Below are 56383 nucleotides of genomic sequence, written 5' to 3'. Positions count from 1 at the left end.
CCAACGTCGATGGCATCCACCCTGCCCCACACGACCCGGCCGGGAAGACACGGCATGCGATGGCGGCCTTGGCTCCGTGACGGGCGAACCCTGACGTCGTTGCCGCGAACTCCGACAGGAAATCCCCTGGGTCCTGCCTAAATCTATCAGCATCCGAGCAGGCTTCTCGACCGGCGAAACACCAAGTTTCCCCGCTCAAGGCAATAAATGATCTGCTCGGAGTAGGCCGAACTACGGCAACAAGCTGAGGATACGCCTTGATGTCTATATCGAAGCTAAGGACATTCGCCATCGCCGTCATCGGATCCGCAGCGATCCTCGGTGGTTCGGGCTCGGCGTCGGCCCGCGACGGCACGGCCCAGTCCCTATTCGCAGACCTCCAATCGAGTGGTGCGGGTTTCACCTACGTTCGTGATGGTCGCTACGGCGGGGGCATGCGTGGACACGGTGTGGGCCGCCATCGCGGTTTCGGCGGGCGGCGCTTTGGTCATGCGGGACGCGGGTATGGCCGGCATCGCGGCTATGGCCGCGGATACGGCTACCGTCGAGGCGGCTACGGGCGGGGCGGCGCGGCCCTCGGCGGCCTGGCCGCCGGTGCGATCATCGGGGGAGCGCTTGCGGCCCAGGCGGCACAGGGCGGCAACGGGAGTGGCCCGTCGCGCGCCGAGGTCGCCTCCTGCTCACGGCGCTTCAAGTCTTACGACGCCTCTTCCGGCACCTACCTTGGCTACGATGGCCAGCGCCACGACTGCCCCTGACGGACTACACGCCGTCTCGCGGTTCGACCTCGGGAATACGCGTCGGTCCAGGAAGATCCCCGCGCGGTGACCCGTACCGGACGACACCTGCCCATCAACTCAAGTCCACTGGAGAATGACATCATGATCCGTTCAAGAACCTCGTGGAACGTCGATCTCGCCAAGGGTCTCGCATCGGCAACCCTGCTGCTCGCATTGGCGTCGCCCGCCTTCGCCGTCTCCGTCATCAACAAGGACACGAAGGAACATACGGTCACCGTGGACCTGGGTTCGACCGAGACCAACAAGAAGGTCGCGGCCGGCGACACCCTTCAGATCGAATGTCCGGAACGCTGCGGATTGCGCGTTGTCGGGTCCGGCTACGGACGTCAGCCCGGCCCCGACGGTAAGCTGCTCATCGACAAGGGCGGAATGCTTCGCTTCACCGACGAAACCGGCGCCCCCAAGGCGCAATGACGGCCTGGTCCCCTCGTGCCGGAGCAATCGGCTCAAGTCCCATTCCGCGGGTCGGGACGCAGCCTGGGACAGTCGGCATCCCCGACGACGCCCCCGGCGACCGGTCGCGAGGGAACCAACCTTTATGCATTGCCCAGCGGGACACCGTCATCGAACGAACGACGTTCGAACGGGTCCCGTCCGCGGCACGACCGGTCGCCCGCTCCGCTCGGTCCCATGAATCGGAGGAAAATCGATGAAGTCCTTGAAATTTGCCCTGCCGGCGTTGCTGGCCCTGACCATTCCGGCCCTTGCCGCGCCTTGCGCCACGGGCGACGTGAGGGCGAAGGACCCGACACCCCAGCACGTGGACCCGAAAAGTTCGGACGTGGACCGGTCGAGCAAGAACCTCGCGGGTGGCTCCCAACCGGCCTCGCCCGGCACCATCGGTGCCATGAACAATGTCGGCGCCAACCAACGCCTCGGTGAGAAGCCCGGCACGGAAGCCAGGATCGACCAGGGCGGTGGGGTCGGCACGTCGAGCAAGAACCTCGCTGGGGGGGCGCAACCGGCCTCTCCCGGTACCGTCGGCGCCATGAACAACGCCGGGGTCGAACAGAAGCTCGGCAACTCGGCCGGCAAAGGCGACGATTGCTGATCGCCGCCGTGGCGGGGACCGTCATGCACCGGCCATGACTGTCTCTGCGCGTTCCATCGATGGGTCCCGCACGTCAGTCGTGATCCTCGCCCGGGGTAGGCCGGCGAGCGGTTTCCCGGCGACGGCGTGCCAACCAGCCCTTGCGTTGCTCGGGCTCCGACAGCAGCCGCGCCACCCACTGGGTCGATGGGAAAGCCTCGCAGGCGATCACGATGGCCGAGGTCAGCGGAACCGCCAGGATCGCGCCGGCAATGCCCCAGACCCAGCTCCAGAACGAGAGCGCGACGATGATGGCGAGGGGCGAGAGTGACAGGCTCCGTCCCTGGAGCATCGGGTAGACGACGTTGCTGATGATGAGCTGGATCACAGTTAGGCCGACGAGAACGAGGACCGGAGCCGTCACGGTCTGGAACTGCATGTAGGCGTAGAGGCTGGGCGGCAGGATGCCTATCAGGTTGCCCACCACCGGGACGTAGTTCAGGAGGAAGTTCAGGACGCCCCAGACCAGCGCCAGGTCGAGGCCGACGGCGAACGCGAGGAGCGTCGTCGCCGCCCCGGTGAGGAGGCTCGTCAGGGTGCTGATGCCGAGATACTGGCGAGTCTTGAGTGCGATATCCTCGACGGATTCGATGATCTTCCTCTGCTCCTCGCGGTTGAAGGTCTCGCGCAGCTTGATGCGCAGGGCCGGCACCTCCGGCAGGCCAAACGTCACCAGGAGCGCGATGAAGCCGAGATAGGCAAGCGTCGCGTAGACGTTCTGCAGGAGGCCTCGCGCCACGCCGATCAGGCGTCCGTAGGCGACCTGCCCGTCGAGCGGCCAACCCCAGAGTTCGCCCCACCGAGCCATTCGTACGTAGAGGACGTTGAAGCGTTCCCAGTCCTGCTCGAAGGCAAAGACGACTTGAGCGGCGCAGAAATAGACCGCGACGGTGAACCCGGCGAAGACGACGGCGAGCGTGGCGACCGTCGCAGCGTAGGCGAGACCGGAAGGTAGGTACCGGTCCACCCACTTCTTCACCGGCCACACGGCCGCGATCACGACGCCGGCCGCCGCAAGGGGCATCGTCACGGAATAGCTCGCCCGGAGCGCGCCGACCCCGAGGATCACCGCGATGACGCCGAGCAACTTGTTGCGGGTCGTGTCACGCATGGTCAACGGGCGCATCCCCTCGGTGGTCGTAAGGTCGGTCGCCCGCTGATCGCTGGGGCATGCAGATCCACCAGCCTCCCGGCGACGTTAAATGTTCAGAATGCTCCGGCGTCTTCGTCGGACGGATCAGGTCAGGAACCGACATGCACTTCTTATCGACAAGGCTGCTCATCTCGGCGGTAGCCCTCCTGCCGGTGGTGGCCTCGGCCCAGGGAGACACCTCGACCGCGGGAAGGCCCGCTAACCTATGCCAGGAGCTCGTGGCCTTCGTGCGCCAACCCGTGGCCTCGATGAAGGCCGTCGAGACGCCGGCGCAACAGGCCACCGCCGTGACGGCCCGGAAGAGCGGCGAGCCTTCGGAGAAGCCATCCGCGTCGGGTACGCCACAGAACACCTCGGGAATGAGCGGGCAGATCACCGCCTCGGGTCCAGGCGCCGCCGGCCCGCAGGGTGCCACGCAGAACAAGGCCGTGCCCGAAGGCTCGACGGCCACGGCGTCGGGGCCGGCGAAGGATGCCCCGGTCACCGCACCGGCCGCGCCTCGTCCCTCGACCGAGGACGTGCGGCACGTCGAGGATGCCGCCGGGTCGAACGATCTCGTGCGTTGTCGGGACGTCGCCCAGGCCATGCGTCGCGCGGGCGTCGCGATGCCCGCGCCGCTCCTGGCTCTCTCGGCCATGTCCCCACAGCTGCTGGAGGCGGCGTCCCGTCCCTGACGTAGATCGCGACGGCACTGCCCGCCGTGCCGAGGTGGTCGGGGCGGGGTCATCATCAGTCCGCCCGATACACCGGGGGAAAGGTTACGGGACTGGGCTGTCGTCGTCCCGTCGTCCTTCCTCCACCGTCCGACGGGACTTCGGCGGATTCCGACCGACCGGCCAGCCTTCCCGTTGCCGGGTCCGGTCACCATCGGTTTCCTCTGTCTGGTCATGGAAGAGCACCTGCGAGGTTGGGTAAGGCAGGTCGATGCCGGCCTCGGTCAGCGCCTCCTTCACGCTTGTGATCGCCCCGTCCAGCGCATCGACGGCATCCCGGCGCCGTGGCGGGTCGATCCAGAACCGTGCCACCATGTCGACGCCGGCGGCCCCGAGACCGGTCACCAGCGCTTCCGGGGGTGGATCGGCGAGGACGCCATCGGTTTGCCCGAGGGCCTCCGTGACGACGTGCCGGGCCTTCCGGATGTCGTCTCCGTTGCCGATGGTCAGCGGGAAGGACAGGCGGCGCCTCTCGTGAGCGGTGATGACGGTGATCTTGTCGACGAACAGCGTGGCGTTCGGGATCAGGACCCTCTCGTTGTCGTAGGTGCGAAGGACGGTGGCGCGCGCCTAGACGTCTTCCACCGTGCCCTCGTACGAACCGGCCCGGATCTGATCGCCGATGACGAACGGACGCGTCAGCAGGATCAGGATGCCGGCGAGCAGGTTCTGCAAGACGTCCCGGAAAGCGAAGCCGATGGCCACGCCGCCGATGCCGAGCAGGTTGAAGAGGTCGGCGGCCGATACGGAGGGGAAGGCCACCGAGGCCGCGACCAGGAACGCGACGAGAATTGTGACGCCACCTGCGATGCGTCCCAGCACGGCGGCCGAGCCCGGCGAGGCATCGCGCAGCGCTGCCGCCCGGCGTACCGCGGCGCGCACGCCACGGGCGATCAGCAAGCCCAAGCCGAACAGGAGAAGGGCAACGGCGAGCCCCGGCACCAGTGCCACGGTCGAGCGGCCGAGTTGCTCAAGCCGGTCGAACGCTTCCGAGAAAATCATGTGGCATCCGCTGTCATGGGACGGCCGACGGGGGGCTTTCTACCCTCCGGCGGCGGCTCTCTCACTGCAATGGTGCGATCCGGCCTATCGGCGGGGGCCGCCGCTAGTCTGGCCGTACTGCTTGGCTCCCGGTGGCCGCGACGGCATGTTGGCATTGCCGCCGCTGCGACGGTGACGCCTCATCTGCCGGCGGGACATACGTACCTCGATGAGGTGGTGATTGCGTCCGGCCGTGACGCCAGCGGCGTCAACGGGGACGGGCAAGGCCTGTGACGGCAGGGTTGCGGCACCGAGGCCGAAGCCGGCCAGGAGTGCGGAAGCAAGGATCGAACGCTTCATGTCTGTTTCCTCGGTTTTCGATGGATGCCGCCCCGGCAGGTGAGCGTCACGCGATGGCGGTCACATGGTCCAATCGTACGGCGGTGGAGGTGTTCCGGGGGCAAGCTTCCTCATCGGATGCAAGCCAAGGAGAAGCTCGCCACCGTGCGGTGGCGGCATGGCCTCCACCGCCTAGCGGTTAACCGGCGGCAGGCTTGAAGGTCATGTCCTTGAAGCGGGCGCATGACCCCGCCGTCTCGCCGAGACGGAACGCATTACCGCTTTCCTGGAAATGGCAGCGCATCGGGAATTGGGCCGTACCCGCGTCACCCTTCGGGTCGGACAGGACCAGGAGGTTGCTCTGGGAGGCGAACTGCCATTGCCCCTCGACTTTCCGGCTCCCATCCGTCTCGTCCATGCGGAAGGTGTTGTCGGCGTTGAGCCGCAGGGAAACCGGACCGGCGGTGAACGTTCGTCCGCTGTAGGCGTCGAGCGAGCCGGTTCGCGATGCCGTCGCCCGTGCATTCGCCTCGGGCGCCGCGGCGGGGGCGGCAGCGACCACCTCGGGTTGAGCCGTGGCTGCCGGATCGGCGACCTTGGGCTCCGTCGCCGCGGTCGTGGTCGTGGTCGTCTGGGCCTGCGAAGATTTCTGCTCGTCGCAGCCGACAAGTGCCAGAAGCGCGGCCGCGGGAATGATGATGGTCCTGAGCATGAGACGATCCTCGTGTGAGGGGTGAGCCCGTACGGGCCGGGCCGGAGGGGCTGCTGGGCCTTGGCACCCTCCGGCCTGCGAAGAATTATTGGCGGGCCGGTCCGCCTGCATCATGCGACCGGCCCACCCGTCCACGGTCCCTCGGTGGGACCGTTCGGGCTCACTGCATCACGGACAGGTTCGCCTGGTCGTCGTCGTTCAGCTTGCGGTAGTCGGCGACGTCCTTGCGCCAGTTGTCCATGTTCTCGACGTCCTGCTCGCTGACGCCGCGGATCACTAGCCGGTCGTTGCCCTTGACCGAGAAGCGCTCCAGCGGGAACGCGACCTTGTCCTCGCCGAGGCCCAGGAAACCGCCGTGGGAGACGACGACGTAGCGCTTGCTGTCCTTCTGACTCATGACCACGCGGTCGACCTCGCCGAGCTTCTTGCCCTTGGCATTGTAGACATCCATGTCGTCGAGCTGCTTGACGCGCATGGCATGCCCCGCGGTCGCGCCCGACCCCGTGCTGGCGGTCGAGTCGATGAGGCCGAATTCCTTCTCGTAGGCCTGGCGCTGATCGGCGGTACGGGCACCCTGGTCGGACTGGCTCGTCCGCTCGACCTTGACCTGCGGCTGCCCCTGCTGCTGCACGATGCTGACCTTCGCCTGCTCCTGGCTGTACTGGATCTGGGGCTGGGTCTGGCCCTGACGCTGGACGTTCACGTCGGCCTGGTCCCGGGACTGCACGACCTGCAGCTGGGGCGCGGCCTGGGATACGTCGACGTCCGGACGCGGCATCCGGACCGTGATCTCGGGCCGCGGGATGTTGACCGTCACCGTCGGCGCTGGCTGATGCACGGTGATCTGCGGCTGCATCTGATGCAGGGTCACGGTCGGCTGAGCCTGCTGCACGCGGATCTGGGGAGCCCCCTCTTGGAGCGTGATGCGGGCCTTGTCGTTCGGGGTATTCGTCCCGGCCGAGCTCGGGTCGAGCTGCGCCAGGGTGTCGTGGCAGGCGCTCGCCTTGTTGTCGCGCTTCCATCCGCGGACGGTGTCGGGCTTCACCTTGGCGTTCTCGGCCTTATCCTTGTCGAGGAACGTGATGAGGCGGTCGCAGTCGGCGAGGCTGGCCTGGTTCTGCTGGGACCCGGCCGCGTTCGTCGTGGCGGAGCCCGTTTGGGCGATGGCCGAGGAGGCGAAGAGCGCCGACGAGCCGAGTAGTGCCATTGCGAGGGTACGCATCGTCTTTCTCCATGCTGAGATCTGACATGTGCCTGCCCATACGGCTGCGGTTACCCGCTCCGGGGACTGGGAAGGCCACCGTTGCCGGTGCCTCATCTCAGGTGGTTTGGGCCCGCCGAGGGACGAGTCGGGAGAAGCAGCGCCCGCGCGTCGGGAGGACCCTGACAGGGGTGTCCAGACGTTCGTCTATACCGGGGTGCGCGTTATGAAAGACGGGTGGGATCTCGCATGCACGCCGTGCCGGGCTTCCGTTCAGGTCCCGACCGGCTCTCCACACCGGTTGAACCGTGTACCTCCCGGCCGCGTCGAAGCGGTACCGGCCCCCAGGGCGGCCATGTCAGGATCCGACCGTGATTTCAATCTTCGACCTTGCCGCCGCGTTGCTGACGCTGTCCGCCCTGTTCGGCTGGATCAACCGACGCTTCGTCCACATGCCGCACGGCATCGGCCTGCTGGTGATGGGGCTCGTCGCCTCGCTGCTGTTGGTTCTCCTCGACGTCGCCTTCCCGGAACAGCACCTCTACGAGGCCCTCACCGGTGCCCTCCGGCAGATCGATTTCACCGCCGTGGTGATGAACGGGATGCTGGCGTTTCTACTCTTCGCCGGCGCCATGACGCTCGACCTCGGTGCCCTGCGTGACCGGGCCTGGCCGGTCGCCACGCTCGCTCTGGTCGGAACCGTCATCTCGACGGCCGTGGTCGGCGGCGCCTTCTGGGGGGCGGCCCAGGCCATCGGCCTGCCGGTCACCCTGCCCTGGGCGCTGGTCTTCGGCTCCCTCATCAGCCCGACCGATCCGGTGGCGGTGCTCGCCACCTTGAAGAATGTGAAGGTGCCCCTCGCCCTGGAGATCGAGATGCAGGGCGAGGCCCTGTTCAACGACGGCGTCGGCATCGTCCTGTTCACCGTCCTCCTCGGCTTCGCCGCCGGCGTCGGAGGCGAGGCGTCCGGCGCGGCCGGGATCGTCCGCCTGCTCGTGCAGGAGGCCGGAGGCGGCCTGCTTCTCGGCGTTGTAACAGGCTATGCCGCCTACCGCGCCATGCGCACCATCGACGACTTTCCCGTCGAGGTCCTGATCACCCTGGCGCTGGTCACTGGTACCTACGCGCTAGCCCAGAAGCTCCATGTCAGCGGCCCCCTCGCGGTGGTCGCGGCCGGTCTGCTCGTCGGCGACCGGGCCCCGCGCGATGCCATGAGCGAACGCACGCAGGGCTACGTCTCGTCCCTGTGGACGCTGATCGACGAGGTCCTGAACTCTGTGCTGTTCCTGCTGATCGGGCTGGAGGTGCTCGTGCTGCGCTTCAGGGCCGACACCCTCGTCCTCGCGGCGGCGGCGGTTCCCATCGTGCTCGTCGCGCGTTTGCTCGCGGTCTCGGCGCCCCTGCTGGCGTTCCGGTGGGGCGGGAACCTGTCTGCGAAGAACGTGCCCTTCCTCACCTGGGCTGGCGTACGAGGCGGCATCTCGGTTGCGCTGGCCCTCTCGATCCCGGAGAGCGAGGCCAAGCCGATCATCCTTGCGGCGACCTACGCGGTCGTGCTGTTCACCATCATCGTCCAGGGCTCGACGCTCGGCATGGTGGCCAGACGCACCGTCGCCAAGCCCACGCCTGGGGAAGGTCGAGCCGAGGACGGGGCGGCGGTCACCCCTCAGGCGTCGGAGGTGGTGGTCCTGAAGCGTCGATAGCGCTCCTCCAGGTCCATCAGGTCCGCTGGTTCGGCGACGTCCCGGCGGGCCGCGGCGATGACCAAGTCGGCGTGCCTGCGCAACTCGGTGCGACGGTCATCCCGACGCTCGACCTCGGCGACCCGGGTCAGCACCTCCAGCATGCGGGCGAGGACATGGACAGACCCGGCGGCGTTCTGACGGATCATGTGCAGCATCGCATCGCACAGCCCGGCGTAGTCGGTCATCGGCTGGACCAGCACGATCCGGCCCTCCCGGGCGGTCACCCCGCCCGGCATGAACCGCGGGGCGAGCCGGCACAGCGCGTCGCCGAGATGGTCGACCACGCTGCCGGCCGTGAACGGGTCGTTGGTGCCGGGCGAGAGCGCCCGGACCGCCACCTCGCTCAACTGCCGCACGGCATACTCAAGGTCCTGCAGGGCGGCCGGGCGCGGACCGAATGTCAGGGCCTTGTCGAGTGCCTCGGTGGCGTCCTCGACCGTGCCGGAGAGATGCGCCAGGGGCAGGCCGGCCGGGACGTAGTCGCCCTGGCGCACGCGTAGGGAAACCAGGATGCCGCGCTCGTGGGCCCAGTCGGCGAGGTTGTCGGCGTCCACCGCCTGGAGGTAGCCGCACCCCGACGCCGTCGCGTTCCCGGCCCCGGGAATAGGGAGGGTACTGCGGACGTCCGGCTTTTCGAGGGTGTGCTTCCCGATGGCATCGCACAGGTCGTCGTGGACGGCATCGACGACGGTCTCGACGTTGATGCCGATGGCGGTGTGGTGGACGAACCAGACGAGCGTCGCGACACTCAACATCGCCAGAACGATGGCGCCGCTGACCGCGAGGTGCGGGACGAATGGCGTCTCCTGCACGGTGCGCACCGTACGCAGCACGATCAGCGCGTAGGCGAAGGTCCCGAGGAAGATCCCGAGCGCGACCTGGTTGCGGGCGTCGCGGATGAAGTTGCGCAGCAGCCGCGGCCCCATCTGGCCTGAGGCCATGGAGAGCGCGGCGATGGTGATGGAGAACGTCGTGCCGGCGACGCCGATGGTTGAGGAGGCGACTGCGCTCAGAAGGGCGCGTGCCCCCTCGGCCCCGCCGGTGTAGCCCCAATCCGAGGCCGGCGACGACGCGTCGTACCCGGCGATGCGCGCGGTCTCCAGCCAGACTGCGAACTGTCCCAGGCCGAGGCAGGCCATCACGATGAGACCTGGGCGAAGCCAGAACTGGTCGCCGAGGGTCTCCAGCCAGGCCCTGATCCGCGAATTCATGATGTCAGCCGGGGTTCGGGTGAGGCATTGCCGGGATGCCGTCGTCCTCCCTCCCCCGGGAGTGGGGTGGCGGAAGGCTTTGTCGACAACGCGGCGGAGCGGCCAAGGGACCCGTCGGGATGCCTTCCAATGTTTTAGGCCGATGACCGAACGAACAAGTCGATCCCGTATCGGCCGTTCGCGGCGGGGTGTCACGGGTCGGATGACTCGCCGCCGCAATCCGTCAGTTCATTCACGCAGGGAAGGGGAACGCTTTATGACCGTAGACCGCGCCAAGCTCCGCCGGGTTCGCATCCAAGCCATCGGTCGTCGTACCGGACCCGAGGTACGAACCTCCGACGTTGTCCTCGCCGTCGTTGGCATCGCCCTCCTAGCGGGCCTGTGCCTGCTGGGCTTGGCGAACATGGTCGGCGAGGCGCAGGGCGTTGCGGGCTCGTTCCCAGTATCGACCCGAACGCTCTGAGGTCTATGTCGCATCGTAGGATAGGCGCACCGCGCGTCCCCCATGCGTCCGTCCCGTGTGCCCAGGCACCTTGCCGGAGGCCGGAACGTCCGGCTACATGCGGATGACGATGACGGCGACCGGCGGCGCCCCCATATGACGCTTGTGGTTTACCGCGGGCGGCGTACCATTTACCCGCTGGTAACCCAGCCCTCCCATCCTAAGAACGAACGAGTCCATGATCATGCGCCCCGATATGAGCGAGTACCGTGCAATGGCGGAGGACGCACTCCGTCTCAGCCGTGCCACGGGCACGCGCCGGGTCGTGAGCAACCGCGGCCCGCATCATGCGCAAGCCGTGACGGACGTGCTCGTTTCGAATGCCGAGGCCAGCCTGTCCTTCCTGTGCCGCAGCTTCTCGGCCGAGGTTTTCGACACGGCTCGGATCGAGGAATTCCTCGACAAGCCGGGAACGCGGCTCAACGTCCTGCTCGACGGGGAAATCGGCAAGGGTTGCCCTACGGCCCTCGCCGGGCTTTCGGAGCACATGGCTGGTGACGACCCTCGCCTCCAGGTCCGCCGTCTTGCGCATGCGTCGCCCATCCATTTCGGCATCGCCGACGGGCGCGATACCCGCATCGAGACGGACGTCGCCTCCCGCAAGGCGACCGTCGTGTTCGGTGATGCCGCGTTCGCGGCGGCGGCGCAGCAACGCTTCAAGTCGCTCTGGGATGCGGCACGCAAGCTGACGGCCGCCGAGATCGCACCGGCCGCCTGAAGACGCATCCATGCGCAGCCTCGGCTTGGTGGCCATCGGGCTGCTGATCGGCATCGGCGTGTACCACGTGCTCGTGGTCACGGGCGTTGGCTTTCTCTACGAGCACTTCCATCCGATCTTCGCGGAGCCGCACCTTCGCGTGTTGGCGGCAGAGGAGAACCGTAAGGCCCTCGAAGTCGTCTTTGGGACCATCATCGCCGTCGGTGGCATCACACTGACCTGCACCGTCGGTTACCTCGCGCTTCCGCAGGAGCGCTTCGGGGACTCCGCACAACGCTTCGCCGCCGAGGCCTTCGGAAAGATCTTTGTCGACAGGCAGGACTACCAGCAGCAGCTCGGACGCGCCTCTGCCGCCATCGAGAAGGACGAGAAGTCCCGCCCTTCGCTGTTGGCCTTCCATACGCTCATCACGATCCAGCCCGCCGCGCCCTGGAACTTCAATCCCTGTACCAAGCAGATCCTTGCCTTGGGCGGCGGTCCGAGATTGCTCTGGCGCGGGCGGCGCATCGCCCTCTTCGCCCGTGCCTCCGATGTTGTGTTCGTCGCCTGGCTCGCGGGACTATCCGCGCTAGCCGTCGCGTTCGCGGCCTACCACCTCGTGCGCCATGGCGCCCTCGATCCCGCCACGGACGGACCGTGGCCCTGGATCACGGACTTCGCGCAGGTCGCCGGCTTCTTCACGCTGGCAGCCCTCATCTCGGTCATGGCCGTGGCCATCACCCGTGCCGTCACCGCGCTTTCGGTCCGCCGGGCCATCGAGGAGGCACGGGAACAGGAGGAAGGCCGGCTTGCGGACGAGGCCAGCGGGCAGATGCTCGAAGCTGCTAAGGCCCTGGAGGCTTAGCCGGCCCGGTGTGACGCCGTCCGTAGCGCCCGGCGTACCGGTCAGCCAGGTTCGCATGGGGCGATTCGGACCCGCCCTCCCGGATGGGCTCGCCATGGACGAGTCGAAGCTCGTATCCGAGCCTCACGCATTCGCATCGGCACGCGGCGCGAGCAGCAGGACCGCGGCGCCGGCCAGCATGCAGGACAGGGACCCGAGCAGGACGCCGATCTTCGTCTCCGCCTCCAGTTCCGGGCTGTCGGCGAAGGCCAGCAGCCCAATGAACAGGCTCATGGTGAACCCGACCCCGCACAGGAGGGAGAGGCCGTAGAGGTGCCACCATCCGGCATGAGCCGGGCGCTGCGCGAGCCCAAGCTTCACCGCGGCGACCACGGCCCCGAACACGCCGATCTGCTTGCCCACAAATAGGCCGAGAGCCACCCCGAGGGTCACCGGATCGAGCAGCATCTTCGTCGTCATGCCGGCGAACGACACGCCCGCGTTGGCGAACCCGAAGACCGGGAGCACGAGGTAGGCGGACCATGGGTGGATGGCGTGTTCCAGGATATGCAGCGGGGATGTCGGATCGTCCGGCTTGCCGACGCTCAGGCGCAGCGGAATCGTCAGGGCCAGCAGCACCCCCGCGATGGTGGCGTGGATGCCGGACTTCAGCACAAGGAACCACAGGACGGCGCCAAGGACGAGGTAAGGCGTCAGGTTCTTCACCCCGGCCTTGTTCATCCCGAAGAGGAGCGCGAACACAACCGCCGCGCCGCCAAGCATCGGTAGCGACAGGTCGGCGGTGTAGAACGCGGCGATGATAAGGACCGCCCCGAGGTCGTCGATGATGGCGAGCGCGGTCAGGAAGATCTTGAGTGAGACGGGAACGCGCGATCCCAGGAGGGCGAGCACGCCGAGCGCGAAGGCGATGTCGGTGGCGGTCGGGATCGCCCAACCGCGCAGGGTCTCGGGCGAGTGCCGGTTGACCGCGACGTAGACCAGAGCTGGGACGACCATACCGCCGAGCGCCGCCACGCCGGGCAGCACTCGGTCCGGCCAGGTCCGCAGGCGCCCGTCTAGAACCTCGCGCTTGATCTCCAACCCAACCAGCAGGAAGAATACCGCCATCAGACCGTCGTTGACCCAGTGCAGGACGCTAAGGCCACCGACATAAGTCTTGAGGACGGCGAAGTACGCCTCGGACCAGCCAGAGTTCGCGATGGCGAGGGCCAGGGCGGCGCTCGCCATCAGGATCAGGCCACCGGACGCCTCGCCCTGCAGGACGTTGCGAAGGGCCGAGATCGGACGGGGTAGTCGCTTGGGCTCATGCATGGCCTTGGCCTGCCAGCTGTCCGCCCACGGGGCAACCCGTGCGACGGCTCAAGGTTAAGCGCCACGCGGAACCTTCAGCGCACCTTGCGGCTGCGTTCCAGGACGGGCTTGTGACCTTCCGCGTCGAGGGCGCCCGAGGGCGCGATCCCGTCGTTCGGCAGCGAGCGCATCCCCTGTCCGGCGGTGCGGGAGGACGGCCGGTTCGCGGACGGGTCGCCGGCGGCGCGCTTCATCCTCAGCGCACGCCGGGCGTTTCCGCTCAACGCGGTGCGGGCCGCGTCGTGGCGTCGACGCTCGTGCTCCCGGCTCGCCCGCTTGAGGGCAGCGGCCAGGACCGCACCCTTGCGCTTCGTTCCGCCGTTGTCGGTGGCCGGACGTGCGCCGGAGGGAGCGGACTTGCCACGGAACTCGCGACGCTGCTGCTGGGAGATGTCGCGTGCCCGGTCGCGACGCTCGCGCAGGCGCTTGACCAGGTCGGAAAGTGCGCCGTCGTCGAGGCCGCGAAGCGCAGGATGATGGGCCTGCGTGACCATTTCGTGTTCGTCGCCGCTCAACAGGCGTGCCTCGTCCTTGCGGGTCACAGACATCCAAACATTCCTTGAGCGGGGACCGAACCCGACCATTCAGTTCATCGGCCCACCGTCTCTCTGTCAAACGTCCGGTGCGACCGATCCATCCATTACGGAGAAGAGACTGCGCGCGCGAGGGGCGGTAGAGACCCCACATGGACGCCATGAAAAGCCGCCTCAGGGACCTCTACGAAGGAGAGAGCGACCGGGCCCACCGGTTCCGCTACGGCCTACTCGTGTTCGATGTCGCCACCATCCTGTTCATCGTGGTGTCGTCGTTCATGCCCCGGGCACCCCTCATCGAGGGACTCGATGTGGTGATCGGACTCGCCGTGCTCACGGACTTCGTCGCGCGCCTTTCCATTTCGCCGCATCGCGGGCGGGAGTTCCTGCGACCGGCGACCTGGGCGGACATCGTCGCTCTGGTTTCGTTCCTCGCCCCCATTATCGGTGAGGGGGCGGGTTTCCTGCGCATCATGCGGACCCTGCGCCTCCTGAGGACCTACCAGCTCCTCGACCGGCTTCGGTCAGACAGCGTGTTCTTCCGCCGCAACGAGGAGGCGGTGCTGGCCGCCACCAACCTCGCGGTCTTCGTGTTCGTGATGACCGGGGTGGTCTACGCCACGCAGCACCGCTCGAACCCGGCCATCGGCAATTACGTCGACGCCCTGTATTTCACCGTCACCTCACTCACCACGACCGGCTACGGCGACATCACCCTATCGGGCACGTCGGGACGCCTGATCTCGGTCGTGGTGATGCTATGTGGGGTGACGCTGTTCCTGCGCCTGGCGCAGGTCCTGTTCCGGCCCAACAAGGTCCGCCACCCCTGTCCGGCCTGCGCCCTGCAGCGCCACGAGCCGGACGCGGTCCATTGCAAGGCATGCGGGACCGTCCTTTGCATCCCGGACGAGGGTGCCTACTGAGGTGGAGCGGGGCGCCCCTTGGCACTGCCTGAAGCCGGCGGCTTGCTGCCCCATTCACGGTCGGATTTCGGACCGCCTTCGCCATTCGTAGGTCCCTTGAGCTGGCCCGGGACCACGTCCGTGACACGGGTCCAGGTCTGGGTCCCGCAGAGGACGGCTAGAAGGCAGCCCTTAACCGACAGCTTGGAAGGCGTCTCGCTCCAGATGGTCACCGCGTAGGACTTGCCGTTGTCCCCGTTGTAGATCTGGCCCGAGAAACGGTCGTCCTCGCCCGGCTTCAGTCCCAGGATCATCTGGTGCCCGAGCAGGAGACGATCCCGCTTACCGGGGTCAGGGTTCTCTCGGTCGACGCGAGGCAGGCCATTCTCACCGAGTGGCTTGCTGCCCCAGACCACGTAGCCGCACAGGTTCGCGTTGCCCGGTCCGCAGCGCTCAGTCCGGACCCTGGCCCGCTTGTCTTCCGTCAGCCAGGTTCCGGTCGGCTCGGCGGCATGGGCGGGAGCGAACGTCATGCCGGCCATGGCCAGCGAGGCGAGCAAGTGCGTTGCGGATTGCTTCATGCGGGCTGTTGTTCTCGGGCTGTCATGGGTTTCGGAATGGGTACAGGGCCATCCTCGTGAGCCGCCAGCGCGGCACGAGGATGACCGTCGTTCGATCAGTGACCACCGATGGCGAAGGTCGCCCCCGGCTTGTCGTGGGTGCCGACGCGCTCGACCATGGTCGCCGTCGCCGCATTCATGCCGACCACGTCCACCGCGATGCCATGGTGGCGGAACTTCAGGACGACCCGGTCGAGGGCATTGATGGCCGAGATGTCCCAGAAGTGTGCGGCCTGCAGGTCGATCACCACACCCTTGAGGGCTTCCTCCCGAAAGTCGAAGGCGGCGTGGAAGGCCTCCGCCGTGGCGAAGAAGATCTGCCCAGTGACGCCATAGGTGCGCACGTCACCCTCGCCGCGGGACGACCGCACGGCGAAGAACTTCGTGACCTTGTGGGCGAAGAACAGCCCACTCAGGACCACCCCGAACAGGACGCCCTTGGCGAGGTCGTGGGTCGCGACAACGACGGCGACGGTTCCGAGCATGACCACGCTCGACGCCTTCGGGTGGGTGACCAGCGTGCGCAGGGACTTCCACTGGAAGGTGTTGATCGAGACCATGATCATCACCGCCACGAGCGAGGCCATCGGAATCTGCGCCACGTAGGGTCCGAGCGCCACGATGAGGAACAGCAGGAACACGCCGGAGAACAGTGTCGACAGGCGCCCACGGCCCCCCGAGGAAACGTTGATGACGGACTGCCCGATCATGGCGCAGCCAGCCATGCCGCCGAAGAACCCGGAGGTGATGTTGGCCACGCCCTGGCCGGCGCATTCGCGGTTCTTGTTCGAGGTCGTGTCGGTCATCTCGTCGACGATGGCCGCCGTCATCAGGCTTTCCAGCAGTCCGACCATGGTCAGCGTCAGCGAGACCGGTAGGATAATCCAAAGTGTGTCGAGGGTGAACGGCACTTGCGGCAGGGCGACCCAGGGCAGCTCGCTCGGGAGCGCGCCCATGTCGCCGACCTTGTGGATGCCGAGGCCGAGATACATCGAGACTACGGTGAGCAGGACGATGGTGACCAGCGGCGAGGGTACGGCCTTGGTCAGGTACGGCAGGCCGTAGATGATGCCGAGACCGACCGCGGTCATGACGTAGACCGTGGTGCCCTGCCCGAGGAGCTCCGGCATCTGCGCCAGGAAGATCAGGATCGCCAGGGCGTTGACGAACCCGGTGACGACCGACCGCGAGACGAACCGCATCAGGTTGCCCAGCCGAAGCCCCCCGGCGACGATCTGGAGGAGCCCGGTCAGGATTGTGGCAGCGAACAGGTAGCCGACGCCATGGTCCTTGACGAGGCCGACCATGAGGAGCGCCATGGCACCGGTTGCGGCGGAGATCATCGCCGGGCGCCCGCCGGCGAAGGCGGTGACCACGGCGATGCAGAAGGAGGCGTAGAGGCCGACCTTGGGGTCGACGCCGGCAATGATCGAGAAGGCGATGGCCTCGGGGATCAGGGCCAGGGCGACGACCGCGCCGGCCAGGAGTTCACGCGTGACGTTCGGAGCCCATTCGCTCCGGAGGTGTGCGAGGTTCATGATGGGTGGGAGACTTTCGTCGTCCCGCACGCGAAGCGTCATCGATCCGGTGCAGGATGCGCAAGACGATGGGTCGGCCCCCTCGGAGGTCCGCGACACGGTCATCGTCGATTGCGTGGTCCGGCGGATCGGCGGCCGGAAGAGCCACCCGGGGTTTCACCGGGTCCTGTTGGATGAGGGCCCATAGCGCGGTTCAATGCCGCGACGCAACAAGGGATCGGAAACGTCGGTCCCTTCCGAGGGCGCCTTAGCGGTCCGTGGGCAATCGTATCATCTCTACCGCCCCGGCGGCGGCGAGGGTTGCGTTGGCCGCGGTAACGTCACCCGCGTCCGGAGGGGCGACGGGATCGACGGACGCTCCGGTACGCCGGCACAGGCGGGCGAGGTAGGGGAAGTGGTCGGACCCGAAGGCGTCGAGACGTTCGATGGACACCGTCTCGAATCCCCCCTCGTGAAAAATCTGGTCGAGCGGCCAGCGCAGCCAGGACGATCCGGCAATCCAGGTCGCTACGTAGCCGTAGCCGTGACGCGGGTCTACGAGGCCCGAGAGCCGTCGCATCCGCTCGACCGCGATCTCCCACGGGGTCGCGTTGAGGTCGCCCGCCAGGATGCCAGGCTCGACGCGCTCGTTCAGGATGCTCGCCGCCGCGTAGAGTTCGGCGTCCCTGCCGAGGGAGGACTGCCACGGGAGCGGCGGCTTCGGGTGGAGCCCGATGAAATCGATGGTCTCTCCGGTCCTCATGGTCACGCCGGCGACGATGGCCGGCGTCTCCCGCTTCGCGAGATGGCGGATCTCGCCGTTGACAAGGGGCAGGCGCGAATAAAGCTCGATGCCATAGTAGGATCCGGTAATCCGCTTCAGGACGTTCGGCATCCGCTCCCGGAGGGGATCGAGCGCCCCGTCCCACCATGCGTCCGTCTCCATCGCCAGGAACAGGTCGGGGTCGGCCTTTCGGACAGCGTCGAGCAAACCGGGAGCGTTGCGGTTCCCAAGCTGTACGTTCGCAATCAGCACGGACAGCCGTCGGTCCGCCGGGCAGGCCGCCATGTGGCCAGCCACGTCCGGCCGGTACGGCCACAGGATGGCGATGTTGACCACCAGCGCCATCAGGACCGCGGCCCCGGCGATGCCCGTTACCCACCGTGCCTTCGACGGGAAAAGCAGGAGTCCGACACCGACCCCGACGAGCCCAATGGCCCAATACAGGCGCGGAAAATCCAGCAGCCGCACGGCCCACCAGTCGGTTGGGACCAGGGGCAGGAGCGTGCACGCGACCAAAACCGCAGCGGCGCTGAGGGTGACGACGTGGAGGACGCGCCGGATCACGGAACCGGTGCCACCGCCGCTCAGCGCATGTCCTTCGGGAGATGCTGGATCGGGTTCGTCCGCGACGGTGCGCCGTCACCCTGCACGGCCCCGCCCTTCATGACGTCGGTGGAAGACTGGATGGCGCTCGGCGGCGCGACACGACCGTCGCCGCCGTCTTGAGACGTGCCTGTAGGCAAGGTCCCCGGCGTGGGCTGGTCGATCCGGCTGGCCGCGGACTGGGCGAACGCGGGAGCCGCGACGCCTAGGCCAGCGACCATGACCACGAGGGCGACCGCCCGGGGGATTCTGTTCGTCATTGCAGGGTGATGTCCGTTCAGGTTGCCAGCGGGACCGCGATCTTCCAGGCCCCAATGCCTCCGGGTGGTCCGTGTTCCCGCCCCGTCGGACACCCATCCGCGACCGCCATGAGGATTTGGCGCGATCCCCGCCTCGTGAGGCGAAAATCTGGAATGTGTCTGAAACGTTTCCGGGAGGCGTACGTTGAGCCTCCCGATACGACCAGGGCGACGATGTCGAGGCATCGAAATGATCGTCTTCCTCAGACTATCGCCCACGCATTCCCAAATGGAGAGAAGCTTTGTCGTTCCGTAATCTTGCCGCCGCGTTCGCCCTGACCTGCGTTGCCGTTCCTGCCCTGGCCCAGACGCCCGCTCCGGCCACCACCGCGCATTCCGCGTCCGACATGGGCATGAAGATGGCCGACACGGCGACGGTCAAGCTGAAGTTCGTTACCGTGAAGCCGGCGGACATCACTTCGTCGAAACTGATCGGCACGAACGTCTACAACAACAACAAGGAAACGGTCGGAGAGATCGAGGATCTCGTGATCGAGAACGGCAAGACCGTGACCGGCGTCATCGTCAGCGTCGGCGGCTTCCTCGGCCTGGGTGAGCGCTACGTCGTTCTCGACCCATCGACTGTCTCGGTGAGCAACAAGGACAACAAATGGGCCGCCTACGTCGACACCGACAAGGACACCCTCAATAAAGCCCCGAGCTTCGACTACTCCAAGAAGAAGTAGTCTCCCTCGGGTCTGACCGGCCCCTGCGAGACCTGCGAAGGCCCGGACGCCCATTCGGTTGGCGGCCGGGCCTTTTCGTATTCCGTGTTCACGGACCGGCGCGGTCGGGATGCCGGACGTGGTCGCACCCCGTGCTCAGGCCTTGACGCTCGACGGTTCCGGCATCCGGGTCAGCAGCAGGGCCGCGGCCGTCCCGATGGCGCTGGAGACGAGGAACGCCGCGGTGAACCCACTGAGATCGACGATGCTACCGGCGAGCACGTTCGACAGGGCGATGGCGACGCCCTGGACGGTCGCAATGGCTCCCGAGGCGAGGTTGTAGCGGCTCTTGTCCTCCATGAAGTCGGCGATCATCAGCGGCTTGATCGCGCTGTAGAGACCGGTGCTGACCCCCTCCAGGGACTGGACCGCGAACAGCCAGATCGCGTCGTCGGACACCGTGTAGAGCAGCGCCCGGATCGGCAGCATCGCGAAGGCGAACAGGATGATGGGCTTGCGCCCCCACCCATCGGCGAAGCGCCCTACCATGATGGCCATGGGCAGCATCACGACCTGGGCCGCGATAATGGTCGTCGATGTGATCGCGGCCGACCAATTCTCGTGCGCCAAGGAGATCTTCTGGGCGACGAGCGAGGCCATCGGCCCGTTCGCCAACTGAAACAGGAAGATCGACGCGGCGAAGATGAGGAGGGGGCGGTTGGCGACGAGCACCTTGAGCCCTGAGCCGCCCTTCGCCTTGGGCTTTACCTCCTCGGCGAGCTCCTGCCCGACGATGTCGCGTGGGATGGACAGCACCGCGGCTGCGGCGAGGAGCGACAGGGCGGGGACAAGGAAGAAGACCGCCCGGTCCGGGAAGCCGTAGCCGACCAGTGCGATCAGAACGGCGATGCAGACATTGCCTCCGCGGTACCAGGCGCTGTTGCGGCCCATTCTGCGCGACAGGCGCTCCTTCGGAAAGATGCCGAGCGTGAGACCCGCTATGGTCGGGGTGAAGCTGCTGCCCGCCGCGGTCAGGATCGTGAAGGCCACAAGCACCGGCCAGAACTGGGGCCAGATCGCGATCACCGCGGCCCCGGACGACGCAGCTAGTAGAGCCGCCACAATGGCCATGCGCTTGTCCCGTGCGGCGTCGATGACGGCGCCGAGGGGTGCCTGCAGGGCAACTCCGATGAGGCCGGCGACGGTCGTGACCAATCCGACGGTCGTAGCGCTCCACTCCCGGTGCACGAGCAGGAAGACGTTGAGGTACGGGCGTAAGCCGCCGTTCACGTCGACGACCGTGAGGTTGAGCAGGTCGAACTTGCGGGGATGCAGTTTTCCCGCCCCTCCGGCCTCGGCTTCCGGGGACGTCCCGCTCGACTTCATGCTCATGATGCCACCATGCCCGTCCCCCTCTGACGGGAAGCGACGCTTGAGTTGAGATTGCGTTCCAGCCCTCCATGCTGCGGGGGGACCGTCGGGGACGGAGGAGCCACGGACCGCCGGCCAGCTGGCTCATGTTTCGGCGGGGGCAACCGTCCGGGTTGCCCAGGTCGTCCCCAAGACTCGACCGTCAAAGCCCGAGTTGCGCTTTCCGTGTGAGACGTCCGTTGCGGAAGGTCAGGGTGACGTTAGCGCCATACCGACCCGCCCCGCGCCAGGAATAGGTTGCCCTGTGCGTGGCGCCGATTGTCATATGGGTTACCTGCCGGCCCTTGCATCCAAAGATCGTCCGGACCCGCGCCATGCTCATGCCCGTCTCGATGCGGTCGTAGGCCGACCGCGTGGCACGGCATTCCTTCGCCAGTGCGTCCGTGGCGAAGCAGCCGGACGCGAGGAGGGCTGCCATCAGGATGACGGGACGGTCGTTTGGCATGGTGTCCGGTGTCACTGGGGTTGATCGACGAGGTTCGACGATTGCGGGGGGCATCGACCCTATCCGGGTCCGTTCACGGCGTGACCGGCCTTGCCTTCCTGACCGGCGTCGACGTCCGGTCGGACGACGACTTTCAGGTTCTGACGCATGTCCTGGAGATGGTCGACCACCACCCGGTCGCCGTCCGAGAGCCCGTCCAGGATCGCGGTGTCCTCGCCATAGGCATCGCCGGTGGTCACGGGCCGCTGTTGCACCGTGCCGTTCCCGTCAACGACGTAGACGATCTGCTGCGCGAGTTGCGCATCCAGGGACACGGTGGGGACCAGCAGCCTGTCCTTCGTGCCGGTCTGGATCTTGGCGCGTACGAACTGCCCGGGCAGGAAGCGCTCGTCGGTGTTGGGCATCAACGCCCGGACAAGACGACGGGCGGTTCCGGGATCGAAGCGGTTGTCGAGCTGGTAGATCCTGGCCTCGCGAACGGTCTTGCCCTCGGCGTCGAGGACGGCGACCGTGACGCTTCCTTCCTTCATCGCCGCCCGGATGGTCTCGGAGTCCTCCGAGGAAAGGGCCATCTGGATGTCGATCGGATCGAGTTGCACGACCGAGACGAGCTGGGTCTGGTTCTCGATCACGAGGTCGCCGGGATTGATCGTCGAAAGGCTGGCGCGTCCGTCGAAGGGCGCGTTCACGATGGCGTAATCCAGGTTCAGGTTCTGCCTGGCGATCGCGGCCTCGGCCCCCTGGACCTGGGCGACGGCGGAGGTCCGGTTCGATTGCAACTGCTGGAACCGTTGCTCGGTGGCATAGCCCTTGTCGGCCAGGGACTCGGTGCGGTCGACCTCCGCCTGGGCGAAGGTGAGCTGCGCCTGTGCCTGCGACGCCTGGGACTTCGCTGTCTGCAGTGCGACCTCGAAGGGACGTGGATCGATGCGGAACAGGACCTGCCCCTTCTTCACGTGTCCGCCCGGCTCGAAGGGCCGCTCCGTCACGTTGCCAGTCACCCGGGCCTGCAGGGTCGCGTCCTGCTGCGCGATGATCGTGCCGGTGTACGTGAAGGCGATGGGCACCTGGCTCTTGCGGGCGACGATGACCCGGACCTCCAGGGGAGGCTCCTCGGCCTTCACGCCTTTCTTCTTGCCGACGAATGGCAGGGCGGCCACGATCCGGTCCGGCGAGGGGCGCCCGGCCATGTACCAGCCACCCGCGCCCAGCAGGACGATCAGTCCCGCCCCGAAACCGTATCCGACTGCTGCCCGCACCAACGATGCTCCTTAAGATCGATGAGGCCGGCCTCCGCGACCGCCCAGCGCGAGAGGAACACGCCTGGGGACGAGACGTTGCATCGCGGGGTCCACGCATCCGGCCCTGGACCGGAAGCCACGTTCCCGCATGTTTGCCCGCTTCGTCGACCGGCCGGTGCTCGCCGGCGTCATCTCCGTGCTCATCACGCTGATCGGCGCCGTCGCGGGTCTCACCCTGCCGATTGCGCAGTTCCCGGAGATCGCCCCGCCGATCATCAACATCCAGGCGACGTATCCCGGCGCCAGCGCACAGCAGGCCTATGACGCCATCGCGATCCCGCTGGAGCAGGAGATCAACGGCGCGCAGAACCTTCTCTACATCAGCTCGACCAGCAACACCGACGGCAGCGTCAGCATGGACGCGACCTTCGACGTCGGCTCGGACCTCGACGCCGCCGCAGCGGAAGTCCTGACCCGCGCGAACCGTGCAGAGGCCAAGCTGCCGCCCTCGGTGAACGCGCAAGGCCTCGAAATCACGAAGAGCTCGCGACAGCGCCTCGGCAACATCGTGCTCTACGCCGACGAAGGCTCCCCCTACGACGAGCTGTTCCTGGCCAACTGGGCCGAGACCCAGGTGATCAAGCCGCTGCGTCGGGTGCAGGGCATGGGCCGCATCGTTAACTTCTCGAACAAGCGTTACGCCATGCGCGTGTGGCTCGATCCGATGAAGATGGAGGCCCTCGGGATCAGCCCCGGCGCGGTCACTGACGCCATCAGCCAGCAGAACGCGCAGATCACCACCGGCACCCTCGGCAAGCCGCCGGTCGACCAGGCCACCGCCTTCGAGTTGCAGCTCGTCACCCAGGGACGCTTGCGTAAGCCAGAGGAGTTCGGGAACATCCTCCTGCGTGCCAATCCGGACGGGTCCGTGGTGCGTATCCGGGATGTCGCCAGGGTCGAGCTGGGATCCGAGCAATACGGCGTTCGGTCGAGCTTCGACGGTTCGGCGTCCGCCACGCTCGGCCTCTACCAGAACCCCGACGCCAATGCTGTCCAGGTGATGGATGGCGCCCGCGAAACGATGAAGGACCTCGCCAAGCGCTTTCCGCCGGGACTGAAGTATCGCATTGCCCTCGACCGGACCGAGTTTGTGAAGGAGGCGATCTTCGAGGTGGTGCGGACGCTGTTCGAGGCGCTCGCCCTCGTGGTGATCGTCACCTACCTCTTCCTCCAGAACTGGCGCGCCACCCTCATCCCGGCCATCGCGGTCCCGGTGGCGCTGGTCGGCACCTTCGGGCCGATGGCCCTGCTCGGCTTCTCGTTCAACACCCTCAGCCTGCTTGGCATGGTGCTGGCGGTGGGCCTCGTCGTCGACGATGCCATCATCGTCGTCGAGAACACCGAGCGCCTGATGGACGACGGCATGGCGCCGCGCGAGGCCTCGCGGGAAGCCGTCACGGAGGTCGCCGGGCCGGTCATCGCCACCACCCTGGTCCTCGCCGCCTTGTTCGTGCCGGTGGCCTTCATCCCCGGTCTCACGGGCAAACTCTACAATCAGTTCGCCCTGACCATCGCCATCTCGGTGATGATCTCCGCGGTGGTCTCGCTCACCCTCACACCGGCGTTATGTGGCCTGATCCTCAAGCACCGCGACCATGGGGCGAAGGACGAGAGCCTGTGGCGGGCTCCCCTGCGCTGGTTCAATCGCGTGCTGGATGGGGCAAGCCGTCGTCTCGTCAGTGCTATTGGTTGGCTGACTGGTCATGTCGCCCTTGTCGCCATCGCCTTCGTCGCCTTCGCGGCCCTGACCGTGTGGATGACAATGGCGCGGCCCTCCGGGTTCGTGCCGGACGAGGATCAGGGCTACTTCTTCGCCGACGTGGTCCTGCCCAAGGGGGCCTCGGTGGCCCGTACCAACGTGATGGTCGACCGTCTCGGGCAAGCGCTGCGCGAGATCCCGAGCGTGGAGCACACCATCGGCGTGACCGGGCGCAGCATCCTGGCCGACGCCATCGCGCCGTTCTACGGCTTCCAGATCCCGACGCTGAAGCCGTGGGGTGAGCGTACCGAGAGCGTGAACGACGTCATCGCCACGGTTCAGGAGCGCTTCAAGCACGATCCCGATGGGAAGGTTCGGGTGGTGAACCCGTCCCCGCTTCCCGGCCTCGGCTCGCGCAGCGGCCTGACCCTGGAACTCCAAGATCGCAGCGGCACCGGCGGTCTCAAGCTGGCGCAGGCCGCCAACCGCTTCATCGCCGAGATGGAGAAGCTGCCGTCGGTTGGGCGTGCGATTCCCACCACGACTTACGGCGTTCCGCAAATGCGCCTGGAGATCGACCGGGCCAAGGCGGAGCAACTCGGCGTGCCCCTGCAGAACCTTTTCGACGCGCTAGGCACCTACGTCGGTTCGAGCTTCGTGAACCTCTTCAACCGCTTCGGATACGTCTATCAGGTCTACGTCCAGAGCGAGGCCTCCGGCCGCCGTACCATCCAGGACGTGGAGGCGCTGACGGTCCTCAACAGCCGCGGCGAGCCCGTGCGGGTCGGTTCGCTGATCCAGACCAGTTTCGTCACCGGTCCGACGGCGGTCCTGTCCTACAACACCTATCCCACCATCGAGATCGCGGTGGACACCGCCACCGACGCTAGTTCCGGAACGGCCATCGCTGCCATCGAGGCGCTGGCCGACGCCAAGCTACCCTCGACCTACGCGGTGGAATGGACAGACGTCGCCTATCAGGAAAAGATTGCCGGCGGCTACGCGCCCCTGATCTTCGGCCTCGGCACCCTGATGATCTTCCTCCTCCTGGCCGGGCAGTACGAGTCCCTGCGCTTGCCCTTCGTGATCCTTCTCGGGACACCGATTGCGATCTTTGGCGCCGTCGCCTTCCTGGCGATCCGGGGCTTGGCCCTCGACATCTTTGGGCAGGTCGGGCTGCTGCTTTTGGTCGGGCTGGCCGCCAAGAATTCGATCCTGCTCGTCGCCTTCGCCGAAGACCTGCGCAAGCAGGGCGAGGACGTGCTCAAGGCCGCGCAGGACGCCGCGCGCCTGCGCATGCGCCCGATCCTGATGACGTCGTTCGCCTTCATCATGGGATCGGTGCCGCTCGCCATCGCCAGCGGCGCAGGCGCCAACGCCCGGGTGTCGATGGGCACCGTGGTCATCGGCGGCCTACTGGTGGCCACTTTCGTCACCCTGTTCGTGACGCCGACCTTTTACGTTGCCTTCGAGCGTCTGTTCGGCAAGGACGACCAGGAATCTGCTCGTACCAAAAACGACCGGGTATCATCTCAGGCCTCTGAGGCAGCCGGAGGCTAGCGGTCGTTGATTTTCGTGATTCGGCACGAGGTTCATCAGGTCGAAGGCTTGGCAGATGGGGCCCCTTGCATCCTCGCGAGGATCTTGCCCTACGTGACCGGGCTCCACTCCGAGCAATCAACGCCGACGTCGAGGCTTGTCCGGGTAGTCGGCCTGCACGACGGGCAAGAAGCGCCGGGTGACCCGCTGGGAGCACGATGACGTGCTGGCGATGGTGCAGCACCGATTGAACGGCGATCCGCTGGCCATGCGGGTCCGGCGCGAGACTGTCGAGCATCCCTTCAGCACGCTGAAGGCGCGGATGGGGGCCACGCACTTCCTGACCAAGACCCTGCCGCGCGTCTCGACCGAGATGGCGTTCCATGTCCTCACCTACAATCTGACGCGGGCTCTCAACATCCTGGGAAGCCGGAAGCACCTGGCGGCGATCCCCACCTGAGCGGGGGCTTGGATCTCTCGCCGAAGAGGCCGGAAAACTGTCTAGGAGGCGCTTTCTAATAAAAATGGGTCGTCTCCCGACCGCAAAAACCCGTTCGACGCGATGAACATCTCATTCTCAAGAGACCGGGACGTCACCCGACCGCAAAGTCCCAATCCCAAAGTTTTGACACGGCTTGGACTCTGTTCGGATCCTCGGAGGGTCTGCTTGCAAGCTCTTGGTAAAGCAGTGTTTCAAGATTGGATTGTTGCTAATCCGCGTTCGGACAGAAAGTTGCCTGAGTAGCCATTCGCCTCTTATCACAGTTCCATGGCACCCGTGAAAGTTGTTAATATATGATAGCGCCTTTGGGCAGTTACTGCTCTATGTTGGAAAAATCGTCAGTCGTTCCGACACAGGTGCTGATGCCTGGGAGAGCCGCGCGCTTCCGCCTGCAATGCAAGGCGAAGCCACATGGCCTCGAAGTCCCTCCATTTGCTCCAGCCGATGATCACCAAGCTGGAGAGCATCTCCCCCCTCACGGAGGAGGAGCGCCAAGCCGTTGAGAGCTTGCCCGTTAGGGCTCAAGCTCTCAGAGCGGATCATGATATTATCCGCGATGGCGAGACGGCCACGCAGTGCTGCCTCATCCTCGATGGCTGGGCCTGCCGCTACAAGATCATGGGCGAGGGTAAGCGCCAGATCTTCTCCTTCCACATTGCCGGTGACATCCCGGATCTGCAGAGCCTGCACATCCCGCTGATGGATCACAGCCTCGCCACGAAGACGGATGCTACCGTGGCCTTCATCCCCCACGAGGCACTGCGGGATCTCATTTACCGCTTCCCACGCCTCGCCGCCGTGCTGTGGCGCGACACATTGGTGGATGCAGGGATCTTCCGTGAATGGATGGCGTGCATGGGGCGGCGTTCAGCCTACGAACACCTCGCCCACCTCTTCTGCGAGTTGTACCTCAGGCAGGAGGCCGTGGAGTTAGCTAGTAAACACCGCTGTGCCCTGCCACTGACGCAGGCTGAACTCGGGGATGCCACTGGCCTGTCCACCGTGCACATCAACCGCACGCTGCAAGAGATGCGGGGCAACGGAATAATTACCCTCCGTAGCAACACGTTGGCCATTCTGGCCTGGGATGAGCTTGTCCGCGCTGCTGAGTTTGATGAGGCCTACCTACACCTGCGGAGACGATCAGCCGAATGATCCTTCACATCCCGCCGGTACGGAGATCATCAGCCTGCCAACGTCGTCGTCCAGTCCACTGGGAAGGAGCCGGTTGCAAATGTCCGCTTCAGAGCGGGATCGGTCCGTCCGCTCTACGACCGAGTTGGGTGGATTTTTGCCGGTCCGCTTTCGCAAGGCAGAATGAAAAAAGCAGCTGTTCAGCCCGGTATCGGAGGTGCGCAGGTTTGCGCCACTTCCGGACCCTCGATTGGAGTCGCCGCAATGCCGCTCACAATCTCTCCCCAGTCATTGATCGAGAGATAAAATCCCGGCAGTCACGATATCCTCAGCCAAGAACAGGTGTGACGACGCAGCTGCGCGAATAGGGGTGTCGCAGGTGCGACACCGTCCCGGGGAGCTGCTAGTGGCACCCGATGGCCGCCAAACACTCCCGACACATTGCCCTGACCGAACCGCTGATTGCCTACGTCGAAGGGCAGGTCGCCAAGGGGGACTACACATCCATCAGTGAGGTCGCCAGGTCGGCGCTTCGGCTTCTGATCGCACACGACGAGGCGAAGGCCCATCGTGTGGCTGCACCGAGCAGGTCCGCCCATGGCCGGGTCTGAGAACGTCGTCGCGGAGGCCGCCCGCGATCCGGCCAGGCTCGCGACGCTCGCCGGTTACGGCATCCTCGACACCGAGGCCGAGCGGGGCTTCGATGACATCGTGCTGCTCGCGTCCCGGATTTGCGGCACGTCGGCCGCGCTGGTCAGTCTCGTCGCCGGCGACCGGCAGTGGTTCAAGGCCCGCGTCGGTTTCGACCCCTGCCAGACCCCGCTGTCGCAATCGATCTGCGCCCACGCCCTGCGGCAGCCCGGCCTGCTGGTCATCCCGGATCTTGCCGCCGACCCTCGGACCCGGAACAACGCGCTGGTCACCGGGGAGCCCCGGCTGCGGTTCTATGCCGGCGCGCGGCTGGAGACGCCGGAGGGCCTTCCGCTTGGGACCCTGTGTGTGATCGACGGGAAGCCCCGCCCCGGGGGGCTGACGCCCGAACAGGCCGAGGCCCTGGAGGCGTTGGGGCGGCAGGTCATGGCGCAGATGGAACTGCGCCGGTCGATGGCGGCGCGCGACGATGCCCTGCGCACAGCCCGGGAGGCGGACGTCCGCCACGGCCAGATCCTCGACAGCGCCCGCGACTACGCCATCGTGACCACTGACCTCGACGGCCTCGTGACCGGTTGGAGCGCCGGCGCCGAGGCCATCCTCGGCTGGTCCGAGGCCGAGATGCGCGGCAGGCCGGCACGGCTGTTCTTCACCGAAGAGGACGCTGTGGACGGCGCGCCCGAGCGCGAGATGCGCGTCAGTCGCCAGGAGGGGCGCGGCAACGACGAGCGCTGGCACGTGCGCAAGGACGGCTCGCGGTTCTTCGGCTTGGGCGAGATGATGCCGCTCCGCGCCGACAACGGCACGCATGTCGGTTATCTCAAGATCCTGAGGGACCGGACGGACCAACGCCTGGCCGCCGAGGCGCTCAAGCGGCAGACCGACCTGCTCCAGACCGTCACGGACCACGTCAGCGAGGCCGTGTTCCAGCTCGACCGCGACGGTCTAGTCACCTTTGCCAACCCGACGGCGCATGTCCTGCTCGGATGGGACGCCGGTACCCTGGTCGGGCAGGACCTGCACGAGGCTGCCCACCACCACCATCCGGACGGGCGCCCGTTTCCGGCGTCGGAATGCGGCTTCGTGCACGCCATCCGAGAGGGGAAGACCCTCCGGCAGCGCGACGCCACGTTCTTCCATCGCGATGGGACGCCCATCGAGGTCGTTTGCTCAAACGCCCCCGTCCTCCAGGGCGGGACGGTGGTCGGAGCCGTGCTCACCGTCTCCGACGTCACCGGCCGGCGCCTGGACGAGCGTCGCCTCAGGGAGGTCAACGCCGAACTGGAGCGGCGGGTCGCGGAGCAGCACGCATCCGAGACGCGGCAACGCTTCCTGCTCGACCTGACCGATACCCTTCGCGACCAGGGCGGCCCGCGTGGGCGGATGCAGGCGGCGGTGGACGCCCTCGGACGCCACCTCGGCGCGAGCCGGGTCGGCTACGGCTTCGTCGAGGAGGACGGCGTATCCGTCACCCTAGGCACCGAGTACGTCGACGGCGTCGCGACGCTCGCCGACACCTACCCCCTCGAAGCGTTCGGGCCGGGCAACATCGCCAACCTCAAGAAGGGTCGGACGTCGGTCTATCCCGACGTCGAGGCGGATGCGGACACGGCCGGCCTGGGGATGGAAGCCTTCGGCATCGGCGCCATCGTCGCCGTACCCCAGGTCCACGAGGGACGCCTCCGGTCCATCGTCTACGTGAACCAACGCGAGCCGCGGGCCTGGACGCCCGACGAGGTCTCGCTGGTCGAGGAGGTCTCGGCCCGGATCTGGGACGCCGTCGAGCGCGTCCGCGCCCAGGGCGCGCTGCGGGCTCTGAACGAGACGCTGGCGGCCCAGGTCGCCGAGCGTACCAAGGAGCGAGACCGCATCTGGCACGTGAGCCAGGACATGCTCGGCGTCGCCGACGCGAACGGGATCTGGGTGAGCATCAACCCAGCCTGGCACCGTATCCTGGGATGGGACTACCACGACATCGTCGGAAAGACGTCGGAGTGGCTCGAACATCCCGAGGATCGGGAGAGGACGCGGGCTGAGGTCGAGCGCCTCGCCGACGGTGCGCTCACGCTGGCATTCGAGAACCGTTTCCGGGCGCGCGACGGAGGGTATCGAACCCTGTCCTGGACGGCCGTTCCAGTGGAAGGGCTGCTCTACTGCGTCTCCCGCGACGTCACCCTGGAGAAGGAGCGCGCCGCCAGCCTGCTGCAGGCCGAGGAGGCGTTGCGGCAGTCTCAGAAGCTGGAGGCCGTCGGTCAGTTGACCGGGGGCGTCGCGCACGATTTCAACAATCTGCTCACGGTCATCAAGTCATCGACCGACCTGCTCAAGCGCCCCAACCTTTCCGAGGGTCGGCGGGCCCGGTACGTCGGCGCGATCTCCGACACCGTCGACCGGGCGGCCAAGCTCACGGGTCAGCTCCTCGCCTTCGCCCGCCGACAGGCGCTGCGGCCTGAGGTGTTCGATGCCGGCCGCAGCGTGAGGGCCATCGGTGAGATGGTCGGCACCCTCACCGGCGCTCGGATCGCAGTCGCGATCTGCGTCGGCGACGAGCCCTGCCATATCAACGCGGACCCGAGCCAACTTGACACCGCCCTCGTCAACATGGCGGTCAACGCCCGTGACGCGATGGAGGGGGAAGGGAGACTCGACATCGTCGTGGAGGCGGTAAGCCTCGTGCCGGCGATGCGGTCTCATTCCGAGCGGACCGGCAACTTTGTCCGGATCGCGCTGACCGACACCGGTTCCGGCATCCCGGCCGACCAGATCGACCGGATCTTCGAGCCGTTCTATACGACCAAGGGCGTCGGCCAGGGCACCGGCCTCGGCCTATCCCAGGTGTTCGGCTTCGCCAAGCAGTCGGGCGGCGAGGTCGTGGTCGAGAGCGAGGTCGGACGCGGCACCACCTTCTCGCTCTACCTCCCGCGTGCGGACACCGATTCCGGCGTACCCGAAGAAACCGCGTCCGTTGACAAGGTCGTCGACGGACGCGGGACCCACGTCCTCGTGGTCGAGGACAACCGCGAGGTCGGGACTTTCTCGACCCAGACCCTCCAGGAACTCGGCTACGGCACCCATTGGGTAACAAACGCCGACGACGCCCTGGCGGCGTTGGCAGCAAGCCCCGGCGGCTACGATGTCGTGTTCTCCGACGTGGTCATGCCGGGCATGAACGGCGTCGAACTCGGACGCGAGGTGCGACGGCTGTTTCCCGGCCTGCCGGTGGTGCTGACCAGCGGCTACAGTCAAGTGCTGGCCGAGGAAACCGACCACGGCTTCGAACTCCTTCAGAAACCGTATTCGGTCGAGGCGTTGTCGCGCATCCTCCGCCGGGCCGCCTCCAAACGTCGGCGACGCCGGGCGGCGCCCGATCATTACGAGCAGCCCTGAAACGAGTAGTTGAAACCTAACGCTTGGTACCGACCGCTCGGGGTCAACGTCCGCCAGCCTGCTCTACGGCTAGGGTGAGTCGCGACCCAATCGTCCATTCTACGACAGGCTTGGGTGGGTGAACGAACCCGCTCACGCGGGATGGGTGGCAGCTTCGAGGTTTTCGGATTGAGACGAGCGCCCTGCGCTGATTGAGCATTGCCCGGCCTGGGCGGACGATCGTGGCTCCCTTCATCCGAGTGGAGCCATCCCATGACCATCCTTGCCGTTCCCGCCGCTGCCGTCGGCTCGCTTCGTCAGCGCCTGACCGACGACATGACCCTGCGCCGGTTCTCCCGTGAGACGCAGCGCAACTACATCCGCGACGTCGGGCGTCTGGCGACGTTCCTGCGGCGCTCGCCCGACACGGCGACCGTCGATGACCTGCGCCGTTTCCAGATCGCGCAGCAGGAGGTCGGCCTCGGGGTGCCGACGATGAATGCCATCGTCTCGGCCCTGCGGTTCTTCTTCGTCCATACGATCGAGCGGCCCGACCTCGCTCGCAGGCTGGTCCGCCTCAACCATCCGCGCCCGCTGCCCGACGTCCTGAGCGCCGACGAGGTGCGCCGGCTGCTCGGCGCCACGGTCTGCCTCAAGCATCTGGCGGCCCTGTCGGTCGCCTACGGTGCGGGACTGCGGGTGGCCGAAGTCGCGGCGCTCAAGGTCGGCGATGTCGACTCGACGCGCATGCTCCTGCGGGTCGAGCGTGGCAAAGGCGGGCGCGACCGCAACGCGATGCTGTCCGCCGATCTTCTGGGTCTCCTGCGGCGCTGGTGGACCGAGGGACACCGGCGGGGCGTCCTGCATCGCGAGGGTTGGCTGTTTCCCGGACAGGACTGGGCCCGCCCGATCAGCACGCGCCAGCTTCACCGCATCGTGGTGGAGGCGGCCCGGTCGGCCGAGATCCCCAAGCGTGTCGGTCCCCATACCCTGCGCCACTCCTTCGCCACCCACCTCCTGGAGGACGGCGTCGATATCCGCGTCATCCAGGTCCTGCTGGGACACGCCCGGCTCGACACCACTGCGCTCTACGCCAAGGTCGCCACCCGGACGGTGCGGGCCGTGACGAGCCCGCTCGACAGGCTTGCCCTGTTCCATGGGGAGGGACCCGCGCCAGGTTGAGGCGATGCCCGCCGCGATCGAGCTGGCCGACGTCTTCCGTGCCGCCGGTCCCGCCTATCGCGCCGATGGGGCTGGGCACCTGAACCTGGCCGCGCTCAAGGTGATGGCGGCGGTCGAGCAGTGCCGCACGGCCAGCCTCGGCGGCCATGTCGAGGGCTGCGACGCGTGCGGCCACCTGCGCGTCGCCTACAACTCCTGCCGCAACCGGCATTGCCCACGCTGCCAGGGCGCGGCGGCGCGCGACTGGCTCGCCGCGCGCGAGGCCGACCTGCTCCCGGTCGGCTACTTCCACGTCGTCTTCACCCTGCCCGCCGAGATCGCCGCCATCGCCTTCCAGAACAAGGCCGCCGTCTACGACCTGCTGTTCCGGGCAGCGAGCGCGACCATGACGCGAATCGCCGCCGACCCGAAGCATCTCGGTGCCCGCATCGGCCTCACCGCCGTGCTCCACACCTGGGGCTCGGCCATGACCCACCATCCCCATCTCCACATGATCGTGCCCGGCGGCGGCCTCTCGCCGGACGGGACCCGATGGGTCGCGTCGCGCCCTGCCTTCCTCCTGCCGGTGCGGGTGCTGGGCATGCTGTTCCGCCGCCTGTTCCTCGAAGGGCTCGCCGCCCTCCACGAGGCCGGGACGCTCGCCTTCTTCGGCACCCTGGCCCCACTCTCCGACGCCAAGGCCTTCGTCCGCGCGCTCGCCCCGGTGCGCGGTAAGCGCTGGGTCGTCTACGCCAAGCCGCCCTTCGCCGGACCGAAGGCCGTGCTCGCCTATCTGTCGCGCTACACCCACCGCGTGGCCATCTCCAGCCGGCGCATCATCGCCTTCGACGGGAAAAACGTCAGCTTCCGCGTCAAGGACTATCGGCGCGCCGAGGGCGGGCAGGCGCGGGTCATGCCCCTGTCCGCCACGGAGTTCATCCGGCGCTTCCTCGTCCATGTCCTGCCACGCGGCTTCCACCGCATCCGGCACTACGGCTTCCTCGCCGGCTCGAACCGGAAGGCCGGTCTGGCCCACATCCGCGCGATCCTCGGCACACCGCCCCCGCCGCGATCCACCGACCCTGAACCGGACACCCGAGCCGCTGCGACCGACGTTCGAGCGCCTTGCCCCCGCTGCGGCGGTCCCATGACGATCGTCGGCTCCTTCGCAGGCTGGTACCAGCCGCGCGGGCCGCCGTTCAGCCCCGCACCGAACCGGGCGTGTACGCCATGACCCGGTATAGCCTAGCACCACCACACATCCGAGGAGGCGCACCTCGGGGTACGCCTATCCGCGTGCCGAACGCCGGAATGGTCTTCACGAACGCTGTCGCCCGACCCTGTCGCGCTCCGCCAAAGGCCGGAGACCGGGCAATCCGGGAGCGCTCAGGTACCCAGGCGCCGGTAATCACGCGCCTTCCGTCCCTCGTTGGGGACGACGGTCTACCAAAATCTCCATAGCTCTGCGCCCGCCATCCCGCGGGTTCGTTCTTCCACGACTTTCGTACGCCTCGCGGCGCCCGAAACTCTTCAGGTTTTGGGACTGTCCGCTCGCAAGGAGCAATGCATCGAAGCGGACTTCGCCGCTCCGCTTGCTCGCTGCTAAACGAGACCGTGTGGCGAGAAAACAAGCCGCATCCCCCATTCCCGTCATGAGGCGCGCTCAGTCGCCTTTCCTCGACGGGCGAGTTCTTCTTGGCTGACGGGATACCTGTGAACCAGCGTGGAAGCATGACCTGTCACGCTACTCTGCTCAAATTACTGCGATAAATGTTGAAAACGCTCGAAAGATGGGATCACGATCGACGCCGATCACGACCCCACCCAAAAACGGAATTTGCTTGTCTTATGAGATTCTTGAGGACGAAATGGCTTGGGTCATCCTTCGATGCCGATTCGCACCCCGTTTCATAACCCGCATAGCGGGGCTTTGGGCCATGCGCTGCCCTCATCGCAGCCCTGAGGAATGATCTTGAACCACCACCCTTTTGGGGCATCAAGCGGCAAGACAGCGAGTTATGAAACGGGGTCTAGACTGAATCGCATGCGGGACAGTTCCTTGCGGGTCGCTATTTTTAGCAGAAATCAGCCTTACAATTTCACCGTTTCGAAGAGCGAAAATTGTTGATTGAGCGGTCAATTGACTGAATATGAAAAGCAATATAATTTTCGCCAGAAACTCGAATTGTGATAGAAATTATGCTTTCTGAAAACTGATATCGCGCTCGCCTTGCAGACAAGCACAAGCCTCTTTTGAAAGACGCGTGCGTCGACATCCTTGCTGCTTCAATCTATTTATACTGTAAAATACCGTGGGGAGGAGAGCAATCATGCTGATTCTGCCGAAAGTGAATGAACCGGCGTTTGAACCTCGGAACAAGTTCCCGGCCTTATACTGGAACCATGTCGCGCTACAGATGAACCGGGTGACACATTCACTTGGTGGTCCGCACACCGGTCCGACCATGAGTTCGCGTGCGCTGGGGCTGCTTCATCTATCGATGCACGACGCCTTCTTCGGCATCCTAGATTCGACGCTGCTGACCGCAGATCGCCGACACGAACCCTATCTGGCAGCGCTTCGTGAGAATGTTCCCGGCCCCGGCGGCACCTCGATCACTGGGCTTGAGAAGCGCAAGAACGAGATCGGGCTAGGTGCGACTGACAATATGCTGGCGCATGCCAACGCTGCATTGACGGGCGCTGCAGTCACCGTGCTTGACCGCCTCTACCGGACTACTGGACCAGGCGTCTCTGTGATCGCAACCGACACGCTCGTCCGTACGCTAGGCGGCCTTATCTCTGATTATGCGAAGCACATCGATGTCCTAGGCAAGCCGCACCGCTTCGGCGTAAGCATCGCTGAGACGGTTCTCGATCACATTGCGGTGAAGCCTGGCGAAATCGGCGCCGACGCCGGTCGCTACGAGCCGCGGCAGGAACGCTATTTCTTTCGCGACGAACCTAGCCACCCCGTCCGACTTGATCCGATCAACCCCAACGATCCGGCGGGAGGGACTAAGCCGATCCGCGTCTATCACGGTCCGTTCTACGGCACGACTGTGCGCAGCTGTGCCGTCCACAACGACGCCGCGCACCAGATCGCGCCGCCGCCAGTCGGACCGCATGCTATCACGCCACAACCGGCGATATACGAGTCAGCACTGAAGGAGGTCGTAAAGCTGGGCGGCGCAGCGGGGCTGCCCTCGACCAATCGGACGCCCGACAATACGGTAGCCGCGCTCTACTGGGCCTACGATGGCGCGAACCTGATAGGCACGCCGCCACGCCTCTACAACCAGATCGTGCGAGAAGTTGCTTGGCGTCAGCTGCACCAGGGGTCGGCCGCCCCCAACCTTACCCAAGCCGATGACCATGCCGATCTCGTCCGCGTCTTCGCTCTTTGCAATGCCGCGATGACCGATGCGGGCAAGTTCGCATGGAAGGAGAAGTTCAAATACGAATTCTGGCGTCCCTTGAGTGGCGTACGCGAGCATGACGCCGAAAGCGGCCCAGCGGCGACACCGCCGGGCGCCGATCACCTACAACTCGACGCCGACCCCTTCTGGCTGGCGCTTGGTGCGCCGGAGACGAATTCGAATCTGATCTCCTTTAAACCCCCCTTTCCCGCCTATCCCTCTGGCCACGCGACCTTCGGCGCGGCGTGCTTTCAAATGATGCGACTGTTCTACAAGACGCCGGGCGCCCTCGCGCAGACGCCGGACGAGCTGGGCTTCAGCTTCGTGTCCGACGAACTCGACGGCGTATCGCGCGATCTCTACCAACGCTATGACGCGACCCGCCCATTGGAGGATCAGCCTGGGCTGGTTCGTACGCGGATCGTGCGCAAATTCGGGTCGCTGTGGCGTGCGATCTTTGAAAATGCGTTCAGCCGTATCTGGCTGGGGGTCCATTGGAACTTCGATGCCTTTGCTGCCACCGACGGTGTAGGGAAGTACGACACGCCGGAGCAGATCACCTACACCAACGTCTACAGCAGCAACCGCACAAATGACACCGCTTACCCCATAGGGGGCGTGCCGCTGGGACTTGGCATCGCCAATGACATTTTTGCCACCGGGCTGACCGAACCGATCGCGACTGGCACGTCGGCGATGTTGCCGTTGAACATCGAAGCCGCTGTCAAGGCATCAAACACCGCCACTACTCGCGCGGCACGCCTGCAATAGGAAGTAATTATATTAGAGCAAGATCCTAAGTAAGAGGGAGGAGCACGCATAGTTCCACTCCCTCTTGACTCCGAAATGGTATTGTCGGTGGCAGGTCACCTCGTGGTGCTCTGGTAGCCGTATCGGGGCGAGAAATGGGGTGAGGAGCAATTCTGTGAATCGGCGTCGAAGCATGACCTGTCACGCTACTCCGCTTAGGTTGCTGCAAAATATGTCGAAAACGCTCAAGAGGTAGGGTTACGATCGGCGCCGATCGTAACCCTACTCAAAACGGAATTTGCGTGTCTTATGAGGTTCTTAAGGGTGGAACGGCTGGGATTATCCTTCGATGATGATTTTCAGTCGCCTAAGCGCTGCTTCTTGGGTGGAGCCTGATGCCTGCTTTCCACCCCGAATCTAATTGGCCATGAAGCCGACGAACGACTGCTATAGTGAAGCGCCGACAGCGATCTAAACGACCAGCTTGGGTCGGAAGCGGCTGCTCGAACAGTCAAGCAGATTGAGTTCCGACCCTAATCCGAAGCGACGACCGCTAATCCCTACGGCCCAAACGGCGTGACGACGAGCGCGGGTGTGCCTGGACCCGAGATGGATGTCCCTGCATCCTGCGTCGAAGGCGGGTTCGCGACCCGCCGGCACGGCGAGCGATGCGTCCCCATATGAGGACCGTAGAGACAAGCGAGGATGGACGATGACGGACGAGAGGGCGGTACTCGCGGGCGGTTGCTTCTGGGGTATGCAGGACCTGATCCGGCGCCAAGAGGGGGTCGTGGCGACACGCGTTGGATACTCGGGGGGCGATGTTCCGAATGCGACCTATCGCAATCATGGCACCCACGCCGAAGCCATCGAGATCACCTTCGATCCGGCTCGGACGAGCTTTCGGCGGATGCTGGAGTTCTTCTTCCAGATCCACGACCCCACGACCCCGAACCGCCAGGGCAACGATCGCGGCTTGGGCTACCGTTCGGCGATCTTCTACGTCGACGACGACCAGCGTCGCGTTGCCGAGGACACCATCGCGGACGTCGACGCGTCCGGGCTCTGGCCCGGGAAGGTGGTCACCGAAGTCGCGCCGGTCGGGCCGTTCTGGGAGGCCGAGCCGGAGCACCAGGATTATCTGGAGCGCCGGCCCGACGGGTACACCTGCCACTTCGTGAGGCCGAACTGGACGCTGCCGATCCGGATTAAGGCGCCTGAAGTCGCCTGAGATGTCACTCCGGGGGCCGTGCGATGTCGCATGGCCTCCCTCAATCGCACACGGCCGCCGGCGATGCCGACGACCGTGATACGGCATCGATTAGAGGACGGGCATTCCACCCGCCACGGTCACCAAGGCACCGGAAGTGTAGCTGCTCTCGTCGGAAGCCAGCATCACGTAGGCCGAGGCAAGCTCGGCCGGCTGACCTGGGCGTCCGAACGGCACCTTGGAGCCGAACGACTTCACCGAGTCCTGATCCATGCCGGAGGGGATGAAGGGCGTCCAGATCGGTCCCGGCAGCACGCCGTTCACGCGGATACCCTTCTCGGATAGCAACTGAGCGAGGCTCAACACCATGTTGCTCAGGGCGCCTTTCGTGGCGCTGTAGGCGAGTAGCGACGGCATCGGGTGCTTGGAGTTCACGGACGAGGTGAAGATCACCGAGGCGCCAGGCTTCATGTGGGCCATGGCCGCCTTCGTCACGTAGAACGGGCCGAAGACGTTCGTACGGAAGTGGTCCTCGAACACCGCGTCCTCGATGCCGTCCAGCCCTTCGTTCGGCTGCTGGAAGGCGCCGTTGTTCACGAGAAGGTCCAGGCGGCCGAACGTCTCGGCGGTGCGTACCACGATCTCGCGCCCGTAGTCCGGGTCCTTGAGGTCGCCTGGCAGGAGGAGCGCACGCCGCCCCGCCTTCTCGATCCAACCCTGGACCGCCTCGGCGTCCGCCTGCTCCTCGGGCAGGTAGGAGATTGCGACGTCGGCCCCCTCGCGGGCGAAGGCGATGGCGACCGCCCGTCCGATGCCACTGTCGCCCCCGGTGATCAGGGCCACCTTGCCGTCGAGCTTGCCCGAACCCTTGTAGCTTTCCTCGCCGTGATCCGGCTCGGGGGTCATCTTGCCGGTCTTGCCGGGGAAGCCCTGGGGCTGGGCCTCAAACGGCGGCCGGGGGTACTTGTGCAGGGGATCTGTCGTCATGGCATGTCTCCGAAGGGAATGCCGACCCAACAGGATTTCGCCGGGGGTGTTCCTCGTAGCAGGTAACGCTACTCGCTATCGCTCCGCCCACCGAGGAGAGCCTCCCCGCCTGTTTTCGCCAGAGACCGAATACCGGCGGCGCGACATCTGCTCGCCGGGTCAAACTCGCGCCGACCAGAAATTCGCCTCCACGATTAAGCGTGACCGCTGGACGGAACGCGTCAAATCCGTTCATGGTTTGTTCGTAAGCAAGATTCGTGGAGGTGCACCATGCAGATCATTGATATCGCCATCGGCTTCCCCATGCCGCTGCCTCTTCTCGCCAAGCCCGTGCGCGCCGGTTTCCCGAGCCCTGCGGACGACTTCATCGAGGAGGAGATCGACCTTCAGCGCCTACTGATCGTCAATCGTCCCGCCACCTTCCTAGTTCGGGTCGCCGGCGACAGCATGATCCTGGCTCGCCTGTTCGACGGCGACCTCGCCGTGGTCGACCGGTCGCTGACCCCGCGCAATGGCGACATCGTGGTGGTGGACATCGACGGCGAGCGCTCGTTCAAGATCTGGAAGCGCCAGGGGCCCCGGATCTCGCTGCATTTCGCTAACCCACGCTTTCCCGAGTACCGGTTGGCCCCGGACGCCTTAGTCGAGATATGGGGCGTCGTTTCCGGTTCCGTGTGCGCCAAGCGCCGCTGCGAATGAGTGCCCGGGCCTTCGCCCTCTCCGACGGAAACAGTTTCTATTGCTCGTGCGAACGGGTGTTCGACGTCCGCCTCGCGCGCCTGCCCGTGATCGTGCTCTCCAACAATGACGGCTGTGCGATTGCCCGGACCACTGAGGCCAAGGCGCTCGGCATCCGCATGGGTGAGCCCTGGTTCAAGATCCGCGATATGTGCAAGGCGCAAGGAGTTCGGGTCTATTCCTCGAACTACGCCCTCTATGGGGACATGTCGGCACGGGTGAACGCGGTCTACCGGGACTTCTCGCCTCGCATCGAGATCTACTCCATCGACGAGAGCTTCCTCGACGTCTCTGACGTGCGCGAGAGCGACCGGGCGTCCCTGTGCCGCGACATGCGGGCGACCGTGCGGGCCTGGACGGGCATCCCGACCTGCGTCGGCATCGGGTCGACTAAGACGCTCGCCAAGCTCGCCAACCACATCGCCAAGAAGGTGCCCGAACTCGAAGGAGTCTGCGACCTGACCGACCCCGTCCAGTACGACCACTGGATGGTGCGGGTCGCCCCCGAGGACATCTGGGGCGTCGGGGCGGCCTCCGCCCGGCGGCTGGAGGCGCTCGGGTGCGAGAGCGTCGCCGACGTGCGCGACCTCGACCCTAGGATCGCCCGCAAGGCCCTGACGGTTGTGGGCGAACGCCTCGTGCACGAGCTCCGCGGGATGGCCTGTCTCGACTTGGAGACTGTGGCCCCGACACGAAAGGGATGCGCCGTGACGCGTTCATTTTCGGAGCTTGTCGAGGATCGCGCGACGATGGAGCAGGCGATGGCCACCCATGCATCCAGGCTTGGTGAGAAGCTTCGGAGGGAGGGGTTGGCAACGAACCACGTCACGGCCTTCTATCACACCAGCGAGCATGACCGGGACCGGCCGCAGCGATCGGTCTCGACCGTCATTACGCTTCCCGAGGCAACCAACGACACCAGGGTGCTGGTGAAGGCCGCCACACACGGCGTCCGCAAGACCTGGAGGGACGACGGGTACCGCTATTCAAAGGCCGGCGTCGTCACTACTGACTTGATGCCCCTGGCCGACTCCCAGCGGGCAATGCCGGGCCTAGGGCAACTCGAGCGCGAGATGGGCGCCGCCCTGATGGAAGCGCTCGACGCCTGCAATCGCCGCTTCGGGCGGGGGGCGGTCGTCCCGGGTGCCGCCGGGTTCGCCCCGAAGCGCTCATGGTCAACGAAGTTCGAGATGCGCTCACCGCGCTACACCACCAGGCTCGACGAGGTGCCGGTCGTCGCGGCAGCCTGACCCGGTCGACGGAAGTCGATCGACGAATCCGCCTTCCCTCCGGTTTAAGACCAGGCGAATGCCGGAGTGCCTTAACGCCACCCCGGCATTGGGGTGGTCAGGCCGCCCTGGCGGTGACCTTCTCGTAAGTCCCCGTCGCGATCTGGTCTTCGAGCTGCGCCTTGAAGTCTGCGATGCCCAGGACCTGGACGGGATTGCCCGCCTCGTCGAGGAACTCGTAGAGCGCGTCCTCGATGTTGCGGTTGCTGAAGAACACGATGGCGTCCTCGTCGCCGCCGCCTTCCATGTGCGGTTCGCCGTTCGCCATGCCAGAGACGTAGCTACCCGTCGGGCGGGTCTCCTTGCTGCTGCCATCCTCGCGGTAGAACCTGAGCTCGCCCTGCATGACCAGGGTCACGTAGGGGCTCTTGTGCCGGTGCAGCATCACCTTCTGGTTCGCCGCGAACTTGAACACGACGTCGACGATGCGGTTCTCCTCATCGACCTTGTAGACGAAGAAGGCGATGTGCGGCAGCCAGTCCAGCGTCCGCCAGGTGATGTTGCTCTCGTCGAATATAGGGGTGGGCATATCGTTTCCTTCCGTTCCCTCATCCGGCCGCTCTTGGCGGACGCACGGCTTTCCGCCGCATCGGATGATTTGACGTAAGGGTAACGTCCCCCACGATGGATCGATGCGGTGGCCCATCCGGCCCAGCGAGCCAGCCGCATGCGGTCGAAACTGCGCCAGGGGCATGAGGCACTTGCCAATGGTGATTGCCAACTGGGCCGATGTGGTTCGCCCGTCAATCGCCGGCGCGCCTCTAGCAGCCGGACCCGCAGGCACCCCTTGCGTTCAACGTCCGGCCAGGCGATCACGCGGATCCATCAAGGACCGTAACGATGAAAAGCATGGCACCGCCCCTAACCGATTGATCCCGGAGAGCGATGCCGCGCGCCCAGCCTCCGCCATTGCGAGAGGCTGCCATGCCCCAAATTCTTTTTACTTCGGATTCCCATGTGGGGCATCAGGCGCTCCTCAGCCCCACGATGCAAACCCAACGACCGTTCGCCTCGCTTCCCGAGCACGACGAGACCCTGGTCGAACGTTGGAATGCCGTTGTCCGCCCCGAGGATACGGTGTGGCATCTGGGCGACTTCGCTTACCGATGCACCGAGGCGTACGCGCTCTCGATATTTTTGCGCCTGAACGGACGCAAGCTCCTGATCCGAGGCAATCACGAGAAGATCGGGGAACGCCTCCCCTGGGCAGAGCCCGTCCGGGACGTGGCGATGATCGCCCTCTCGGACCCGGCGGGCGTGATGCGCTCCATCTGGCTGAGCCATTATCCCCACCTGAGCTACCCTCGCTCCCACCGGGGTGACCTTCACCTGCATGGGCATTCCCATGGTTCGGTCCCAGGCACGGCGACGCGCGCCGATGTCGGTGTTGATTGTTGGGACTGGGCCCCAGTGACGCTGGACCGGATCCTGGCGCGCCTGGCAATGAACGGATCGGGGACATGACTGCCCCCCGCATTTGGGTTTTTTCCGACCTGCATCAGGATTGGCCGGAGAATGCCTGGGACCCTGCCGCGCATGCGCCGGCGGGCGGTTTCGACGTGGCCGTTGTAGCGGGTGACGTACACATGCCCCTGGTTCGCGCGCTGCACTGGCTGAGCGAGCGCCTCCCTGGCGTGCCGGTGGTCTACGTGCCCGGCAACCACGACTTCTGGTGGGACCGCGGCCAGGAGCGCTACACGATCCACGACCAGTTGACCCGGGGGCGTGAGCGGGCTGGCGCACTGGGCATCCATCTCCTGCTCGACGACGCAGTAATCATCAATGGTGTGCGGTTCGCCGGTGGTACCCTATGGACGGACTTTCGCCTGGGGTCGTTCAACCTGAACCACGGTATCCGGACCGCCCAGGGGCGTGGCGGGATGGTCGATTACCGCCGGATCCGCACGGGTCCGAGGTCGCGCGACCGCATCGAGCCCGAGGAGGTGCTTGCGATGCACCGGGTCACCCGTGGCTTTATCGAGAACACCCTGGCCGTCAGCCACCCCGGTCCCACGGTGGTGGTGACCCATCACGCCCCGCACCCGGCGAGCCTTCCAGGGAGCGATGCGGACCTACGGTGGTGCGATGCCTCCGACCTGACTGACGTCATCTTGGACCAAGGACCGGACGTCTGGGTCCACGGTCATGTCCATTATGCCTCGGACTATCGGGTGGGCCGGACACGGGTGGTCTGTAACGCGCGGGGACATATGAAGGAGCGAACCGGGTTCCGTCCGGGGAAAATTATCGAGGCGGACTTGAACGTGGCCTGCCCCTATTCGGTCGCCCAGGTTCGAAGTTAGTGCATCGTCGGTCTCGTGACGATGGCGGGGCGAACGAGCGGCGTTGATCAGAACGTGCTCTCTGAGCATCCATGCCGGCATCGCTCGGGGTGACTTCACGTCCGGCAAAATCTCGATCCACCGTCATCAGACTTCGTTTCATAAGACTTGGCCGTCCGCCTGACGAAGACCGTACCGGCATCGAGGACAAATATCTGAGCCCTCTCGGCCGCCGAGGATACGCCAGCGACGTGGTCCGGGCAGCCCACACGCGATGACCGCTGATCGAGCGCTGCCCTGCGTCTCCATTCTAGTTGAGATCGCATCCGACGGGGATGCGAAATTTATTTTCCGTGGCACTATCGAATCTACGCCAGTCGCTTCGCTTCAGGGGCACGCTCTTCAACGGGAGCATTTTTTGTCGAGAGAGAATGAGCCGGTCGTCCGTTCCCCCGGGGACTGGCGGGAGCTGGCCGAAACCGACCGGCTGGGGACTTGCGAGCCGGAACAGATCGTGGCGGCTTGCCGCGATCCGGAGTTGCGGGACGAACGCCTCCAGGGTCTGCTGCTGGATCACCTAAGCCGCCTCGCCCGCCCTTACCTGTTCAGGCGGGCCAACAAGGACATGCCGAACGGTGGCCACGATGCCGTCGACGACATCGTCTCGAAGATGGCGATGGCCATCGTTGATCCCGCCGCCATGGATGGGGTGGGATTCGGGGCCGCCTTCTACCCGAAGCTGCAGCAACGCCTCGCCGACCGTCACCGGGCATGGCGGGCGCAGCAGAAACGCACCGAGCCGATGCCCGTCGATGACGAGACGGGCGAGATGTTCGAACCGCCGGACGCCGCCGGCCTGACACCCGAGGAGGCCGTGACGGTCGACGACCTGATCGCGGGCCTCCCCGAAAACCACCGTAGGGCCTTCCTGCTCCACCGCGCCGGCTTCCCTGTCTCCTCGAAGGGGGAGTGCATCGCCACGATGCTCGGGGTCCAGCCGAAGACGGCGGATGCGTGGATCAAGAAGGCCGTCGCGCACCTGCGCGAGCAGCTTGGACTGGACCGATGAGCATCGAAGACCTCGACGACGTCCTATTCCGCTTCCACCAGGCCGCCGAGCCCGTGACGCCGGAACTCGTCGGCCAGTGGGTGGGTCGATACCCGCACTTCGCCGACGACATCAGGGCCCATGCGGTCGAGATCGTCGACATGGAGTTCCTCGCGGAGCGGGATGCCGGGGAAGACGCTGCCTCGGCGGCCGAACCCGTGCTCCCGGTTGCCGGCACAACCCTGCGCGCGGTCGCGAAAGCGGCAGGTACCTCGCTTCGCGACCTGGCGGACGACCTCGGCATCGCGAGGTCCGTTGTCTCCGACCTGAACAGCGCGACCATCGAGACGGCGAGCGTCCGGGGCCGGTTCGTCCGTCTCGCTTCCGAGCGCCTCGGCGTGACGATGGAGTGGCTGTCCGCCGTGCTGACCGGACCTGGGGAGGCTTCAGCGGGGGCCGCGTTCAAGTCGGAGGGCATCCCGGAGGTCGGGCGTCGAAGGACCTGGGAAGAGGCCGTGCGGGACTCGGACATGGAGCCGGAGCGCAAGGCATTCTGGACTGCCGAGGAGCCCTGATCATGGACGTGTGGCGCGACATCCGCCTCAGGGCACGCCACAGGCACCGCGAGGCCTCGGTCTCCAATGGGCTGACGCCGGCCACGGCCATAGTCGCGGCCGGACTGCGGGTGGCCCGGCTTCAGGTCGACCGTTTCGAGCCCGGCGTTCGCTACAAAGCGGGGGTGCTCGGCGTGCTGGAGCGCGAGGACGGCTTCGTGCGCCTGGCGTCGAACCTGACCCCGGAGATAGCCGCCGTCGTGGCGGCTCACGAGCTGGGGCACAACTGGCTCTACGACGACGCGGCCTTCATGATCCGCGACGTGGAAGCGGGCTTCGGCGGCAGCCCGGTGGAGACCGGGGCCGACCGCGTCGTGGCGTATTCGCCCCGGCAGAGGCTGGAGGTCCAGGCCGACGTGTTCGCGCAGGAATTCCTGCTGCCGGCGGACCGCCTGCGCCAGCGGCTGGTCGCCGGCGACCGCCCTTCCACCATCGCGGCGGAAACGGGCCTGCCTATCGCTTTCGTCCGGATGCAGGCCATCCGGGCCCTGCTCCTTCCGCCGCTCGTTCCCCCGGTCGTCGACGAGCGCCCGAGGGCGGCACCCCCGCCGGATCCGGAGCAGCGGGAAGCGGCCGAGTGGGACCACAGGCCGCTCATCCTCGATGCCGGACCCGGCACGGGAAAAACGCGGACCCTGGTCGCCCGGGTCAAGCACCTCCTGGAGGGCGACACGCCCGCGTCTTCGATCCTGGCATTGACCTTCTCCAACCGGGCCGCCGCGGAGATGCTCGAACGGATCGAGGCGCTCAACGTGGCGGGGACGCCGCTGGTCTGGGTCGGCACCTTCCATGCCTTCGGCCTCGAACTGCTGCACCTCTACCACGCCGCGGCCGGGCTGCCCGACGGTTTCGAGGTCCTCGACGAGACCGGTGCGCTCGGACTTCTGGAAGGGATGCTGCTGGAACTCGGCCTGCGGCACTACCAGAACCTATGGGACCCGACCCTGGAGCTTCGACCCATCCTCAGGGCCATCTCGCGCGCCAAGGACGAGCTCGTCTCCGCGGACGAGTACGCCGCAGCGGCGCGGGAAACGGAGGCTCGGGCGGTCACGCCCGTCGAGAAGGAGCGAGCCGGTAAGGTCGGTGAGATCGCCCGGGTCTACCAAGCCTACCAATCCGCGCTCCGCGAACGGGGAGCCGTCGACTTCGGGGATCTCGTCTACCTCGCCGCCAAGCTGCTCTCGGACCGTCCGGACATCCGGGAGGAGGTCCGTGGCCGGTATGGCCGCATCCTGGTCGATGAGTACCAGGACGTGAATCAAGCCAGTACGGCTCTCCTCGATCAGTTGTCCGACGGGGCACGGCACGTATGGGTCGTCGCCGACCCGCGTCAGTCGATCTACCGGTTCAGGGGGGCGGCACCGACCAACGCCGCGCGTTTCACCGAGCGCTACCCCGGGGCCGAGCGCCGGCATCTCAAGACCAACTACCGGTCGTGCGAGACGGTGGTGCGCGTCTTCGAACGGTTCGGCATGGACATGGCGGCCGCCCCGAAGCCGGCGGTGACGTGGAAGGCTCACCGGGGAAGGGTCGGCTTCGCGGATGCAGCGCACGCGCCGGACCTGCCCTCCGAGGCCGCGGCGATGCGGGACCGGATCGAACGGCTCCGCGCCGAGGGCATCCCCTACGACCAGCAGGCCGTGCTGGCACGTACGCATCTTAGCCTCGCCAGGTTCTCCCGCCTGCTCCAGGACCTCGGCGTTCCGGTGCTGTACCTCGGGGACCTGTTCGAGCGGCCGGAGATCCGGGACCTGCTCGCCCTCGTGTCGCTTGGGGCCGATCCGGCCGGCGCCGGACTCGTCCGCGTCGCCGGCTTCCCCGAGTATGGGGCCACCCGCCACGACGCCCTCAAGGTCATCGCCGAGGCGGCGGCGAGCGGGCAGGACGTCATCGCCGTCTGCGCCCGCGCCGCTGCGCTCCCCGGGCTGTCCGAGCGCGGAGGCATCGGCATGGTCCGCCTGGCGGCGCACCTCTCCGGGGTCGAGTGGACCACCACCGCGTGGCGGATGCTGGCGACCTACCTGTTGGAAGCCAGCGACTACCTCAAGCCGCACCTCGACGCCGACGACGCCAGATCCCGGCAGCGCCTGGTGGCCATCTATCAGCTTCTCAAGTTCGCACGTGAACACGCCGACGCGACGCAGGGGCGTGGGGGACGCCGTCGTTTCCTGGAGGACATCCGGCGCCTGGAACGTCTCGACGACGACCGCCAGTTCCGGACGGTCCCGCCCGAGGCGGATGGCCTGCCGGCCGTGCGGATGATGACCATCCACGCCTCAAAGGGCTTGGAGTTCCGCGCGGTGCACCTGCCGCAGACGGCCACGCGCTACGTGCCCGGTCCGCGGCGCCCCTCGGCGTGCCCCGTACCGCTCGGGCTGGAGCATCTGGAGGTGCAGCCCGGGGACCACGCCGCCGAAGAGGAGTGCCTCTTCTTCGTCGCCCTGTCCCGCGCCCGGGACGTCCTGTCGGTCAGCAGCGCCTCGACCTACACCGGGAGACAGTCCACCAACCCCTCGAAGTTCCTGAAGCCGCTCGCTTCCGTCCTGGGAGCCGCGCGGGCGGTCGCACCCCACGCGCCCGTGGCTAGGTCGACGGACCGTTTCGTCGTCCCCCCGCGCGAGACCCACGAGGAACGGCATCTTGAAACCTACATGAAATGCCCCGCCCGCTATCGCCACGAGGTGGTGGAGGGTCTCTCGGCCCTTGCCGAGAAGAGCGCCTATCTGCGGTTCCACGGGTGCGTCCGGCAGGTGCTGGCCTGGGTGGGCGACAAGGCGTGCGCGGGCGAGGCGGTGACGGCGCGGGAGGCCGTGGCCTACCTCGACGGCGTCTGGCGGGACCGTGGACCGAGCGGTGGCTTCGAGGCGGTCTATCTCGCCGAGGCGCACCGGATGGTGTCGGCGGCGGCGACCGTGCCCGACGCAGGGCATCGCGCGGTCGAGCGCGTCCTCTCGGTGGGCGTGGCCGGCCAGACGGTCGTGGTCAGGCCGGACCGGGTCCTGGAGGCCCCGGACGGATCGATCGTCATACGACGGTTCCGCACCGGTCGCAGGAGCAAGACCGAGGAGGAAAAGCCGGTATGGGCGCTCCTGGCCGCCGCCGGCGAGGCAGCCTTCCTGGGGCGCACCGTGCACCTGCAGGCCTTCTATCCGGCCATGGCCGAGATCGTACCCATCGTGCCGCGGCGGGACGGGACGGAACTTGCGCCCTACGCCGATGCCCTGGCCGGGGTGGCGCGGGGCGCATTCGAGCCGATCACGAGCCGCGATTGCCCGACGTGCCAGTTCTATTTCATCTGCACCGCCGAGGATTCTTTCTGACGGCATGACCGAATCCCTCGGCCCCGCTTCGCTGAGAAGGCATGGGGCGGCCGACACCGAGGGCCTCCCGGCGAAAGCGAGAGGCCTGACATGAACGCGCACTACCAAGTCGACCGCAACGAGGTCGAGATCGGCGACGAGAACCTGAGCTTCACCCGGCACGTCATCGACGATCCGAAGCCGACCGGGCGGCAGCTCATCAAGGCCGCGGGCGTCCACCCCGTGGAGGACTACGTCGCCCTGGCGATGCTCCAAGATGGCAGGCTGGAGGATGTCGGCCTCGACGAACTCTTCGACCTCCGGGGCCAGGGGGTGGAGAAGGTCGTCGTCCTGAAGGCGGACGCGACCTACCGCTTCCTCGTGGACGGCGAGGAGAAGGTCTGGAAGACGGTCGTCAGCGGACGCGTCCTGAAGATCCTCGCCGGCGTCGATCCGGTCCGTCACGACGTCTACCAGGATATCCGCGGTGACGACGATCTCCTCATCCGCGACACCGACCTCGTCGACCTGACGAAGAAGGGCGTGGAACGCTTCTTCACCGCGGTCTCGCAGACGACGGAGGGCCTCTCGGCCCTCCTCCCGCCCCGGGACGTGGCCTACCTCGACAACCGCGGCATTGCCCACGACGACCTCGTCGAGCCCGGCCAGCGTGGCATCGTCCTGCGGGACTTCCCCCTGCCCGCGGGGAAGTTCGGCGCCGACAAAGCCGACTTCCTCCTGCTGCTGCCGCCGGGATATCCCGATTGCCCTATCGACATGTGGTACGCCTACCCTTGGCTGAGGCTGGCCGCCACCGGCGCCGATCCGCGGCAGACTTCCGTGCCGGTGATGGCTGCAGGCCGGACCTGGCAGCGCTGGTCACGGCACAATTACGAGTGGCGGCCGGGCACCGACGGCGTCCACACGATGGTTAAGCGGATCGAGCGCGCCCTCGCAGAGGCAGCCTGACATGCTCGACCTCATCCTTCTGGAAGCGCACGAGACCGAGCTCCGTGCACTGCTCGCTACCCCCGACGGCTCGGAGGCCGTGGCGTACATCCTCCTGGGCGCCGCCGAGATCGGGTCCGACCCCTGGTCCGGGGAGCCTAGGCGACGCCTCGTCTCCCATCGCATTGTACCCGTGCCCGAGGAGGACAAGATCTCGGCTTCGGGTGTCCATGTGACGTGGTCGACGCGGACCTTCGTCCGGCTCCTTAGGGTGGCGGAGGCCGAGGGTCTGACGCTCTCCGTGGTCCACACGCACCCCGGCAGCCATGCCTTCTTCTCGGACCAGGACGACGCCAACGAGGCGGACCTGCTCGGCATCGTCCGGAACCGGTCCGGAGACGGGCATTCGTTCGCCAGCGTCGTTCTCGGCGGGGACGGCAGCGTCTGCGCCCGTCTCTGGACCACGCCCGACGGCGTCCAACACTGCGACCGCGTGATAGTCGCCGGTGGTCGTATCCATTTCCACGGTCGTTCGGGGGATGACGGCGGGGAAGTCCTCGACCGTCAGGCGCGGCTGTTCGGGCCGACGTTCAACGGCACCGTCCGCGGTCTGCGCGTGGGTATCGTCGGGTGCGGCGGCACGGGGAGCCCAACGGCGATGCTCCTCACCCGACTGGGGGTTGGGCATCTCCTCCTGATTGACGATGACGTAGTCGAGGCGAGCAACCTCAACCGCATCCATGGGGCACGGCGGAGCGACGCGGATGGCGGTGTGCCGAAGGTCGACGCCCTGGCGCGGGAGATCGAGGTGGCCGGTCTCGGGGTCGCCGTGGCCAAGTTCAGGGGGTGGGTTGGTGACGAGCGCGCCCGCGATGCCCTTCGGGCCTGCGACGTCATTTTCGGTTGCACGGACGACCATGACGGCCGGCTGTTCCTGAACCGCCTCGCCTACTTCTACGGCATCCCCGTGATCGACATGGGTCTGCGCATGGTCCCGGCCCGCGAAGGCCGCCCGTACGAGATGGCGGGGCGTGTAACCGTCGTCGGCCCGGGGGCCCCGTGCCTGATGTGCCGCGGCCTAGTCGATCCGCGCCGGGCGATGGAGGAGGCCCTGCGCCGGAACGATCCCGCAGCCTACGAGGCACGCAAGGCGGAGGCCTACGTCCTCGGCGGGGGCGAACCGGCCCCGGCGGTGGTGACCTTCACCACCGAGACGGCCTGCATGGCCGTCAACGAGCTCCTCCAGGGCCTCACCGGGTTCAGGGGCGCCAACGGTATGCGCACCGGGAGGCAGCGCAGCTTCGATGCCGTCGAGGACCGCTCGACGACGTGCCACCCGCGGGCCGGTTGCGAGATGTGCGCGGGTACGGGCGTCTGGGGCAGGGGCGATGTCCTGCCTTTCCTCCACAGGGCCGGCTAGCGATGGGGACGCTGCTCGCAAGGCTGCTGCGGAAGCTTGGCCTTCTCCGCTCCGAACTCCTGGCACGGACAGTGCCGCAATACCTGAATACCGCCTCGGTCCAGGACGGCGAGCTTGTCCACGTCGTCGACGGCGGGATTGAGAAATGGGCCTGCTTCCGCTGCCCCGGCGGGTGCGGGACGGTTATCCCGCTCTCGTTGAACCCGAAGCGTAGGCCCCGCTGGTCCGTAACCTCGGACTGGCTGGGCCGGCCAACCGTTACCCCGTCGGTCCATCAGACCAACGCCTGTGCTTGCCATTTCCACATCAGGCGCGGGCGGATCGACTGGTGCGAGGATGGACGTCCGCCGGAACGTGCCGGCGGTTCTGACGACGGACAACGGGTGCCGGGCATGCGCGTTGCCAGGCGCGGGAGGATGGCATGACTGCCAATGAACGGATCGGCTAGGTCGCCGCCTGGATCATGGCACAAGTAGCGACCGGGCGGCTCGTCTACCAGGAACGGGTCGCGCAGCACGGCCGTGAGACCGTGGGCGGCGATCTCACCTACCGAAACGGGAACGGGAACAAGGCTTTGGATAAGCGCATCGACGACTCGTTCAAGAAGCTGAGCGGAGACCGGGTGGTCTGGGAGCGCGGCAGCCAGTTTTGGCGCCTTCGCAAACCAAGCTTTCACAGCCCGAGAACTTGCATAGGCCGTGGACCACAAACGGGGTCAACCTCAAAGCCCGAAAAACTTGCGCTCAGCGCGGACCAGTTTGATGGGTCAGGGTCACCGACGGGACGGGCCCGGAAAGCCTATAGGCGTTTTGCCACTTTCGGGCCCCGGGACAGACGGAATGCCGTCCATCGCGAAAATTGTCATCGGGGCGCAAATTAACCGTTGTGCCTTTCCCTTAGGTACCGAATTCGTCCCATTTGCGGACCGCGTTTGGGCTACATGAGGTCCACGTTTTCGCAGCCGTCGGGGTCCCGGCACCGGCCAAGGCGGATCAGCCCGGACGAATAGCAGTACGCCCACCCGGCCTCGGCATCGAAAGCCTGAACGGTGCTCGTCGTGACGACCGTGCCGTCGGGGAACGTGGGGTGCCCGTAGACCATCCCTACGAGCACGGCACCGTCCGCTGACCGGTCGTCGGGCTCGATGATCCAGTCAAGGAATAGGGGCCGCGCCGCAAGCTCCGTCAGGTCTATCCTCGTGCCCGGGTATCGGTTTCGCTGTGCCATGCCCTGCCGTCCTCATCGAGAAATACGAACGCGGCCGCCTGAACCTGCAAGCCGCAATCGTCCGTGAAATGGCCGCCCTCGAACGGACGGTAATGGAGCCTCGCGGCACCCGCCGGGACGCCGGCATGGGGGACGAGCGTGCCCCGGATCCACGCGTGGACCTCGCGATGTCCGGTCCGCAAAACCCTGGTCCTTGCCCCTGGCCGGACGATCATGACGGCACCGGCCAGGGTTAGAGATTGGAGGTGCCCGACGACGCGGCCGCGTTCCCGGATCGACCAGCAGCGGCGGGTCAGATTCCGGTAGACGTCCGTCACTGCAAAGGTAGGGGCGGCAGGCACAGGGCCACCGCCTCAGCCTCGGCGGCCATGCGGATCGCATCATGCGAGGTGACCCGACCGGCCGCCTCCATCTCGATGATCCGGTCGATCCGGACACCCACCGCCAGGGCGATCAGGCCGCATGACCGCCGGGTCGACCAAGCGACCCTGACGCGCTCGCGAATGACCGGGAGGCTATCGCGGCTCATGACGATCCTCCATCTCCACGGGGAAATCATGGGCCATGCTCATCGCGCGACCGCTGATGTCGAGGGCCTTCGTGCCGGGGATCCGCCCCTCGTCACAGAACCGGATCGCCCGGGAGATGATCGCCTCGGCCGCCCGACCGACGTCGGCATCGATGAGGCCTGCCCGGCGCTCGGCCCGGATCTGCAAGAGGCGATAGTCGAGGACGGGTGCGTGCGTGGTCATGCTCACCCCCTCCTCAATGCCGGGCCGCGAGGGTCTCGCGACCCGCAAGCACGGTGTCGACGAGACGCTGCAGACGGCGGACGCTCCCCCCTCGCCAGTGCTCCGCTATGAGCCCGAGCTCGTCGCCGTCGAGGTCAGGCAGCCAGGACGCGTCCGTTCCCCGTTCGCGCCGGGCGTCCCCCACGATCCCCCGCGCCAGGGCCGGCAGGTCGGCCAGCGTGGGCTCGGGCATAGTGAACACGCGGAACCTGTCGAGCAGCGGCCGGGGCATGCCGGCGACGCCATTGGCCGTCGCCAGGAACGTCACGCCAGAGAGATCGGTCGCGCATTCGAGGTAGGGGTCCCGGTATACCTCGGCATGGTCCAGCATGGGCAGGAGCCCGTCGTGGAGATTGCCATTCGTGGTGCTGGTCCCGGCCTTCTCGATCTCGTCGAGGACCACCGCGACCGTCGCGAGGCTCTCCTGCCTGATCATCTGCAGGGGGACGGAAGCCCTACCCGTGGACCACTGGCGGCTTGTACCCGTGAACGAGGCATCCGCCACGCCACTGCACGAGTAGACGGAGCTCGGGAGGCCCAGCGCGGCGGTGATGCTGGTGGCAAGCCGCGTCTTGCCGGAGCCCGGGGGGCCGACGAGCAGGATCGGGGGGAGCCGCGCGAACGGGCGCCCCACGGAGAGGTTCAGGATGCGTTCGATCAGTGCCGCGGCGTGTGGGTACTGATCGACGAGATCCCGACGCGCGGCCGCGAGATCGGGCACCGGCCGGCACGGGAGGGTCACCCCCGCGATAGGCGCCCACTCCGCGCGGGGCGTGGTCCCGCCGCTGCTACGTGCGCCGTCCTTCGCGGACCCCGGCAGGTGCTCGACGCTGCGCACGACGACGAGGCCCGACCCGGACGCCTCCGGCAGATCGTCCTCGTCTTCGTCTTGGTCGCGGGGGTCGAAGCCGGTGTCGTCCCGGACGGGGCCGCGCTTGACGTTGTTGGGCCACTCCACCTTCACGACCGACCGGGCAATGATCTGCAAGGCGGTCAAACTGTCCCCCTGGCGGCGGTACGACCGTGCCTCGCGCTTGGGTGCCCACTGCCCTTCGTCGCAGTACGCGGCGATGGACATCATCTCGGCATGGGTGGTCAGCAAGTTCGAGAGCCGGAGGTCGGTATGCCCGCCCGCCATAGCGATCTGCCAGACGCGGACCGCACACCTCAGGGCGCACCCCTGATCGCCCAGGAAAGCCGCGTAGTAGACGCAGCGGGTTGCCCAGTCGGCATACGTGTCGCGGTCGTCCTGCCGAAGCTTGAGATCTTCCGAAGCCTCGTGGCACACGCTCTCAGCATGCGAGAGGGTCGAGAGAGACACCCTGCACGACGACAGCTTTTCCAGCGCGGCACGCACGGGGGGATGCAGGTCCGGCAGGTCGAGAAGGATCCCCGTCGACCAATGTATGGCGTCCGCCATTGGATCGCAGTCGAGGAAATCCAGGCCCTGATCGAGCCAGTCTACGGACGGGGGATGGTCGGGTGCGAACGGATCTGTCGCGGGCGCACGGGGGCGCGCACCCCGGGGGGCGTGGGCGTACTTCGTCATTGGTCTTCTCTCTACCAGACGCCCGTGCCGATCTTTATCAGCGGGGCAAGCGGCTATACTTACTCGTCAGGTCTTAACGAAGGACTAACGTCGTAATCCGGCTGCCAATGCCTGAACGCGTCCTGGCCTCGGAAATCGTGCAGAAGCTCGATCATGCCCCTGAGCGGGGCATCCGCCGGCGCCCTCTGGTGGACGTCCCAGTACCGGGCGACCGCGCGGGCGACCGCCGATATCTCGCGGGCGTCCTCGCGCTCCGAGAGCTTGACCAGTCCGTACAGCAAGGCCGGGGGCAGGCCGTATTTCCGGATGCGGTCGCGCGCCGTCGTGCGGCGGTTGATGCCCGCGAGCTCGGCCAGGGCGCGGGACCAGTCGTCGCCCCAGACCGCCCCGGCGAGCTCGTCGACGCGCTCGGCGAGGGCCAGGTTGTAGGCCTCCCTGTCCAGGGGGACGACCCCGTGTGGGCCCCGCATGCAGGCATCGCGGCCGACATAGAGGAGATCGCCCGTCTCAGGCCCGACGGTTACGTCACCAAGGTGAATGACCTGATGGGCGACTTCTTCTGGGCGGCGGGGGCAGGCCCGGAGGTGGAGGTGGATGTGACTGGGTGCGAGCATCGGGGAGCTTTCCAGGGGGGTGCGAGATACTCGACGTCGACGAGTCGGAAGTAGTTGCTATTGGCGACGACCCACATGCCCAAGCGCGTGGTGAAGGGCCGGCCAGCCAGGGTGATCTTGACGCTCATGCCTCCACCTCCGTGCCGGTCTCGTGGTGCCGTCCCCAGGGCCAGTTGTGCCGCATCGTCGTGCCCTTGCGGTCGTGCTCGGCCTTGTCGATTCCGACGACAGGCAGGTAGCCGTGCATCCTGTCGCGGAGGTCCGGCATGTCCCGGCCGATGCGGGCACGGTGGACCCCGTCGACGAGGACGCGGGTCTCCCCCGCCGGGAACGTGACGATGGGCTGCGTGAACCCGTCCTCACGGATCGAGACGTGCAGCATGTCCATGTCGTTCGAGACGGCCGCTTTCGGGGCGCAGGGGTTCGAGACCAGCGTTCTGGGGCGGACCCAGGTCACTAGGTCCACGGGCTCAGCCCGGAACGGGCCGACCTCGTGCAGGGCACGGCGGGTCTGGTTGAGGGCGTCGACCTGCTGCTCGACGGGAAGGCCGGCGATCTCCCAGGCGAGGGCCGCGGTGAGGGCTTCGATACGCGTCATGTGGACTTTCGCTCCATCCGGATGACGGCCTAATGCCATCTTCCGCTGTCTCCAATATCGGTGACACTGCTTGCCGCGTCAATGACGAATAGTGTCGGTGAGTGTCATGAGCCTACGGATCATCCTGTCCTGGGCCGCGCCACGGCCGTCGCACCAGCCATCGAAGGTCGCTCTTGAGACCTGCAAGGCGTCAGCCGCGGCGTCGCGCCCGCCCCGTGTCTTAGCCCATGCCTTGAGACACTCCGACAGGGTCCGGGCGTCCCTCTCCCAGTCCGGTGCGGCCTTGCGCTCGGACGCCGGCGCGGGGGACTCGACTGCGCTTTTCGCATCGTAGGCGTTAGCCCACGGGTCCAGCCGGGGGTCGTCGGGACCGATGCGGCCGCGCCCGAGCTCCCGGTCGAACCGGGAGAACCAGGTGGAGGTGTTGCCGTCACCTGTCGCGTCCGGCGGCGGCTTGAAAACGGCGGCCAACGGCTGCCCGATGAGGTCCTCGCGCGCGAGCAGCGCCCGGTAGGCATCCATCGCGGCCGTGGGGGAGCCGTAGCTCGCCCGCTCCAGGAGCTCGCCGCCATCGTGTGCGCGGAGTCGGACAGTCCAAGTCATCGTGGTTTCCTCAGTCGTTCGGGGTGTATTCGACGTCGACGACGTTCTGCCCCCAGAGCTCGGACGAGTAGAACGAGGTCACGTCCTCGCTGCTGTCGTCGAGGTAGCGGGGGCGGCGGACCGCCGTCGCTACCCCCTTGGTTCCGTCCCGGAGACGGAACGCTTGCCCGACCTGGGGGGCACGGTCCGCGCGGAGGGTGACGACGGGCTGGCGCGGCTTGGCCCGCTCGGTGGCCATGTAGGCGACCTGCTCCTCGTCCGTGGCGTGACGCCAGTAGACGTAGCAGACGGTGTCGCCCTCGTGGTCGACCCAGGCCGTGCCATGGCTCTTGGCCACTACGCGGTACCCGCGGAGGCCTTCTTTGTCGGTGTGGGCGATGAAGGTCTCACCGACGGCCGGGGCCTCGTCACGGACGAAGACTGAGCGCTGGGCACGGGCGCGCGCCAGTCGCTGCTGCTCGGCGGCGCGGGCAGCCTCGCGTGCGG

Annotated in this window: 54 protein-coding genes, 1 pseudogene and 1 other annotated feature; of the genes and pseudogenes, 29 read left to right on the top strand and 26 right to left on the bottom strand. The window is 66.6% G+C overall.

What is annotated here, in order from left to right:
* Positions 1-260: 260 nt before the first annotated feature.
* The 3 genes from FV220_RS02085 to FV220_RS02075 all read left to right on the top strand — a co-directional run bounded on the left by FV220_RS02085 (position 261) and on the right by FV220_RS02075 (position 1851).
* Positions 261-758 (top strand): BA14K family protein, encoded by a 498-nt coding sequence (locus FV220_RS02085; protein WP_246689356.1) that lies wholly within the window; start codon positions 261-263, stop codon positions 756-758.
* A gap of 66 nt (positions 759-824) precedes the next feature.
* Positions 825-1214, top strand: a complete 390-nt coding sequence (locus tag FV220_RS02080; protein WP_147829359.1) for a hypothetical protein — start codon at positions 825-827, stop codon at positions 1212-1214.
* A 235-nt stretch (positions 1215-1449) separates the two neighbouring features.
* Positions 1450-1851, top strand: coding sequence for an exopolysaccharide production protein YjbE (locus tag FV220_RS02075; protein ID WP_147829357.1), 402 nt, complete (start codon positions 1450-1452; stop codon positions 1849-1851).
* Between the two features lie 73 nt (positions 1852-1924).
* On the opposite strand, the gene FV220_RS02070 is transcribed toward FV220_RS02075, so the two are convergent.
* Positions 1925-3001: an AI-2E family transporter gene (locus FV220_RS02070; protein WP_187273301.1), complete on the bottom strand. Its 1077-nt coding sequence runs from the start codon at positions 2999-3001 to the stop codon at positions 1925-1927.
* A gap of 143 nt (positions 3002-3144) precedes the next feature.
* On the opposite strand from FV220_RS02070, the gene FV220_RS02065 reads away from it, so the two are divergent.
* Positions 3145-3717, top strand: a complete 573-nt coding sequence (locus FV220_RS02065) for a hypothetical protein (RefSeq protein WP_147829354.1) — start codon at positions 3145-3147, stop codon at positions 3715-3717.
* An 84-nt stretch (positions 3718-3801) separates the two neighbouring features.
* Here FV220_RS02065 and FV220_RS26460 read toward each other — a convergent pair whose 3' ends face one another.
* The 5 genes from FV220_RS26460 to FV220_RS02040 form a co-directional block, all read right to left on the bottom strand.
* Entirely contained in the window at positions 3802-4182 is a 381-nt protein-coding gene (locus FV220_RS26460; RefSeq protein ID WP_348642056.1) for a mechanosensitive ion channel family protein, read from the bottom strand.
* 144 nt (positions 4183-4326) lie between these two features.
* Positions 4327-4758, bottom strand: coding sequence for a mechanosensitive ion channel domain-containing protein (locus FV220_RS26455; RefSeq protein WP_147829350.1), 432 nt, complete (start codon positions 4756-4758; stop codon positions 4327-4329).
* 84 nt (positions 4759-4842) lie between these two features.
* Positions 4843-5097 carry a hypothetical protein gene (locus tag FV220_RS02050; RefSeq protein WP_147829348.1) on the bottom strand — a complete coding sequence of 85 codons (255 nt, stop codon included), beginning with the start codon at positions 5095-5097 and terminating at the stop codon, positions 4843-4845.
* A gap of 178 nt (positions 5098-5275) precedes the next feature.
* Positions 5276-5788, bottom strand: a complete 513-nt coding sequence (locus tag FV220_RS02045) for a copper resistance protein NlpE (protein WP_147829345.1) — start codon at positions 5786-5788, stop codon at positions 5276-5278.
* 160 nt (positions 5789-5948) lie between these two features.
* A complete protein-coding gene (locus tag FV220_RS02040; protein ID WP_187273300.1) occupies positions 5949-7010 on the bottom strand; it encodes a PRC-barrel domain-containing protein in 1062 nt (353 codons plus the stop codon).
* A 350-nt stretch (positions 7011-7360) separates the two neighbouring features.
* On the opposite strand from FV220_RS02040, the gene FV220_RS02035 reads away from it, so the two are divergent.
* Complete coding sequence (locus tag FV220_RS02035; protein ID WP_147829341.1) at positions 7361-8692, top strand: sodium:proton antiporter; 1332 nt, start codon at positions 7361-7363, stop codon at positions 8690-8692.
* Here FV220_RS02035 and FV220_RS02030 read toward each other — a convergent pair.
* Positions 8656-9945, bottom strand: a complete 1290-nt coding sequence (locus FV220_RS02030; protein WP_147829339.1) for a DUF2254 domain-containing protein — start codon at positions 9943-9945, stop codon at positions 8656-8658. The genes FV220_RS02035 and FV220_RS02030 overlap by 37 nt on opposite strands.
* A 256-nt stretch (positions 9946-10201) precedes the next feature.
* On the opposite strand from FV220_RS02030, the gene FV220_RS02025 reads away from it, so the two are divergent.
* The 3 genes from FV220_RS02025 (at position 10202) to FV220_RS02015 (ending at position 12009) form a co-directional block, all read left to right on the top strand.
* Complete coding sequence (locus FV220_RS02025; protein ID WP_147829337.1) at positions 10202-10408, top strand: hypothetical protein; 207 nt, start codon at positions 10202-10204, stop codon at positions 10406-10408.
* 217 nt (positions 10409-10625) lie between these two features.
* Entirely contained in the window at positions 10626-11165 is a 540-nt protein-coding gene (locus FV220_RS02020) for a hypothetical protein (protein ID WP_147829335.1), read from the top strand.
* A gap of 10 nt (positions 11166-11175) precedes the next feature.
* On the top strand, positions 11176-12009 hold the full coding sequence (locus FV220_RS02015) for a hypothetical protein (RefSeq protein ID WP_147829333.1): 834 nt from the start codon (positions 11176-11178) through the stop codon (positions 12007-12009).
* 123 nt (positions 12010-12132) lie between these two features.
* Here FV220_RS02015 and nhaA read toward each other — a convergent pair whose 3' ends face one another.
* Positions 12133-13320, bottom strand: coding sequence for a Na+/H+ antiporter NhaA (gene nhaA / locus FV220_RS02010; RefSeq protein ID WP_147829331.1), 1188 nt, complete (start codon positions 13318-13320; stop codon positions 12133-12135).
* 74 nt (positions 13321-13394) lie between these two features.
* The gene (locus FV220_RS02005; RefSeq protein WP_147829329.1) at positions 13395-13907 is read right to left on the bottom strand and encodes a hypothetical protein; all 513 of its coding nucleotides are present in this window, start codon (positions 13905-13907) and stop codon (positions 13395-13397) included.
* A gap of 137 nt (positions 13908-14044) precedes the next feature.
* On the opposite strand from FV220_RS02005, the gene FV220_RS02000 reads away from it, so the two are divergent.
* Entirely contained in the window at positions 14045-14815 is a 771-nt protein-coding gene (locus tag FV220_RS02000; RefSeq protein WP_147829327.1) for a potassium channel family protein, read from the top strand.
* Here FV220_RS02000 and FV220_RS01995 read toward each other — a convergent pair.
* From FV220_RS01995 to FV220_RS01980, 4 genes are all read right to left on the bottom strand, one after another.
* Positions 14809-15375 (bottom strand): DUF2147 domain-containing protein, encoded by a 567-nt coding sequence (locus FV220_RS01995; protein ID WP_147829325.1) that lies wholly within the window; start codon positions 15373-15375, stop codon positions 14809-14811. The genes FV220_RS02000 and FV220_RS01995 overlap by 7 nt on opposite strands.
* A 95-nt stretch (positions 15376-15470) precedes the next feature.
* Positions 15471-16952: a SulP family inorganic anion transporter gene (locus tag FV220_RS01990; RefSeq protein WP_147829323.1), complete on the bottom strand. Its 1482-nt coding sequence runs from the start codon at positions 16950-16952 to the stop codon at positions 15471-15473.
* Between the two features lie 114 nt (positions 16953-17066).
* Positions 17067-17122 (bottom strand) — a sequence feature (sul1 is cis-regulatory element that is thought to sense ions involved in sulfur or methionine metabolism; They are found in Alphaproteobacteria).
* A 77-nt stretch (positions 17123-17199) separates the two neighbouring features.
* Positions 17200-18279: an endonuclease/exonuclease/phosphatase family protein gene (locus tag FV220_RS01985; RefSeq protein ID WP_147829321.1), complete on the bottom strand. Its 1080-nt coding sequence runs from the start codon at positions 18277-18279 to the stop codon at positions 17200-17202.
* Positions 18280-18299: 20 nt separating this feature from the next.
* Positions 18300-18578, bottom strand: a complete 279-nt coding sequence (locus FV220_RS01980; protein WP_246689355.1) for a hypothetical protein — start codon at positions 18576-18578, stop codon at positions 18300-18302.
* Positions 18579-18859: 281 nt separating this feature from the next.
* Between FV220_RS01980 and FV220_RS01975 the strand changes: the two genes are divergently transcribed.
* Positions 18860-19303 (top strand): PRC-barrel domain-containing protein, encoded by a 444-nt coding sequence (locus FV220_RS01975; protein ID WP_348642055.1) that lies wholly within the window; start codon positions 18860-18862, stop codon positions 19301-19303.
* Positions 19304-19438: 135 nt separating this feature from the next.
* On the opposite strand, the gene FV220_RS01970 is transcribed toward FV220_RS01975, so the two are convergent.
* The 3 genes from FV220_RS01970 to FV220_RS01960 form a co-directional block, all read right to left on the bottom strand.
* Positions 19439-20674, bottom strand: a complete 1236-nt coding sequence (locus FV220_RS01970; protein WP_147829319.1) for an MFS transporter — start codon at positions 20672-20674, stop codon at positions 19439-19441.
* A gap of 181 nt (positions 20675-20855) precedes the next feature.
* Positions 20856-21158 carry a hypothetical protein gene (locus FV220_RS01965; RefSeq protein ID WP_147829317.1) on the bottom strand — a complete coding sequence of 101 codons (303 nt, stop codon included), beginning with the start codon at positions 21156-21158 and terminating at the stop codon, positions 20856-20858.
* A 59-nt stretch (positions 21159-21217) separates the two neighbouring features.
* On the bottom strand, positions 21218-22417 hold the full coding sequence (locus FV220_RS01960) for an efflux RND transporter periplasmic adaptor subunit (RefSeq protein WP_246689354.1): 1200 nt from the start codon (positions 22415-22417) through the stop codon (positions 21218-21220).
* Between the two features lie 130 nt (positions 22418-22547).
* Here FV220_RS01960 and FV220_RS01955 point away from each other — a divergent pair, with 130 nt between their 5' ends.
* From FV220_RS01955 to msrA, 9 genes and pseudogenes are all read left to right on the top strand, one after another.
* Complete coding sequence (locus FV220_RS01955) at positions 22548-25718, top strand: efflux RND transporter permease subunit (RefSeq protein ID WP_147829315.1); 3171 nt, start codon at positions 22548-22550, stop codon at positions 25716-25718.
* A gap of 154 nt (positions 25719-25872) precedes the next feature.
* A pseudogene (locus FV220_RS01950) lies at positions 25873-26157 on the top strand (transposase); the annotation flags it as partial.
* A gap of 453 nt (positions 26158-26610) precedes the next feature.
* Complete coding sequence (locus FV220_RS01945; protein ID WP_147829311.1) at positions 26611-27354, top strand: Crp/Fnr family transcriptional regulator; 744 nt, start codon at positions 26611-26613, stop codon at positions 27352-27354.
* 395 nt (positions 27355-27749) lie between these two features.
* The gene (locus FV220_RS01940) at positions 27750-27944 is read left to right on the top strand and encodes a type II toxin-antitoxin system ParD family antitoxin (RefSeq protein WP_147829309.1); all 195 of its coding nucleotides are present in this window, start codon (positions 27750-27752) and stop codon (positions 27942-27944) included.
* Entirely contained in the window at positions 27931-31371 is a 3441-nt protein-coding gene (locus FV220_RS01935; protein ID WP_147829308.1) for a PAS domain S-box protein, read from the top strand. Before FV220_RS01940 ends, FV220_RS01935 begins: the two co-directional genes overlap by 14 nt.
* A gap of 252 nt (positions 31372-31623) precedes the next feature.
* The gene (locus FV220_RS01930) at positions 31624-32532 is read left to right on the top strand and encodes a tyrosine-type recombinase/integrase (protein ID WP_147829306.1); all 909 of its coding nucleotides are present in this window, start codon (positions 31624-31626) and stop codon (positions 32530-32532) included.
* 4 nt (positions 32533-32536) lie between these two features.
* Entirely contained in the window at positions 32537-33745 is a 1209-nt protein-coding gene (locus FV220_RS01925; protein WP_147829304.1) for an IS91 family transposase, read from the top strand.
* Positions 33746-34841: 1096 nt separating this feature from the next.
* A complete protein-coding gene (locus FV220_RS01920) occupies positions 34842-36701 on the top strand; it encodes a vanadium-dependent haloperoxidase (RefSeq protein ID WP_147829302.1) in 1860 nt (619 codons plus the stop codon).
* A gap of 691 nt (positions 36702-37392) precedes the next feature.
* Positions 37393-37911, top strand: coding sequence for a peptide-methionine (S)-S-oxide reductase MsrA (gene msrA, locus FV220_RS01915; RefSeq protein ID WP_147829300.1), 519 nt, complete (start codon positions 37393-37395; stop codon positions 37909-37911).
* A gap of 90 nt (positions 37912-38001) precedes the next feature.
* Here msrA and FV220_RS01910 read toward each other — a convergent pair whose 3' ends face one another.
* A complete protein-coding gene (locus tag FV220_RS01910; RefSeq protein WP_147829298.1) occupies positions 38002-38877 on the bottom strand; it encodes an SDR family oxidoreductase in 876 nt (291 codons plus the stop codon).
* Positions 38878-39147: 270 nt separating this feature from the next.
* Between FV220_RS01910 and umuD the strand changes: the two genes are divergently transcribed.
* Together umuD and FV220_RS01900 are read left to right on the top strand one after the other, a co-directional pair.
* Positions 39148-39576 carry a translesion error-prone DNA polymerase V autoproteolytic subunit gene (umuD, locus tag FV220_RS01905; RefSeq protein WP_147829296.1) on the top strand — a complete coding sequence of 143 codons (429 nt, stop codon included), beginning with the start codon at positions 39148-39150 and terminating at the stop codon, positions 39574-39576.
* Complete coding sequence (locus tag FV220_RS01900; RefSeq protein ID WP_147829294.1) at positions 39573-40865, top strand: Y-family DNA polymerase; 1293 nt, start codon at positions 39573-39575, stop codon at positions 40863-40865. Before umuD ends, FV220_RS01900 begins: the two co-directional genes overlap by 4 nt.
* A gap of 97 nt (positions 40866-40962) precedes the next feature.
* Here FV220_RS01900 and FV220_RS01895 read toward each other — a convergent pair whose 3' ends face one another.
* Entirely contained in the window at positions 40963-41433 is a 471-nt protein-coding gene (locus FV220_RS01895; RefSeq protein ID WP_147829292.1) for a regulator, read from the bottom strand.
* 395 nt (positions 41434-41828) lie between these two features.
* Here FV220_RS01895 and FV220_RS01890 point away from each other — a divergent pair, with 395 nt between their 5' ends.
* From FV220_RS01890 to FV220_RS25920, 8 genes are all read left to right on the top strand, one after another.
* Positions 41829-42368, top strand: a complete 540-nt coding sequence (locus FV220_RS01890; protein ID WP_147829290.1) for a metallophosphoesterase — start codon at positions 41829-41831, stop codon at positions 42366-42368.
* Positions 42365-43207: a metallophosphoesterase gene (locus FV220_RS01885; RefSeq protein WP_147829288.1), complete on the top strand. Its 843-nt coding sequence runs from the start codon at positions 42365-42367 to the stop codon at positions 43205-43207. The genes FV220_RS01890 and FV220_RS01885 overlap by 4 nt, the downstream gene beginning before the upstream one ends.
* A 493-nt stretch (positions 43208-43700) precedes the next feature.
* Positions 43701-44255, top strand: a complete 555-nt coding sequence (locus FV220_RS01880) for a hypothetical protein (protein ID WP_210245928.1) — start codon at positions 43701-43703, stop codon at positions 44253-44255.
* Positions 44252-44809 (top strand): helix-turn-helix transcriptional regulator, encoded by a 558-nt coding sequence (locus FV220_RS25345; protein WP_187273299.1) that lies wholly within the window; start codon positions 44252-44254, stop codon positions 44807-44809. Before FV220_RS01880 ends, FV220_RS25345 begins: the two co-directional genes overlap by 4 nt.
* A 2-nt stretch (positions 44810-44811) precedes the next feature.
* Positions 44812-48168 (top strand): ATP-dependent helicase, encoded by a 3357-nt coding sequence (locus FV220_RS01875; RefSeq protein ID WP_187273298.1) that lies wholly within the window; start codon positions 44812-44814, stop codon positions 48166-48168.
* A 90-nt stretch (positions 48169-48258) separates the two neighbouring features.
* Entirely contained in the window at positions 48259-49116 is an 858-nt protein-coding gene (locus FV220_RS01870; RefSeq protein WP_147829282.1) for a multiubiquitin domain-containing protein, read from the top strand.
* Position 49117: 1 nt separating this feature from the next.
* Positions 49118-50515 (top strand): ThiF family adenylyltransferase, encoded by a 1398-nt coding sequence (locus tag FV220_RS01865; RefSeq protein WP_147829280.1) that lies wholly within the window; start codon positions 49118-49120, stop codon positions 50513-50515.
* A gap of 2 nt (positions 50516-50517) precedes the next feature.
* The gene (locus FV220_RS25920; RefSeq protein WP_246689353.1) at positions 50518-50940 is read left to right on the top strand and encodes a DUF6527 family protein; all 423 of its coding nucleotides are present in this window, start codon (positions 50518-50520) and stop codon (positions 50938-50940) included.
* 511 nt (positions 50941-51451) lie between these two features.
* Here FV220_RS25920 and FV220_RS01855 read toward each other — a convergent pair.
* The 8 genes from FV220_RS01855 to FV220_RS25340 form a co-directional block, all read right to left on the bottom strand.
* Positions 51452-51742, bottom strand: coding sequence for a hypothetical protein (locus tag FV220_RS01855; RefSeq protein WP_147829278.1), 291 nt, complete (start codon positions 51740-51742; stop codon positions 51452-51454).
* Between the two features lie 313 nt (positions 51743-52055).
* Positions 52056-52271, bottom strand: a complete 216-nt coding sequence (locus FV220_RS01850) for a hypothetical protein (RefSeq protein ID WP_147829276.1) — start codon at positions 52269-52271, stop codon at positions 52056-52058.
* Positions 52258-52494, bottom strand: coding sequence for a hypothetical protein (locus tag FV220_RS01845; RefSeq protein ID WP_147829274.1), 237 nt, complete (start codon positions 52492-52494; stop codon positions 52258-52260). The genes FV220_RS01850 and FV220_RS01845 overlap by 14 nt, the downstream gene beginning before the upstream one ends.
* A 13-nt stretch (positions 52495-52507) precedes the next feature.
* Positions 52508-54082 carry an AAA family ATPase gene (locus tag FV220_RS01840; RefSeq protein WP_147829272.1) on the bottom strand — a complete coding sequence of 525 codons (1575 nt, stop codon included), beginning with the start codon at positions 54080-54082 and terminating at the stop codon, positions 52508-52510.
* A gap of 59 nt (positions 54083-54141) precedes the next feature.
* Complete coding sequence (locus FV220_RS01835; RefSeq protein WP_147829270.1) at positions 54142-54696, bottom strand: hypothetical protein; 555 nt, start codon at positions 54694-54696, stop codon at positions 54142-54144.
* A 124-nt stretch (positions 54697-54820) separates the two neighbouring features.
* Positions 54821-55294 (bottom strand): ParB N-terminal domain-containing protein, encoded by a 474-nt coding sequence (locus FV220_RS01830; RefSeq protein WP_187273297.1) that lies wholly within the window; start codon positions 55292-55294, stop codon positions 54821-54823.
* Positions 55295-55372: 78 nt separating this feature from the next.
* The gene (locus FV220_RS01825) at positions 55373-55897 is read right to left on the bottom strand and encodes a hypothetical protein (RefSeq protein WP_147829266.1); all 525 of its coding nucleotides are present in this window, start codon (positions 55895-55897) and stop codon (positions 55373-55375) included.
* A 10-nt stretch (positions 55898-55907) separates the two neighbouring features.
* On the bottom strand, positions 55908-56383 hold a 476-nt coding region (locus FV220_RS25340; RefSeq protein WP_187273296.1), incomplete at its 5' end, for a hypothetical protein.

Origin of the sequence: Methylobacterium sp. WL19, assembly GCF_008040005.1 — a bacterium.
Taxonomy (GTDB): Bacteria; Pseudomonadota; Alphaproteobacteria; order Rhizobiales; family Beijerinckiaceae; genus Methylobacterium; species Methylobacterium bullatum.
Note: the sequence above shows the minus strand (reverse complement) of the source record. Positions and strands in the feature narration are given on the sequence as shown.

Excerpts from the sequence above, each read along its gene's own strand:
- FV220_RS01825 (WP_147829266.1), bottom strand. The coding sequence starts at position 55,897 with ATGACTTGGACTGTCCGACTCCGCGCACACGATGGCGGCGAGCTCCTG.
- FV220_RS01865 (WP_147829280.1), top strand. The coding sequence starts at position 49,118 with ATGCTCGACCTCATCCTTCTGGAAGCGCACGAGACCGAGCTCCGTGCA.
- FV220_RS01840 (WP_147829272.1), bottom strand. The coding sequence starts at position 54,082 with ATGACGAAGTACGCCCACGCCCCCCGGGGTGCGCGCCCCCGTGCGCCC.
- FV220_RS01835 (WP_147829270.1), bottom strand. The coding sequence starts at position 54,696 with ATGCTCGCACCCAGTCACATCCACCTCCACCTCCGGGCCTGCCCCCGC.
- FV220_RS02070 (WP_187273301.1), bottom strand. The coding sequence starts at position 3,001 with ATGCGTGACACGACCCGCAACAAGTTGCTCGGCGTCATCGCGGTGATC.
- FV220_RS01970 (WP_147829319.1), bottom strand. The coding sequence starts at position 20,674 with ATGAGCATGAAGTCGAGCGGGACGTCCCCGGAAGCCGAGGCCGGAGGG.
- FV220_RS01930 (WP_147829306.1), top strand. The coding sequence starts at position 31,624 with ATGACCATCCTTGCCGTTCCCGCCGCTGCCGTCGGCTCGCTTCGTCAG.
- FV220_RS01895 (WP_147829292.1), bottom strand. The coding sequence starts at position 41,433 with ATGCCCACCCCTATATTCGACGAGAGCAACATCACCTGGCGGACGCTG.
- FV220_RS02000 (WP_147829327.1), top strand. The coding sequence starts at position 14,045 with ATGGACGCCATGAAAAGCCGCCTCAGGGACCTCTACGAAGGAGAGAGC.
- FV220_RS26455 (WP_147829350.1), bottom strand. The coding sequence starts at position 4,758 with ATGATTTTCTCGGAAGCGTTCGACCGGCTTGAGCAACTCGGCCGCTCG.
- FV220_RS01830 (WP_187273297.1), bottom strand. The coding sequence starts at position 55,294 with ATGACGCGTATCGAAGCCCTCACCGCGGCCCTCGCCTGGGAGATCGCC.
- FV220_RS02050 (WP_147829348.1), bottom strand. The coding sequence starts at position 5,097 with ATGAAGCGTTCGATCCTTGCTTCCGCACTCCTGGCCGGCTTCGGCCTC.
- FV220_RS02025 (WP_147829337.1), top strand. The coding sequence starts at position 10,202 with ATGACCGTAGACCGCGCCAAGCTCCGCCGGGTTCGCATCCAAGCCATC.
- FV220_RS01875 (WP_187273298.1), top strand. The coding sequence starts at position 44,812 with ATGGACGTGTGGCGCGACATCCGCCTCAGGGCACGCCACAGGCACCGC.
- FV220_RS02085 (WP_246689356.1), top strand. The coding sequence starts at position 261 with ATGTCTATATCGAAGCTAAGGACATTCGCCATCGCCGTCATCGGATCC.
- msrA (WP_147829300.1), top strand. The coding sequence starts at position 37,393 with ATGACGGACGAGAGGGCGGTACTCGCGGGCGGTTGCTTCTGGGGTATG.
- FV220_RS01965 (WP_147829317.1), bottom strand. The coding sequence starts at position 21,158 with ATGCCAAACGACCGTCCCGTCATCCTGATGGCAGCCCTCCTCGCGTCC.
- FV220_RS01925 (WP_147829304.1), top strand. The coding sequence starts at position 32,537 with ATGCCCGCCGCGATCGAGCTGGCCGACGTCTTCCGTGCCGCCGGTCCC.
- FV220_RS25920 (WP_246689353.1), top strand. The coding sequence starts at position 50,518 with ATGGGGACGCTGCTCGCAAGGCTGCTGCGGAAGCTTGGCCTTCTCCGC.
- FV220_RS02065 (WP_147829354.1), top strand. The coding sequence starts at position 3,145 with ATGCACTTCTTATCGACAAGGCTGCTCATCTCGGCGGTAGCCCTCCTG.
- FV220_RS01910 (WP_147829298.1), bottom strand. The coding sequence starts at position 38,877 with ATGACGACAGATCCCCTGCACAAGTACCCCCGGCCGCCGTTTGAGGCC.
- FV220_RS01870 (WP_147829282.1), top strand. The coding sequence starts at position 48,259 with ATGAACGCGCACTACCAAGTCGACCGCAACGAGGTCGAGATCGGCGAC.
- FV220_RS02040 (WP_187273300.1), bottom strand. The coding sequence starts at position 7,010 with ATGCGTACCCTCGCAATGGCACTACTCGGCTCGTCGGCGCTCTTCGCC.
- FV220_RS01885 (WP_147829288.1), top strand. The coding sequence starts at position 42,365 with ATGACTGCCCCCCGCATTTGGGTTTTTTCCGACCTGCATCAGGATTGG.
- FV220_RS25345 (WP_187273299.1), top strand. The coding sequence starts at position 44,252 with ATGAGCATCGAAGACCTCGACGACGTCCTATTCCGCTTCCACCAGGCC.
- FV220_RS01855 (WP_147829278.1), bottom strand. The coding sequence starts at position 51,742 with ATGGCACAGCGAAACCGATACCCGGGCACGAGGATAGACCTGACGGAG.
- FV220_RS02005 (WP_147829329.1), bottom strand. The coding sequence starts at position 13,907 with ATGTCTGTGACCCGCAAGGACGAGGCACGCCTGTTGAGCGGCGACGAA.
- FV220_RS01940 (WP_147829309.1), top strand. The coding sequence starts at position 27,750 with ATGGCCGCCAAACACTCCCGACACATTGCCCTGACCGAACCGCTGATT.
- FV220_RS02030 (WP_147829339.1), bottom strand. The coding sequence starts at position 9,945 with ATGAATTCGCGGATCAGGGCCTGGCTGGAGACCCTCGGCGACCAGTTC.
- FV220_RS01935 (WP_147829308.1), top strand. The coding sequence starts at position 27,931 with ATGGCCGGGTCTGAGAACGTCGTCGCGGAGGCCGCCCGCGATCCGGCC.
- FV220_RS02015 (WP_147829333.1), top strand. The coding sequence starts at position 11,176 with ATGCGCAGCCTCGGCTTGGTGGCCATCGGGCTGCTGATCGGCATCGGC.
- FV220_RS02045 (WP_147829345.1), bottom strand. The coding sequence starts at position 5,788 with ATGCTCAGGACCATCATCATTCCCGCGGCCGCGCTTCTGGCACTTGTC.
- FV220_RS02075 (WP_147829357.1), top strand. The coding sequence starts at position 1,450 with ATGAAGTCCTTGAAATTTGCCCTGCCGGCGTTGCTGGCCCTGACCATT.
- FV220_RS01850 (WP_147829276.1), bottom strand. The coding sequence starts at position 52,271 with ATGAGCCGCGATAGCCTCCCGGTCATTCGCGAGCGCGTCAGGGTCGCT.
- FV220_RS01900 (WP_147829294.1), top strand. The coding sequence starts at position 39,573 with ATGAGTGCCCGGGCCTTCGCCCTCTCCGACGGAAACAGTTTCTATTGC.
- FV220_RS01980 (WP_246689355.1), bottom strand. The coding sequence starts at position 18,578 with ATGACGAACAGAATCCCCCGGGCGGTCGCCCTCGTGGTCATGGTCGCT.
- FV220_RS02020 (WP_147829335.1), top strand. The coding sequence starts at position 10,626 with ATGATCATGCGCCCCGATATGAGCGAGTACCGTGCAATGGCGGAGGAC.
- FV220_RS01990 (WP_147829323.1), bottom strand. The coding sequence starts at position 16,952 with ATGAACCTCGCACACCTCCGGAGCGAATGGGCTCCGAACGTCACGCGT.
- FV220_RS01945 (WP_147829311.1), top strand. The coding sequence starts at position 26,611 with ATGGCCTCGAAGTCCCTCCATTTGCTCCAGCCGATGATCACCAAGCTG.
- FV220_RS01995 (WP_147829325.1), bottom strand. The coding sequence starts at position 15,375 with ATGAAGCAATCCGCAACGCACTTGCTCGCCTCGCTGGCCATGGCCGGC.
- FV220_RS01955 (WP_147829315.1), top strand. The coding sequence starts at position 22,548 with ATGTTTGCCCGCTTCGTCGACCGGCCGGTGCTCGCCGGCGTCATCTCC.
- FV220_RS01920 (WP_147829302.1), top strand. The coding sequence starts at position 34,842 with ATGCTGATTCTGCCGAAAGTGAATGAACCGGCGTTTGAACCTCGGAAC.
- FV220_RS01845 (WP_147829274.1), bottom strand. The coding sequence starts at position 52,494 with ATGACCACGCACGCACCCGTCCTCGACTATCGCCTCTTGCAGATCCGG.
- nhaA (WP_147829331.1), bottom strand. The coding sequence starts at position 13,320 with ATGCATGAGCCCAAGCGACTACCCCGTCCGATCTCGGCCCTTCGCAAC.
- umuD (WP_147829296.1), top strand. The coding sequence starts at position 39,148 with ATGCAGATCATTGATATCGCCATCGGCTTCCCCATGCCGCTGCCTCTT.
- FV220_RS01890 (WP_147829290.1), top strand. The coding sequence starts at position 41,829 with ATGCCCCAAATTCTTTTTACTTCGGATTCCCATGTGGGGCATCAGGCG.